This is a genomic window from Bacteroides sp. 3_1_13 (assembly GCF_001185845.1).
Classification (GTDB): domain Bacteria; phylum Bacteroidota; class Bacteroidia; order Bacteroidales; family Bacteroidaceae; genus Bacteroides; species Bacteroides xylanisolvens.
In genome coordinates, this window is the sequence record NZ_KQ236955.1 from 2,485,243 (window position 1) to 2,542,913 (window position 57,671).

General features: G+C 41.4%; 31 protein-coding genes (1 of these 31 running past the window's edge). 24 read left to right on the forward strand and 7 right to left on the reverse strand.

Going from position 1 to position 57,671, the window contains the following annotated elements:
- Nucleotides 1-180 precede the first annotated feature (180 nt).
- From HMPREF9009_RS08835 to HMPREF9009_RS08870, 8 genes are all read left to right on the forward strand, one after another.
- Nucleotides 181-1,194 (forward strand): fimbrillin family protein, encoded by a 1,014-nt coding sequence (locus HMPREF9009_RS08835; RefSeq protein WP_157446471.1) that lies wholly within the window; start codon nt 181-183, stop codon nt 1,192-1,194.
- Nucleotides 1,195-1,248: 54 nt separating this feature from the next.
- Nucleotides 1,249-2,865 carry a fimbrillin family protein gene (locus tag HMPREF9009_RS08840; protein WP_049701944.1) on the forward strand — a complete coding sequence of 539 codons (1,617 nt, stop codon included), beginning with the start codon at nt 1,249-1,251 and terminating at the stop codon, nt 2,863-2,865.
- 59 nt (nt 2,866-2,924) lie between these two features.
- A complete protein-coding gene (locus HMPREF9009_RS08845) occupies nt 2,925-6,104 on the forward strand; it encodes a SusC/RagA family TonB-linked outer membrane protein (protein ID WP_004301566.1) in 3,180 nt (1,059 codons plus the stop codon).
- Between the two features lie 21 nt (nt 6,105-6,125).
- Nucleotides 6,126-8,138 (forward strand): RagB/SusD family nutrient uptake outer membrane protein, encoded by a 2,013-nt coding sequence (locus tag HMPREF9009_RS08850; RefSeq protein ID WP_004308490.1) that lies wholly within the window; start codon nt 6,126-6,128, stop codon nt 8,136-8,138.
- A gap of 46 nt (nt 8,139-8,184) precedes the next feature.
- Entirely contained in the window at nt 8,185-11,235 is a 3,051-nt protein-coding gene (locus tag HMPREF9009_RS08855) for a SusC/RagA family TonB-linked outer membrane protein (protein WP_032855809.1), read from the forward strand.
- 21 nt (nt 11,236-11,256) lie between these two features.
- Nucleotides 11,257-12,978, forward strand: coding sequence for a RagB/SusD family nutrient uptake outer membrane protein (locus tag HMPREF9009_RS08860; RefSeq protein WP_004301569.1), 1,722 nt, complete (start codon nt 11,257-11,259; stop codon nt 12,976-12,978).
- Nucleotides 12,979-13,058: 80 nt separating this feature from the next.
- Nucleotides 13,059-15,143 carry a rhamnogalacturonan lyase family protein gene (locus HMPREF9009_RS08865; protein WP_004308492.1) on the forward strand — a complete coding sequence of 695 codons (2,085 nt, stop codon included), beginning with the start codon at nt 13,059-13,061 and terminating at the stop codon, nt 15,141-15,143.
- A 181-nt stretch (nt 15,144-15,324) separates the two neighbouring features.
- Nucleotides 15,325-18,723, forward strand: coding sequence for an exo-rhamnogalacturonan lyase family protein (locus HMPREF9009_RS08870; protein WP_049701945.1), 3,399 nt, complete (start codon nt 15,325-15,327; stop codon nt 18,721-18,723).
- Nucleotides 18,724-19,041: 318 nt separating this feature from the next.
- On the opposite strand, the gene HMPREF9009_RS08875 is transcribed toward HMPREF9009_RS08870, so the two are convergent.
- Nucleotides 19,042-20,676, reverse strand: a complete 1,635-nt coding sequence (locus tag HMPREF9009_RS08875) for a rhamnogalacturonan acetylesterase (RefSeq protein WP_049701946.1) — start codon at nt 20,674-20,676, stop codon at nt 19,042-19,044.
- A 128-nt stretch (nt 20,677-20,804) separates the two neighbouring features.
- Complete coding sequence (locus HMPREF9009_RS08880; RefSeq protein ID WP_049702323.1) at nt 20,805-21,944, reverse strand: glycoside hydrolase family 88/105 protein; 1,140 nt, start codon at nt 21,942-21,944, stop codon at nt 20,805-20,807.
- A gap of 244 nt (nt 21,945-22,188) precedes the next feature.
- Between HMPREF9009_RS08880 and HMPREF9009_RS08885 the strand changes: the two genes are divergently transcribed.
- The 4 genes from HMPREF9009_RS08885 (at nt 22,189) to HMPREF9009_RS08900 (ending at nt 30,295) form a co-directional block, all read left to right on the forward strand.
- Complete coding sequence (locus HMPREF9009_RS08885; RefSeq protein WP_049701947.1) at nt 22,189-24,030, forward strand: rhamnogalacturonan lyase; 1,842 nt, start codon at nt 22,189-22,191, stop codon at nt 24,028-24,030.
- Nucleotides 24,031-24,033: 3 nt separating this feature from the next.
- Complete coding sequence (locus tag HMPREF9009_RS08890; protein ID WP_049701948.1) at nt 24,034-25,443, forward strand: glycoside hydrolase family 88/105 protein; 1,410 nt, start codon at nt 24,034-24,036, stop codon at nt 25,441-25,443.
- A gap of 19 nt (nt 25,444-25,462) precedes the next feature.
- On the forward strand, nt 25,463-25,777 hold the full coding sequence (gene rhaM / locus HMPREF9009_RS08895) for an L-rhamnose mutarotase (protein WP_004308498.1): 315 nt from the start codon (nt 25,463-25,465) through the stop codon (nt 25,775-25,777).
- 225 nt (nt 25,778-26,002) lie between these two features.
- On the forward strand, nt 26,003-30,295 hold the full coding sequence (locus HMPREF9009_RS08900) for a hybrid sensor histidine kinase/response regulator transcription factor (RefSeq protein WP_049702324.1): 4,293 nt from the start codon (nt 26,003-26,005) through the stop codon (nt 30,293-30,295).
- Nucleotides 30,296-30,365: 70 nt separating this feature from the next.
- Here the strand turns inward: HMPREF9009_RS08900 and HMPREF9009_RS08905 are convergent, their stop codons facing one another.
- The 5 genes from HMPREF9009_RS08905 to HMPREF9009_RS08925 form a co-directional block, all read right to left on the reverse strand.
- On the reverse strand, nt 30,366-30,572 hold the full coding sequence (locus HMPREF9009_RS08905) for a DUF3791 domain-containing protein (protein WP_004308500.1): 207 nt from the start codon (nt 30,570-30,572) through the stop codon (nt 30,366-30,368).
- The gene (locus tag HMPREF9009_RS08910; protein WP_049701949.1) at nt 30,569-31,093 is read right to left on the reverse strand and encodes a DUF3990 domain-containing protein; all 525 of its coding nucleotides are present in this window, start codon (nt 31,091-31,093) and stop codon (nt 30,569-30,571) included. The genes HMPREF9009_RS08905 and HMPREF9009_RS08910 overlap by 4 nt, the downstream gene beginning before the upstream one ends.
- Entirely contained in the window at nt 31,090-31,338 is a 249-nt protein-coding gene (locus HMPREF9009_RS08915) for a DUF3791 domain-containing protein (protein WP_004308502.1), read from the reverse strand. The genes HMPREF9009_RS08910 and HMPREF9009_RS08915 overlap by 4 nt, the downstream gene beginning before the upstream one ends.
- A gap of 71 nt (nt 31,339-31,409) precedes the next feature.
- A complete protein-coding gene (locus HMPREF9009_RS08920; RefSeq protein WP_004308503.1) occupies nt 31,410-34,373 on the reverse strand; it encodes a glycoside hydrolase family 2 protein in 2,964 nt (987 codons plus the stop codon).
- A gap of 14 nt (nt 34,374-34,387) precedes the next feature.
- Nucleotides 34,388-36,289, reverse strand: coding sequence for a rhamnogalacturonan lyase (locus HMPREF9009_RS08925; RefSeq protein ID WP_049701950.1), 1,902 nt, complete (start codon nt 36,287-36,289; stop codon nt 34,388-34,390).
- A 220-nt stretch (nt 36,290-36,509) separates the two neighbouring features.
- On the opposite strand from HMPREF9009_RS08925, the gene HMPREF9009_RS08930 reads away from it, so the two are divergent.
- The 12 genes from HMPREF9009_RS08930 to HMPREF9009_RS08990 form a co-directional block, all read left to right on the forward strand.
- Complete coding sequence (locus HMPREF9009_RS08930) at nt 36,510-37,973, forward strand: glycoside hydrolase family 28 protein (protein WP_049701951.1); 1,464 nt, start codon at nt 36,510-36,512, stop codon at nt 37,971-37,973.
- A gap of 513 nt (nt 37,974-38,486) precedes the next feature.
- On the forward strand, nt 38,487-40,031 hold the full coding sequence (locus HMPREF9009_RS08935) for a right-handed parallel beta-helix repeat-containing protein (RefSeq protein WP_049701952.1): 1,545 nt from the start codon (nt 38,487-38,489) through the stop codon (nt 40,029-40,031).
- Nucleotides 40,032-40,077: 46 nt separating this feature from the next.
- Entirely contained in the window at nt 40,078-40,512 is a 435-nt protein-coding gene (locus HMPREF9009_RS08940) for a hypothetical protein (RefSeq protein ID WP_049701953.1), read from the forward strand.
- Nucleotides 40,513-40,807: 295 nt separating this feature from the next.
- Nucleotides 40,808-42,118, forward strand: a complete 1,311-nt coding sequence (locus tag HMPREF9009_RS08950; RefSeq protein WP_049701955.1) for a rhamnogalacturonidase — start codon at nt 40,808-40,810, stop codon at nt 42,116-42,118.
- Between the two features lie 207 nt (nt 42,119-42,325).
- A complete protein-coding gene (locus tag HMPREF9009_RS08955; protein ID WP_049701956.1) occupies nt 42,326-44,857 on the forward strand; it encodes a glycoside hydrolase family 88 protein in 2,532 nt (843 codons plus the stop codon).
- A gap of 69 nt (nt 44,858-44,926) precedes the next feature.
- Entirely contained in the window at nt 44,927-46,039 is a 1,113-nt protein-coding gene (locus tag HMPREF9009_RS08960; protein WP_008645558.1) for a hypothetical protein, read from the forward strand.
- A gap of 181 nt (nt 46,040-46,220) precedes the next feature.
- Entirely contained in the window at nt 46,221-47,906 is a 1,686-nt protein-coding gene (locus HMPREF9009_RS08965; RefSeq protein WP_049701957.1) for a pectate lyase family protein, read from the forward strand.
- A gap of 99 nt (nt 47,907-48,005) precedes the next feature.
- Nucleotides 48,006-50,267 (forward strand): fasciclin domain-containing protein, encoded by a 2,262-nt coding sequence (locus HMPREF9009_RS08970; protein ID WP_049701958.1) that lies wholly within the window; start codon nt 48,006-48,008, stop codon nt 50,265-50,267.
- A gap of 20 nt (nt 50,268-50,287) precedes the next feature.
- A complete protein-coding gene (locus tag HMPREF9009_RS08975; protein WP_049701959.1) occupies nt 50,288-53,539 on the forward strand; it encodes a SusC/RagA family TonB-linked outer membrane protein in 3,252 nt (1,083 codons plus the stop codon).
- Between the two features lie 13 nt (nt 53,540-53,552).
- A complete protein-coding gene (locus tag HMPREF9009_RS08980) occupies nt 53,553-55,091 on the forward strand; it encodes a RagB/SusD family nutrient uptake outer membrane protein (protein ID WP_049701960.1) in 1,539 nt (512 codons plus the stop codon).
- Nucleotides 55,092-55,108: 17 nt separating this feature from the next.
- On the forward strand, nt 55,109-56,815 hold the full coding sequence (locus tag HMPREF9009_RS08985; protein ID WP_049701961.1) for a DUF5108 domain-containing protein: 1,707 nt from the start codon (nt 55,109-55,111) through the stop codon (nt 56,813-56,815).
- 3 nt (nt 56,816-56,818) lie between these two features.
- Nucleotides 56,819-57,671 carry the 5' portion of a hypothetical protein gene (locus HMPREF9009_RS08990; protein WP_049701962.1) on the forward strand. It continues 818 nt past the right edge of the window, so only the first 853 of its 1,671 coding nucleotides appear in the window; its start codon is at nt 56,819-56,821; its stop codon lies off the right edge, out of view.

Consider the following 57,671-nt stretch of genomic DNA (forward strand, 5'->3'; position numbering starts at 1 on the left):
TAAAAAGAGAATCTAACTTTTGTTTAACTTAACAGATGTAGCTAATAGATATGGAAAACAACAAAAAAAATGCTTCATTTATTTCAATTGCTGGTTGGAAAAGAATGCAGCCATTTTCTTTTTTACTTTACGACGATTTTACTAATCAACAAAAATATGTTTAACTTTAAAAAACATGGTATGAAAAAAAACTATGTCACAACTGCTGTTGCCTTACTACTTTTAGCAGGATGTAGCAACGATATTAAAGAAACTGATATTCAGTTTACCGGTGATACGGGAGCGAAAGTTTCTTTTAGTGCAGTAATAAACAATCATGAGGCTAGCAATCTTGTTACAAGAGCTACGGAAACAAACTGGGAGGCGGAAGACTCGGTAGGAATCACTTGTGGTACGGAACAAGTGAATATTCATTACAAATACAAGGGCAATGGTCTTTTTGCAGCAAAAGGAGAAAATGCAGAAGAGATTTGGGTATTAGGTTCCGGAGAGTATGATGTAGTGGCATACGCTCCATTTTCTGGTACATCAGGTGAAGAACAACCTGTATTGGAAGTGACTACAGCCAGTGACAATCAAGCTACAGCAGAAGAACGTGCGAAGATAGATTTTCTTTTTGCTAAAGGGAAGGCTACATCACAAACCCCGAACGTGACATTAGCATTCAATCATGTGATGAGTCGTATTAGATTGGAGTTTCAAGCTGGCGAGGGTGTGGACTTAGCAGATATAACTTGCTATCTTATTGGGCTTAAGAATAATGGTACATTTAATCCTAAAACAGGGGAGACAACAGTCAGTGAAGACCCTGTTACGGACAAAGATGATATATATTGGGATAAAATAGGAGAGCAGGATAATTATACAGTACAAGCTATTTTACTGCCACAGAAGGTGCAAGGCAAAGTAACTATCCAAGCTAGAATGAACGGTTATCTTTATGAAGCCGAGTTTGCTAACTTGACAGAACTGAAATCAGGATTTTCTTATAATTATATCATCAAGACAAATAAATACGAGGACAATAATTATGTGTTGACGATTACAGAACAAACGCAAATAATAGGATGGGAGGATGAAAACCACGATCCTATAACATCCGACCCGAGTATAGCTGAAACTGGAACAGAGATAACCAATCCTAGTTGGAATATTACAGAAGAAACCGTAACTCCACAGCCTGTTGTGAAGTGATCTGTTTACCAATCTAATATAGATAAAAATGCTAAAAATATAAACATGAGATTTATGAAAATATATAATTATATATCAATGCTTTTTCTGGCTGGCGCAGCCGTAGTTGCGTCTTGCTCGCAAAATGAAGAACTGACCGGAGAAACCCCGGATTCTTTGCAGGGATTTCAGATTAGTGTGTCTGATGAAGGATTTATGGACGAAAGTGGTAAGACACGTGCTACAGAGAATGGATATACTACCCGATTTTCTAACGGAGATGCTATCGGTATATTTGCGGTAAGAGGAGAAACGGTGGTAGAGGATATCAAGAATCGGAAATTCACACTGACAGATGGCTATTGGGAATTGACTGATGGAGGGGATCCTATTGAATACAAAGGTTCACAATTTCAGCGGATGACTTTTTATGCATACTATCCGTATAATGCGAATGTGACTTTTGATCCGACGAAGGTGGATCCTTTTGAAACATACGTCAACAATTGGAAAATAGGCAGTGAACAAAATGAAGGAAATTATACACAATATGATTTGATGACCAGTACGGGTAGTGTTCAGGGGGATCGTTTGAAAGGGCAGATCGCTTTTACTATGCAACATCGGATGGCTCTTGCGGTAGTAAAGATGCCTAATTTGACCTATAGCTTTACAAATGGCGGTATAGATGATTATCTGTTACCTTTGGCTGCCGGTTCGTTTACAGTGAACAATACTCAAGCAACTCCTTATTATCAGGAAAGTACGGATACATACCGCTTTTTGGTTAACCCGAATAAGGAATTCTCCATAAAGGGTACTTATACAGGAGTAAGTGAAATGGAATACGAAGCTAAAGGTACTTTGGAAGGAGGAACGGCGAAGATGTATACCATCGAAGATAAGAGTAAGATTAACCATACTTTGCAGGTAGGGGATTATTTTTGTGCGGACGGAAAAATAGTTTCAGTAGATGCGGAAACGGTGCCGGAGAATGTGATTGGTATTGTATGTTATGTAGGAAATTCACAACCCAGTGTAACACATACTGAACTCTATTCAGCAGAAGTTGATGCTTTGCGTCGCGATTTCCCTGCATGTACGCACGGTATAGTGCTATCTATTAAGAATTCTGTGGTAAAAGATAGTGAACAAAATGATGTTGCTTTGAAAATGTTCCATTCAAGTAAGTCCGGTTATTATTCAGACTGGTTTACTTCAGATGAGAATTGGGCAAACAAGTTTGTAGGTTGTAACACAGAGAAGGATGTTAACAAGAATGATGCTTCATTGGTTTTCCCAGCACTAATGGGATACAATAATACACAGTTACTTACTATGTGTTACGAAGGTATGGGTAGTCCTTCTACTTGCGACCATGCTTATGCGTATATCAAGGCTTATCGTGAAGCGGAAGCTATTCCGGCAAATGTGACTCCTTGGTATTTGCCCTCTATAATGTGTTGGGATACAGTCGCTAAGAATTTGAGTGTTATTAACCGTTGTCTCAAGAATGTAAATGGTGATGAGATGACCTCTGTCGAGTCAGGAACTAACAGTGGACACTATTGGAGTAGCACACAGCGTTCTCCAGCCAACCAATGGACACACGGTATGGCTGGTGGAAGATATCACATAATTTGTGAACGTGATTCGCGTGCCGGTTATTTCCGTATGATGCTTGCATTCTAAAATAATGACGGTATATAAAGTCCGTTAAAATTATACTTATATCATGAACATATACATATATGAATAAGAAAAACTTTATAAAGGGGACAACCTTACCTGTCGCTCTGTTTTTCACTATAGCAACTTTTGCACCTGCATGGGGATTGCAAACAGCTTCGGCAGCCATCGAAGTTGTACAGCAGCAAAGTACTATAAAAGGAACAGTAGTAGATAGCCAAGGCGAACCGATAATTGGAGCAAGTGTACTTGCGGAAGGAACATCTAATGGTACAATTACCGATATTGACGGTGTATTTAGAATAAATGTACGTCCCGGTGCGAAATTGAAAGTATCTTTTATAGGTTATACCGATAAAAAAGTAGTAGCGAAAAATGACATGAAAGTCATTCTGGTAGAGGATGTGACAGCACTTGAAGAGGTGGAAATCGTAGCTTATGGTACGCAGAAGAAAGTGACCATGACAGGAGCTATCGCTAGTGTGAAGGGAGAAGAATTGACCCGTGTATCTGTAGGTTCGGTTTCCAATGTATTAGGAGGGCAGATGACAGGTTTGACTACCGTACAATATTCCGGTGAGCCGGGAGCGGATGCCGCTGAAATTTTTATTCGTGGTAAAGCTACTTGGGAAAATTCTTCACCGTTAATTCAGGTAGACGGTGTGGATCGTGAAAGTATGAGTGATATCGACCCGAATGAAATTGAATCCATTTCTATCTTGAAAGATGCTTCGGCAACAGCCGTATTTGGTATTCGTGGAGCAAATGGGGTCATTTTGATTACAACTAAACGAGGAAAGGAAGGAAAGGCGAAAATTTCGTTTACTACTTCTGCTTCTGTATTGATGCCTACAAAAATGGTAGAACAGGCAAGTTCCTATGACTATGCCCGTTTTCATAATCAAATGATGTCCGGTGATGGCAAATCTGCCTTATTTAGTGATGGCGTGATTCAAAAATTTGCAGATGGTTCCGATCCTATTCGTTTCCCAAATATACAATGGGCTGACTATATTATGAAAAGCTCTACGCTTCAGAGCCAGCATAATCTGAACATCTCGGGAGGAACAGATAAAGTACGTTATTTCATCTCTGCAGGTGCTTATACGCAAGGAGGACTTTTTAGTGAGTTTGATCTTCCTTATAATTTAAGCTATCAGTACCGTCGGTTTAACTATCGTACAAACTTGGATATGGATGTCACTAAAACGACTACTTTGTCATTCAATATTAGTGGTAATGTGAATAATTCAGATCAACCGCGTACGAGTCAGGGATCTTCCGGATTGATTAAAAATATGTATTATGCTACTCCTTTCTCCAGTCCGGGAATCATAGATGGAAAATTGGTAAATTCGAGCGATGAGACTTATTCAGACGGACTGAAATTACCATTTACAGGAGGTACAGGTATGGGATATTATGGAAATGGGTTCAGCCAGACCAGCAACAATTCGCTGAATGTGGATGTGATTCTGGATCAAAAAATGGACTTCTTGACTAAAGGACTTTCCTTTAAAGTGAAGGGATCTTATAACAGCTCGTTTACAGTTAATAAAGTCGGTTCTGGTGGGTCTATTGCTACATACACTCCTGTATTGATGGATGACGGTAGTATTGCTTATCGTAAGTTTGGAGAGAATACAGATGTGAAGTATTCGTATACTACAGGCAAAGCACGTAATTGGTATATGGAAGCCAGCTTTAATTATAATCGTACTTTTGGTGATCATACGGTGACAGCCTTAGTTTTGTATAATCAACAGAAAGAGTATTATCCGAAATTATATTCGGACATTCCTCATGGATATGTCGGATTAGTCGGACGTGTCACTTATGATTGGAAGAGCCGCTATATGGCAGAGTTTAATGTGGGTTATAACGGTTCGGAAAACTTTGCGTCCGATTTGCGCTTTTCTTATTTCCCGGCTGGTTCTATAGGTTGGGTGATGAGTGAAGAGAAGTTTTTCCGTCCTTTGAAGTCGGTGGTTAGCTTCTTGAAATTACGTGCCAGTGTCGGTTTGGTAGGTAACGATAATATTGGAGGATCGCGGTTTATGTATATGGCTGATCCATATAATGTCGGTTTAGGTGACTTGGCAAATCGTGTAACGGCAAGTGGAGGAGCAACTAACGCCTGGGGATATGGATTCGGAACAGATAATGGTACTGTTAGTCTGGGTGCGCGTGAGGTAGCTAAGAATAACCCTGCTGTGACATGGGAAAAAGCTCTGAAACGGAACTATGGTGTTGATATTAACTTCCTTGATGACCGTCTGAAAACAACCTTTGAATATTATAAAGAACGTCGTAATGACATCCTTTTGCGTGACGGTACAGCTCCGGGAATGTTAGGGTTCATTACTCCCTATTCAAATTTAGGAAGTGTAGACAGTTGGGGCTGGGAACTTTCTTTAAAATGGAACGATAAGATTGGCGATAATTTCCGTTATTGGGCGGGTATTAACCTTTCTTATAATCAGAATGAGATTCTTGAAAAGAAGGAAGCCCCGCAGAATAATTTATATCAATATCAGAAGGGACACCGTATCGGTTCGCGTAGTCAATACGTTTTCTGGCGCTTCTATGATGAGGATACACCTGCGTTATATGAGCAGACATTTAATCGTCCGTTCCCCACTCACGAGAGCATTCTTCAAAATGGAGATGCGGTATATGTTGACTTGAATGGTGACCGTAAGATTGATGCGAACGACGCAAGTTATGACTATGGCTTTACGGATGATCCTGAATATATGCTAGGTATTAATTTAGGATTCAGTTGGAAGAATCTGGAAATAAGTACTCAATGGACAGGGGCCTGGAACGTAAGCCGTATGATTTCGGATGTATTTCGTCAGCCGTTCTATTCATCTTCCAATAGCGAGCAGGGAGGATTGTTGGCATACCATTTGGACCATACATGGACACCGGAAAATCCGTCACAATCTTCGGAGTATCCGAGAGCTACCATTGACAATGCGAAGAATAACTATGCTACCTCCACCTTATATGAGAAAGATGCAAAATACCTGCGTTTGAAAACTCTTCAGGTGGCATACAATTTTCACTTCCCATTGATGAAGAAACTTGGACTGAATACATGCCAGTTGGCTTTTGCAGGATATAATTTGTGGACTATTACACCTTATTTGTGGGGTGATCCGGAGGCAAGAGCTACTAATGCACCTTCTTATCCATTGTCCAAGACTTATACGTTGAGCTTGAAATTAGGATTCTAAAATAGATAAAGGAAAGATACAATGAAATTACAAAATAAATGGTTCATCGGTGCGATGTTGGGAGCGGCAGTTTGTTTGGTTTCCACTTCATGTGTGGACGAAATTAAATTCGGAAACTCTTTTTTGGATAAGGCACCGGGCGGAAATGCTACTATTGACACAGTGTTCAATAGTGCGGAATATACGCGCCAATTTTTGAACACCTGTTACAGTAGACAGTATTACGGATTACCCTATAATACGGACAGTAACGGTAATATTCCTGATTCTTCCAGTCCTTATTTAGGAAAGAAGGATGCGCTAACAGACTGCTGGTCACTTTATTTTAGTGACGCAACTGTATATCAGCAGTATTATTTGGGTTCTCTCAATGCCAACTATGGCACGCGTGGTAATATTTTCCCATATACACGGGAAATGGTATGGGAAGTAGTGCGCTGGTGCTGGTTGTTAATGGAAAATATAGATAGAGTGCCGGGCATGGATAGCACTGAAAAAACTCAGTTGGTGGCAGAAGCTAAATGCCTGATTGCGGCACGCTATTTTGATATGTTCCGTCATTATGGAGGTCTTCCATTGTTATATGCTTCATTCACCGGTACGGAGTCAGGTTATGAAATCCCCCGTGCTACGGTAGAGGAGACTGTTAACTACATGATAAAGATGTTGGATGATGCTATCAATTCCGGTGGATTGGTGTGGGCTTATGCTGATGCCGATCTTGCCAGCAAGGCCGGACACTGGACAAAGGCCGGTGCGATGGCATTGAAATGCAAAATCTGGCAATTTGCCGCTTCTCCGTTGTTTAACGATGTCAACGGATATGCAGGAGGAAACTCAGAGGCTGAACAGCAGCATCTGGTATGGTACGGCGGCTACCATGCGGAACTTTGGGATAACTGTTTGAAGGCTTGTGAAGCATTCTTTAAAGAGCTGGAGAGTCAAGGCGGGTATAGCCTGAATAAGGCTTCGGAAGAAACACCGGAACAGTATCGGCAGGCATATCGTATGGGATATATTCGTCAGAACAGCAAGGAGGTCTTGCATTCTGTCCGCACGAATATGTCGGACGCTTTCAACTCAAGTTCTTATATGTGGCATTCCTGGGCTGTTCCGTCACTTTGTCGTACCGAATATCCGCCTACACAGGAATATGTGGAGATGTTCCCATGGGCCGACGGTACTCCGTTTGACTGGAAAAAGGCGGAAACAGAAGGTAAGTTGGATGCAATGTTCCTGACCGGAACATTCAAAAATGGAGAACAACTATTGTCGGAAATCGTATTAACCCGTGATCCTCGTCTGTATGAGCATTGCATGGTAAACGGATTGCCGAAGATGTTAGACTGGAGTGCAGGAACAATGTCCGGTTTACCTTATGAACTGTGGGTCGGAGGATACGATGAAGGACAAAATGCAGCGCTTGAATCAGGTAACTATGCGACTGGTTATAAAAATATGAAATATTATTTGGGAACAGAGTACCAACGTCAGTATACGCATTGGGTATATCTTCGTTTATCTGACATTTATTTAACTTATGCAGAGGCCTTGCTTCAAGCCAAGAATGATCACCGGGGCGCTATTAACCAAATGAATATAGTACGTGCCCGTGTAGGATTGAAGAAAGATTTGGCGGAGTGTGTTACAGATAAGAATTTACTTTCTGACAAAGCAGCCTTATTGGAAGAATTGCTGTGCGAGCGTGTTCGGGAATTGGGGCTTGAAGATAGCCGTTACTTTGATCTTATCCGTTACAAACGTGCCGATCGTTTCGAGAAGCGCCTGCACGGGTTGCTCACCTATCGTTTGGATGATACCGGTAATCGTATAACGGGAAATGCTAAATGGAATGAAGGAGATAAGAACAAGGGAGCATTGCAGCCTACTCGTTTTGAATATGAAAGGTTTGAGTTATCCAAACCGGTCCGTCGTTGGTGGACATACGGATTTGATCCCAAATGGTATCTTTCTCCATTCCCGCAAACGGAAATTAACAAAGGATATGGATTGATTCAGAATCCGGGTTGGTAATGTGAGACAGCGAAATAGATTAAAACAATATTGAATATTGATTTATATGAGAAAAAATAAGATTCTGATACTGGCTTTACTGGTTTGTTTGAGCATTCCGGTCAGAGCGCAGAATACAGACAACAACATTATAGGTATTGTTGTTGATAAATCGGGAAACCCAGTCTATGGAGCGTCCGTTAATGTGGAAGGTGGCGCAGTGGAGACCCGGGTTGAAACTGATAAAGATGGTAAATTCGAGATTGCGGTCGAGAAAGGACAACGTTTGAGTGTCGTTTCTGTCGACAAAGGCTCTACCACAGTTGTGGCAAAGACTGATGGTCCGATGACCATTGTGATGGGATATGCAGCTCAGACTATTGATGTGGGAGCTAACCGGACATTCAATCGTCATGAATCAACGGCAGCAGTTTCTACCACCTATAATGAAGAGTTTAATAAGCGGTCTTCCCGGAATATATCCAATTCTTTATATGGATATGGATTGGGCCTTACTACTTTGCAGAATGCGGTCAGTACCGGGTTAATGGCAGATCCTACCTTTTATGTACGTGGTTTGCAGAGCTTGTCAAGTAGTACACCGCTTGTGCTGGTTGACGGTTTGGAACGAGACATGAGCTTGGTGAGTCCGGAAGAAGTAGAATCCGTTTCCATCCTGAAAGATGCCGCGGCTGTGGCATTGTACGGATACAAAGGAGTGAACGGTGCGATCTTGATTACGACGAAGCGTGGTAAGTACAAAACAAAAGAGATAACCTTTACGTATGATCATATCATTAACACACAGTCTCGACGTCCGGAATTTGTGGATGCGGCTACGTATGCTTCTGCAGTGAATGAAGCGCGTGGATATGAAGGTTTGGGAGCTCGGTATACTCCGGAAGAAGTCGATGCTTTCCGTAATGGAGTAGGCAGTGGAGGGGCTTCCCGTATGTACCCTTATCTCTATCCTAATGTGAACTGGATTGATGAAACCTTTAAAGACAGAGGAGTGTCTAATAAATATACGATCGAATTCCGTGGAGGAGGAGCAAAGTTCCGCTACTATACTATGGCGAATTTATTAACAGACAAAGGGTTTATCAAAACCCCGAATGCAAATGACGGATATTCTACACAAAATATGTATTCACGTGCTAATTTGCGTACAAATCTGGATATTGATTTAACCGCCACTACCAAATTGAAGTTGAATCTTCTCGGTACCTTGTCCGAATCTCGGATTCCGGGGGCTTCGGTTAACCTATGGGATATGATTTATTCGATTCCTTCTGCAGCTTTTCCGGTTCGTACGGAAGATGGCAGTTGGGGAGGAAGTACTACTTGGGCGGGGACGTCGAATCCTGTCGCACAATCGCAGGGAGCTGCTTATTCTAAAGGACACTCTCGTAGTTTGTTTGCCGACCTTACCTTGTCACAAGATTTGTCTGGTTTGCTGAAAGGATTGGGAGCTAACTTTCGTTTAGCTTATGACAACTATTCCAATATTCTGGAAGATCATAGCAAGACTTATACGTATGCCGGTTATGCAACAAGCTGGACAACTAACGGTCCGTTTTATACTGCCATTTCAGGTGGCGAATCCAGTGAAATGGGTTCGGGTGCAGGTATTGACAACTGGGCGCGCCAATTTAACTTTGCAGGTAGTGTAGATTATAATCGCTCGTTCCAAAAGTGGGATGTGTATTCTCAATTGAAATGGGATTATGAATATCGTGATTCATACGGTCTGAATACCACTATTTATCGGCAAAATGTTTCCTGGTATAATCATGTAGGCTTCTCTAATCGCTATTATTTGGATCTGGCATTGGTTGGCTCGGCCTCCAGCTTATTGGCACCGGGGCATAAATGGGCTTTCTCGCCTACCATTTCTGCTGCTTGGGTGCTTTCGGAAGAAAAATGGTTGAAAGATGTGTCTTGGGTGAACTTCCTGAAATTGCGCGCTTCGTTTGGAGTGATCAATGTTGATTATCTGCCTAAAGACGGAAGTACTACCGTATATGACTATTGGGATCAGATTTATACGACTACCGGTACGCAATATAAGTTTAACAGTAGTTACGACTCTGAATTCGGAAGTACTATTATCGGGCGCCTGGCAACTGCTAATTCGACACATGAGAAAGCGTATAAATACAATGTTGGTGTTGATGCCGTGTTGTTCAATGGACTGGACGTGACGGCAGAAGGCTATTACCAACGGAGAAAAGATATTTGGGTCTCTTCCGAAGGAAAATATACCGATGTGTTGGGCGTAGATGCTCCGTTCGAGAATGCCGGAATCGTTGATAGCTATGGCGTGGAACTAGGACTTAACTATACGAAACGGTTAGGAGATGTAGTGTTCAACCTTGGCGGTAATTTTGCTTGGAATAAGAATGAAATTAAGGAACAACTGGAAGAACCGCGTTTGTATAAGAATCTTGTGCAAACAGGAAATCGGTTGGGACAAGTATATGGAATGGTAGCTGAAGGTTTCTTCAAAGATAAAGAAGATATAGCAAACAGCCTTCCGCAAAACTTTAGTACGGTAGTGCCGGGAGACATAAAATATAAAGATGTGAATGGAGACGGAATCATTGATGCCAATGATAAAACAGCTATCGGTTATAGTACGACGGCTCCGGAAATTTATTATTCTTTCCATTTGGGAGCCGAATGGAAAGGGATTGGAGTAGATGTAATGTTTCAGGGAACAGGTAACTATTCTGCTGTCTTGAATACGAAGAGTATGTTTTGGCCGTTGATAAATAATACGACACTTTCTACTCATTATTATGAGAATCGTTGGACACCGGAAAATCAAAATGCCAAATATCCTCGTTTGAGTTCACAGAGTAATGCCAATAACTATCAGGCTAATACAGTTTGGTTGGCGGACCGGTCATTCTTGAAGTTACGTAACGCGGAGGTGTATTACAGATTTCCGGAAGAATGGATGAAGAAGACTAAGATATTGGGGAGTGCCAAGTTATATGTCAGAGGAACAGACTTGTTCTGTTCAGATCATATTGATGTGACAGATCCGGAATGTTATGGTGTAGCGACTCCGCTGAATAAGAGTGTAGTAGTCGGTGTTACGATTGGTTTTTAATCATAAAAACAAAGCGAAAGAATGAAACTGAAAAACATTATCTACGGAATGATGTGTGTAGCCGCACTCGGTTCCTGCTCAGATAAGATGGAATATCATGAGTACAATAATTATGATGAGGATTTTGTGAAGCTCAACTTCGGTAATGTAGGAGGGCTGATAACAAATATCTATTTGTCCATGGATGTGGACTTTGGAAACTATAGCGGGGCAATTCTTGGTTCTGCTACCGATGAGTCCGAATATGCTTATTCGGGAAATCAGATTGAAGACTTTTACAATGGTTCTTGGAGTCCGTCGAATGCTAAAAGTAGCATGTGGACGTCCTGTTATGAAGGGATAGCCAATTGTAATTTATATCTGGAGAAGTTTACCGGACTGACATTTCCCGAGTTGGCTTTGAACAGTGATTATGCACAACAGATGTTCCGCTATACCAATTACCAGTATGAGGTACGTTTCCTTCGTGCATATTTCTACTTTAACTTGGTACGGCAATATGGAGATGTGCCGTTTAGCGACCATATATTAACAGCCGAAGAATCGAATACGTTATCGCGCAGACCGGCACAGGAGATTTTTGATTATATCATAGCCGAATGTGATGATATTAAAGATAAGATTATCGTCGATTACAGTAAACTGGGAGATATGGCATTGCCTAGTAGTCCGGCGGAAACAGGACGTGCCAACCGTAAAACGGTATTGGCCTTGAAAGCTCGTGCAGCATTGTATGCGGCAAGTCCTTTATTTAATCCGACTGATAATAGAGAACTGTGGTATCGTGCAGCTAAAGCCAATAAGGAAATTTTAGATGACAGTAATGGGTTTGCTGAAAAGGCAAAACTCTTAGTGGAGGATTATTCATCACTTTGGAGCAAGGACAATTACAATGACGCTACTAATGAATTGATTTTTCTCCGTCGTGCCACTACTACCACTAATTCTTTTGAGGGATATAACTTCCCGGTAGGGTTGGAAAATTGTAAAGGTGGAAACTGTCCCACACAGACACTGGTGGATGCGTATGAGATGAAGGATACAGGGTTGCGTCCGGACGAGTTGGATAACTATGATCCTGCTAATCCTTATTATACCAACCGCGACCCTCGTTTCTATCTGACTATTGCCAAGAATGGGGACGAAAAGTGGCCTAACTGGAATACTGTTCCTCTGCAAACCTATCAGGGCGGACTAAATGCGGAGCCTTTGAGTGGCGGAACTCCGACTGGCTATTATCTGAAGAAGTATTGTCAGACGGCAGTAGACTTACGTGCCGGTACAGCTTCAAAGACCTATCATTCATGGATTACATTCCGTTTTGGAGAGTTCTATTTGAATTATGCGGAAGCTGTATATAAGTATCTGGGTAGTCCGTATGCAACGGATAATGAATTTACAACTTCGGCTGTGGATGCTATCAAAGTAGTTCGTACGCGTGCCGAGATGCCCGGATTCCCTCAAGGGATGACCAATGATGCTTTCTGGAAGAAATATCAGAATGAACGTATGGTAGAATTGGCCTTTGAAGGACATCGTTTTTGGGATGTACGTCGTTGGAAGGAGGGTGACAAACATTTCAAGAACATTGTTGAAATGAAGATTACGAAGAATGGGGATGATACTTATACGTATGAACGTAAGGTAAAAGAAAGAAGTTGGGATGATAAGATGTATTTCTTCCCGATTCCGCAGAGTGAAAAATCTAAGAATCCTAATTTGGAGCAGAATCCGGGGTGGTAACCCACAACCGGAATGCTGATGAATAGTGATAGGATATTCTTGCATAGAACGGATGTTTATAGAATAAAAAAACGAAAGAAATGAAGAAACATTATATAATACTGGGGCTGTTTTGTCTGCTGGCCATAGTTGCCTGCTCGGATAATGACCCCGTCGTTGAAGTGAACAATGGCAATCAGACGGAAGAGGAGTTGCCGCCTCTGCCTACTGAAGTTATAACGGGTAGCCGTGCAATGTGGGTTAGTTACGACCCGGCACCAAATGTTGACGCCAATAACTCTTCCGGCATATCATCCGCATTGATTAGCTGGAGATTACTGAAGACCGATCCGTCTAATGTTGCTTTTGATATTTATAAGTCGGTAGACGGCGAGACGGAAGTGAAATTGAATGAGAAACCTATTTCGAATACTACTTCTTGGGTGGATGCGGATATTGATGTATCAAAAACGAATGTATACCGGGTCACTCTTGCCAATCAGGCTGAAACGCTTTGCGATTATACCTTTACCTCTGAAATGGCAGAAAAGTTTTATCATGAGATTAGATTAAACATGAATGTACCCGATGCGTCGATTACATATTCTCCTGATGATATTCAGCTAGGTGACTTGGACGGTGACGGTGAATTGGAGATTGTGGTGAAGAGAGAACCGTATGATGGTGCCAACCAGGGGGGATGGAATAATGGTTCGACCTTGTTGGAAGCTTATAAGATGGATGGTACTTTTTTGTGGCAAATTGATTTGGGAATCAATATTCGTTCCGGTTCACATTATACTTCATATATTTTATACGATTTTGATGGAGATGGTTTATGTGAAATAGCTTTCCGCTCTTCAGAAGGTACAAAGTTTGGGGATGGTAAGGTCATTACCGATGCTTATGGTAATGTGAACGATTATCGAATTCGTCAGACTGACGCTGTGGGCTGGTATTCGGGAGCAAGTATTAATACAATTTGCGGTTTGATAATGGAAGGTCCCGAATATATCTCTATTTGCCGTGGATATGATGGACGTGAAATTACCCGGGTGGATAATATTCCTCGTGGTGGAAGTGGTTCAAAAGCGTCGCGTGCTAAATATTGGAGTGAATATTGGGGAGATGATTACGGAAACCGCATGGACCGTTTCTTTATCGGGGTGGCTTATCTGGATGGTATACCTGACGAAGCGACCGGAGTGAGAACAAGCAACCCCAGTCTGATCATCAGTAGAGGTATTTATCATAATTGGCAAGTATGGGCACTCGATTTGAAAGGGAATAAACTGGAAACCCGTTGGAAGTTTGATACAGCCGAACATTCTTCAAAATGGTTGTCCATGTGTTCGCATAGTTTTCGTGTAGCGGACTTGGACGATGATGGAAAAGATGAAATCTTGTATGGTTCTGCGGCTATAGATGATGATGGAAGCGAATTGTGGTGTACCGGAAACGGTCATGGTGACTGTTTATGTGTTGGCAAATTTATAAAAGACCGTTCAGGATTGCAAATTGTTGCTTCATTTGAAGAACCGGGCAATTATAATGGACAAGGACACGGTTATGGATGTCAAGTGATTGATGCAAGAGATGGTGGCTTAATTACCGGCCATGGAGCGGGTTCGACTACTGATGTCGGTCGTTGTATTGTGGCAGATATCGATCCGGATAGCCCGAATTTTGAGTACTGGTCTTCTTTGCAGGAAGGGGTATTCAGTTGTAGTGGCAGTGGATTGGTATCCAGTACATATCCTACAGGTATTGGTGGTGGAGTTTTGTATAATGTAGCCATTTATTGGAGCGGGCAGCCGACAAGAGAAATGCTGGACCGTGCTTGTGTCGTGAGCTATAAAGAGAACCCTGATGTAAACAAGACGAATAAGACTCGTTTGGTATATTTTGGAACTTACGGTAGCAATGACGGTAACCATAGCACCAAATACAATCCTTGTTACTATGGTGATTTTCTCGGTGACTATCGTGAAGAAGTAATAATGGGTTCAAGTGACATGAAATCTATTTATATATTCTCCACGAATCATCCTACCGAATTCCGTCTTCCTCACTTGATGACCGATCATAATTATGATATGTCTCAAGCGATGCAGAATATGGGATATAACCAGGGAACTAACTTAGGTTACTATGTAGGTGCTGAAACTTTGAAAAAAGCAGAATAAAAAGGTTTTTGAATAAGAAATCTCTTATTTGATATGAGTTTGTTGAAAAAGAACAATCCGGCTAACTGTCGGGTTGTTCTTTTTTTCATAGTTGAACGAATCGCCATATATATGGATAATATTCTATTTCTTAATTGAACGGCTCTCCCTACCTTTGTAAGGTGAGATAGCAAATATACATATGAAAAAACTCTTTATCCTTTTGTTCCTCTTCATCACTTTGGGAACAAACGCACAAAACAATAAAGTTTCCTGCCTCAACGCCCGCCAGTTTCATAAATATTGGAAGGTAGAGTCGGAATCTCCGGATTATAAAGTGACATTTCAGGGTGATACCGCTGAAATACTGTCTCCTAAAGGCCTTACCTTATGGAGGAAAGAAAAGATGAGCGGACGGGTAACCATTGAATATGATGCGTGTGTAGTTGTAGAAAAAGAAGGAGACCGCTTGAGTGACCTGAATTGCTTTTGGATGGCTTCGGACCCCAAACATCCTGATAATATATGGAAACGTGAGAAGTGGCGTAGCGGAATCTTTCTGAATTGTTATTCTTTGCAACTCTATTACATGGGATATGGTGGAAACTATAACTCTACTACACGCTTCCGTCGTTATGACGGCAATGAAGCAGGAATCACAGATCCCAAGGTACGTCCTGCCATACTGAAAGAATATACAGATACCGAACATTTGCTAAAAGCGAATCACTGGTATCACATTAAGATAACAAATGAAAATAATAGGGTTAGTTATTACATAGACGGCAAGAGACTGGTGGACTTCCGCGATGCCGAACCTCTGACAGAAGGATGGTTCGGCTTTCGTACCACCTTATCCCGTACCCGTATTACAAACTTCCGCTACGAATGTTTGCCACCCCAAACGTCTACTGTTCCTTTACATTGGATCGGCAATACTCCTGAACAAGACAAAGCTGTAAGCTTCGGAGTTCCTTTTGATGAAGGCTACCTATTTCCTGAAACTTCATTGCGACTAAAAACAGATAGAAATCAAGAGATTCCGGTAGATACTTGGCCGTTGGCTTACTGGCCGGATGGTTCCGTGAAATGGAGCGGAGTTGCCGGAGTCATTCCTGCCGGAACAGAAAGACTGACATTAGAAAAAGCCCCCCGGAAAGCAAAAACTATCAATAAACAGCCTGATGCTTCTATTGCAATCACTGAAACGCCTGAAAATATTCAAATTGAAACAGGGGTAATTTCCGTATTTATTCCCCAACGCGGAGATTTCCTGATTGATAGTCTATTATATAAAGGAACTAAAGTAGGAGAGAAAGCGCGTCTGATTTGTAATACTCAAAGCGAGCCGATTCAAGAAAATACATCTCAAATATCTTTTACTCGTTACATAGGAGAAATAAAATCAGTAACCATAGAACGTCTGGGCTCTGTACGGGCACTTGTAAAGTTGGAAGGGATACATCGGAACAGGAATAAGGAGATTGATACGAATCACTCTGAAGAGGAAGGGAACTATGCGAATAACTCTGATATGAACAAATGGAATAACCGTGAGTGGCTTCCTTTTGTGGTACGTCTCTACTTTTATGGTTGCAGTGAACAGATCAAAATGGTACATAGTTTCGTCTATGACGGAGATCAGAAGAAAGATTTCATTCGTAGTTTAGGTATCCGTTTCGACGTTCCTATGCGTGAAGCTCTGTATAATCGTCATATTGCTTTCTCGTGTGCAGATGGAGGAGTGTGGAGCGAGCCGGTACAACCATTGGTAGGGCGTCGCATACTCACTTTAAATAAGACAGATAATAAGAAAAACAGTAATGAAAAGAAGGACGCACAACAGATGCCAACAGATGAACCCTCCCTGCAACAACAGCAAATGGAAGGCAAACGTATTCCGCCTTATGAATCTTTCGATGAAAAGAACCGCTCTCTGCTCGATAACTGGGCTTCATGGAATGATTACCGTCTGTCTCAACTCACTGCCGATGCTTTCTCCATTCGTAAACGTGCCAATAACGATAATCCCTGGATAGGAACCTTTTCCGGTACACGTAGCGATGGATATACTTTTGTTGGAGATATTACCGGAGGATTAGGACTTTGTATGCATGACTTTTGGCAGTCTTATCCCTCTTCTATTGAAATTTCAGACGCACGAACCCCGGTAGCTACCCTTACCGCCTGGTTGTGGAGCCCGGAGTCCGAACCTATGGATTTGCGGCATTATGATCGTATAGCTCATGACCTGAATGCCAGCTATGAAGATGTTCAGGAGGGCATGAATACGCCATACGGCATTGCCCGTACAACTACGTTTACACTGATCCCACAAAGTGGATATACCGGGAAAAAGGCTTTTGCTGATTATGCCAAACAATTTTCTAGCCCTAGTCTGTTGATGCCAACCCCGAATTATCTTCATGCCCGCCAAGCTTTCGGGATATGGAGTCTCCCTGACCGTACTACTCCATTCCGTACTCGTGTAGAAGACCGCTTGGATGCTTACATTGACTTCTATCAGAAAGCAATCGAACAAAACAAATGGTACGGTTTCTGGAATTATGGTGATGTGATGCACGCTTATGACCCCGTTCGTCATACCTGGCGTTACGATGTCGGAGGATTTGCCTGGGACAATACGGAACTGGCTTCTAATATGTGGCTATGGTATAATTTCCTGCGTACCGGGCGTATTGATATTTGGCGTATGGCAGAAGCTATGACGCGTCATACAGGTGAAGTGGATGTCTATCATATCGGTCCCAATGCCGGATTAGGCAGTCGGCATAATGTAAGTCATTGGGGATGCGGAGCAAAAGAAGCGCGAATCAGCCAGGCCGCCTGGAACCGTTTCTACTATTACCTTACTACGGACGAACGTTGCGGTGATTTAATGACTGAAGTGAAGGATGCCGACCACAAACTCTATGAACTGGACCCTATGCGCCTGGCCCAACCTCGCAGCGAATATCCTTGTACCGCTCCCGCCCGTTTGCGTATCGGTCCCGACTGGCTGGCTTATGCCGGTAATTGGATGACAGAATGGGAGCGCACAGGTAACACAACTTATCGTGATAAAATAATAGCAGGAATGAAAAGCATTGCCGCTCTGCCTAACCGCCTTTTTACCGGTCCCAAAGCTCTAGGATTTGATCCGTCAACAGGGATCATCACAACCGAATGTGACCCCAAACTGGAAACAACCAACCATTTAATGACGATCATGGGCGGATTTGAGATAACCAATGAAATGATGCGTATGATTGATATACCCGAATGGAAAGACGCCTGGCTTGACCATGCTGCACGTTATAAGAAGAAAGCATGGGAGCTTAGCCATAGCCGTTTTCGTGTCTCCCGCCTGATGGCTTACGCAGCTTATCACTTGCGTAATACCCAAATGGCTGAAGAAGCCTGGAAAGATTTGTTTACCCGGTTGGAACATACACCTGCACCGCCTTTCCGCATTACTACCATACTTCCGCCGGAAGTACCGTCTCTATTAGATGAATGTACGAGCATCAGCACGAATGATGCTGCTCTTTGGAGTTTGGATGCTATTTATATGCAGGAAGTTATTCCAATAGATAACTGAACGAGTGTAAAGTAGCACTAGTTGCCTCCCAATCTATTAATAGCAAAGTTCTTCCGCATTAAGGGTAAACTTCCTTTCTTTTAATACCAAACTTACAATCAACTTATTATAAACTATAAACGCAAGTTCTGTTTTTATAAATGAAGCTTTTGATTATAAAAACAAAACTTGCATTTTTATAAACGGAACTTGCGTTTATAGATTAGTCTTAAGCAACTGATACTTTGGTACTAATCCAAAAGAAGTTTGCAAAGGGATAAGAGTAACTTTTCTATTAATAGATTACGGGATAGATAGCGTACTTTATCCCTTATGTTCTTACTTTAAGTAATTCTTTAACGGGCAATCGCTCTTTTTCAACCCTTCAACAATGCTTTTCGCATTCATGTGCGCTCCTTTCAAAGAAGAGTGTGTATGGTCATGATTATAGTAAGTTGCTGCTTTCTTCACACCTTTCTTTTCTAGTTTATCGGCACTAATCTTATTCAGATCGATAAAATAAGCTCCCGTAGCTTCCGCAGCTTCACGTGTCCACTTGCCAAAAGACTCGGTATTACGTTCTATTTTTCCATCTTTCCATTTGTTGCGTGGCGTATGACTAAGAACGATGGGAATGGCACCTTTCTCCTGAACATCCATGATGAACTTTCGAAGATACCAGCCGAAAGTATAAACAACTTGATATTTGCCTGTCTTTTCCATTAGAAAGACTTTGCTCTCATCTCCCGAACCGCGCAATTCGGCACGGGCTTTCCCTTTGTTTATATCTCCTGCATCATTATGTCCGAACTGAATCAGAACGAAGTCCCCCGGTTGCAAGGCATTGTATACCTTATCCCAACGACCTTCATCGAGGAAAGTACGTGCACTACGTCCTGCCATCGCACGATTTTCTACAGAAATTTTATTTAGATTGAACTCGTCAGCAATTACGCTTCCCCAACCCCACATACCGTTTTTGTCTTTATCTTCATTTCTGACCGTACTATCTCCGATAGTAAACAATACCGGACGTCCCTCTTTCCGACTGGAACCTGTCACTGTATCTTTCTCAACAGGTTTCAGATAATTGGCTAATTCCAGTCCTTCATACGCACGTATTCCGTCAGCAGCAGATTCAGCATTTACTTTAGCACCGAAAGCACTTGTATGTATACGGTCGATGTAGAACATATATTTCACCTTATTCTTGCCGAACTTTTCAAATTTGCGGGCACTGATATCATTCAAATCAATAAAAGGAACATGCTGTTCTTCGGCTACTTGCTTTGCCCACAATCCAAAAGTCTTGTTGACACGTGTGATGATGGTGCTGTCTTTGTCTTCCCAAGCATTGCGGGGAGTAAGCGAAAAAAGGATCGGATGAGCACCTTTGGCTTTTACATCTTGAATGAAACGACGCATATATTCCCCGTAGGTATATACGGTTTCTTTTACTCCGGTTTCTTTAATCGTTACGTTCAGTGTATCTTTGCCAATTCCGGGAATGGAAGCACGGGCACGTCCGCTGTCGTATGGGCCGTTGTCATTGTGCCCCAGTTCGATGATAACCCAGTCTCCCGGGCGTACTCCTTTGATTACATCCGGCCATAAACGGTTATAGAAAGTACGGCTACTGGTTCCACCCAGTGCATGATTTTCTACAGTAATCCGGTTAGAGTCGAAATAATCGCCTGCATAATAGCCCCATCCCCATTGTCCGTTGTTGCCGTTTCCTAAAGTTCCGGTACGCATGGTAGAGTTACCTACCAGAAACAGAACAGGGTTGTCACCTTTCCGGCTCGAACCGGCTTCCGGTCGCGAGGTACGTGCTTTATTCAGGCTGTCCAGCGTGTTGTCAATTACTTGATTGACATCTGCCATGGGAGCGGAAACTTTATTTTGCGCTTGCAGTTGCAAACTGAATGTAATGGCCGTCAGCCAACATATATACGGGAATAATTTGTTTTTCATGAATCTGTTTTTTTGAAATCCCTCACTGACCGGTGTCTAAACAGTCAGTGAGGGAACTAGCTACTAACTAACCTCTAACTAAACCTAATGAATGATTATCTTTAAACCTAATGAAAAAACTGTCTATGTTATTTTAATTTATAAACTTCTGTTCCGGCAAGCAGGAAACAACCGACTCCGTAGTCTTCAAAGTCGGGCACACTCTTATAAGTAACCGGCTGTCCGTCTTTAGGCTCTTTGCCTGTTCCCTGCACATATCCCAGGAATCCGTTCGGATGTACGGCATCTTTCACCATAGCGTTCCATGCTTTTAAAAGGACGGGAAGATATTCTCTGCGGTCGAGTAATCCGTTGCGCACTCCCCAAGCCATACCGTATACAAACAGCGCTGTTCCGGAAGTCTCTTTGCCTCCGAAGTTCGTAGGATCATGAAGACTCACATTCCAGAAACCATCTTCACGCTGACATTTTTTGAGTGCCTTGCTCATAGCGAGAAAATCATTTATATAATCCTGGCGATGTGTTTCATTGGCAGGGATTTCATCCAATACCCGTACAAGAGCTGCATATACCCAGCCATTTCCACGACTCCAGTAGCAATCTTCTCCATTCGGTTCTTTGTAAGGAGGATCAAAGTCCTGATCGCGCCACCATAAGCAATCTTTAGGATTATACATTCCGGCTTCTCCGTGCACGTTACGAGTGTAAGAATACATATCCCACATCTTATCATAGTATTTCTGTTCACCGGTCATTTTTCCAAACTTTGCGTAGATTGGCATTGCCATTTGGATAGCGTCAATCCACCACCAATCGTTCACCTGCGGAGTGTTGACTACCATATCGATACTTGCTTTTATATTCCGGATCATATTTGGGTCGGACGGACACATATTATAAAGGTCGATATACGTTTGTCCGCAGCAATGGTCGTCTGCGTTACGGGTCGTATTGCCGTTTCTCATTCCCCATTTGTGGAAATCAGCCCAATCGTAGGCATACTTATAATAATCCTCACGCGGGTAAATGCCATACAGAGCCATTAATCCTTCATAATATACGCCTCTCGTCCATATATTGCTTGGACGGACTCTGCCATAGAAAGAAGGCAATGTGTAATCGGCATACTTTTTCATAAAGTAGTCGTTTACTTTTACGATAGTCTCTAAAGTCTCTTTTTGTGCAGGTAACTCTTGTGCCATGACCGGCTTTCCTGTCATAAGACAAAGAAGGGTTACTGTAAAGAATGAGAGTAGTGATTTCTTCATGGTGAAATAATTCTGTTTTATTAATTGGGTGTTCATTCTAATTTTCATTGGCAAAGATAAGGGACGCACTTTTCTTTTTCAATGGATTTCCGTTCAGATATATTCATTTTTGTTCACCAGGTAGTTATAATGCGGTTTAAAAGTGGGCTATATGATGATTTCTACATAGATCTGTACAATATTCTATTTTATAAGTAGGCTGTGCCGCTTACTTTTGTGTTGTAAATTGATTAACGATAAAACTATGAAATGCATAAGTGCTTTTTTAAGTCTGTGTCTGATAGCTGCTTTTGTAGTGGCGCAGCCGAACTATGACTTTTCGAAACTGAAACGCGAACATTTGGGACGCGGTGTAATTGCCATCAGAGAGAATCCATCTACTGTTGCCGTGTCTTGGCGTTATCTGTCCTCCGACCCGATGGACGAATCTTTTGATGTTTATAGAAACGGTGAAAAGGTAAACAAATATCCGATAAGAAATGCGACTTTCTTTCAGGATATATATAAAGGTACGGAATCCGTACTTTATACCGTCAAAGCTATCCAATCAAAAACGGAAAGCTGTTATCAATTGCCGTCCGATGCTCCGGCAGGTTATCTGAATATCCCGCTGAATCGTCCTGAAAACGGTACGACTCCGGCAGGGCAAAGTTATTTCTATGCTCCTAATGATGCCAGTATCGGCGATGTAGACGGTGACGGGGAATATGAGATTATCTTGAAATGGGATCCGTCGAACGCACACGATAATTCGCATGACGGTTACACCGGAGAGGTATATTTCGATTGTTATAAATTAAACGGGCAACATTTATGGCGCATTAATCTGGGACGTAATATACGTGCCGGTGCACACTACACCCAGTTTATGGTGTTTGACTTCGATGGTGACGGTAAAGCGGAAGTAGTAATGAAAACCGCCGACGGAACAGTGGACGGAAAAGGAAAAGTGATTGGAGATGCGCAAGCTGACTATCGGAATGAACAGGGACGTATTTTGACCGGACCGGAATATCTGACTGTCTTCAACGGACTGACAGGAGAAGCGATGCAAACAATTGATTACGTACCAGAAAGAGGAAACCTGATGGACTGGGGAGACAATCGTGGTAATCGTAGTGACCGCTTTTTGGCTTGCGTTGCCTATCTCGACGGCATCCATCCTAGTGTTGTGATGTGTCGTGGGTATTATACCCGTACAGTATTGGCAGCATACGACTGGAATGGAAAGGAACTGAAAGAACGCTGGATTTTCGACAGTAACCATCCCGGTTGTGAAGACTATGCCGGACAAGGTAATCATAACCTTCGGGTAGGTGACGTAGACGGTGACGGATGCGATGAGATTATCTACGGTTCGTGTGCCATCGACCATAACGGCAAAGGATTGTACACAACGAAGATGGGACATGGAGACGCGATTCATCTGACTCATTTCGATCCTTCCCGCAAAGGGTTGCAAGTATGGGACTGTCACGAAAACAAGCGTGACGGAAGTACGTACAGAGATGCGGCAACCGGAGAAATTCTTTTCCAGATAAAAGATAGTACAGATGTCGGGCGTTGCATGGCGGCTGATATTGACCCGACCCAACCGGGCGTTGAAATGTGGTCTCTTGCTTCCGGAGGAATAAGAAATATAAAAGGAGAAGTGGTGAAAGCCCGTGTCAGAGGATTGTCATGTAATATGGCTGTCTGGTGGGACGGTGATTTACTGCGCGAACTATTGGATAGAAATATAGTCAGCAAATATAATTGGAAGAAAGGAGTCTGTGAGCGTATAGCCATTTTCGAAGGAGCTCTTTCCAACAACGGAACGAAGGCAACACCTTGCCTGCAAGGGGATATTGTAGGCGACTGGCGGGAAGAAGTACTGTTGCGCACAGCCGATAATACCGCTTTGCGGCTTTATGTCTCTACCATTCCCACTGATTACCGCTTCCACACCTTTTTGGAGGATCCTGTTTATCGCATCAGTATCGCTACCCAGAACGTAGCTTACAACCAGCCGACACAACCGGGATTCTACTTTGGACCGGATTTGCAGGGAACCCTATTCAGAGGATGTAAAATACCTAAAAAATAAAATATGAATATTCGTATCATAGCCATTGCTTTGTTGCTGATAGCTTTGCCTGTCAGCGCACAGAAAAAGAAAACTGTAGTGAATGACTCAAACACCCCTTTGCATTTATTGCAACCTGCTTATCAGGGCACGTATGGTGATTTGACACCGGAACAGGTAAAGAAAGAGGTAGACCGTGTATTTGCTTATATAGATAAGGAGACTCCCGCCCGTGTGGTAGACAAGAATACGGGTAAAGTGATTACCGACTATACAACGATGGGAGAGGAGGCACAACTGGAGCGTGGAGCTTTCCGTTTGGCAAGCTATGAATGGGGAGTGACCTACTCTGCCTTGATAGCGGCATCCGAAGCTACGGGCGACATACGCTATATGGATTATGTACAGAATCGTTTCCGGTTTCTGGCCGAAGTAGCACCGCATTTCAAGCGTGTTTATAAAGAAAAGGGTACAACGGACCCGCAGTTGCTTCAAATCCTCACTCCGCACGCATTGGATGACGCAGGAGCTGTATGCGCGGCGATGGTGAAAGTTCGTTTGAAAGATCCCTCGCTTCCTGTGGATGAACTGATATGTAATTATTTTGATTTCATCATTAATAAAGAGTATCGTCTGGCAGATGGAACTTTTGCACGCAACCGTCCGCAGCATAACACTCTTTGGCTGGATGATATGTTTATGGGTATTCCGGCAGTAGCACAAATGAGTTATTATGACAAGGAGCAGAAAGATAAATATCTGGCAGAAGCAGTGAGACAATTCCTACAATTTGCCGACCGCATGTTTATCCCCGAAAAAGGACTGTATCGTCACGGATGGGTGGAAAGCAGTAGCGATCATCCTGCTTTTTGTTGGGCGCGCGCCAACGGTTGGGCTATGTTGACGGCTTGCGAACTGCTCGACGTTCTACCGGAAGACTATCCTCAACGTGCGAAAGTGATGGATTATTTCCGGGCTCATGTACGTGGAGTGACAGCCTTACAAAGTGGAGAAGGACTTTGGCACCAACTGCTCGACCGGAATGATTCTTACCTGGAAACTTCCGCTACTGCAATATATGTATACTGTCTGGCACACGCCATCAATAAAGGATGGATTGACGCCATTGCTTACGGACCGGTTGCTCATCTGGGATGGCATGCCGTAGCCGGCAAGATAAATGCGGAGGGGCAAGTGGAAGGCACCTGTGTCGGTACGGGAATGGCTTTCGACCCTGCTTTTTACTATTACCGTCCGGTCAATGTATATGCGGCTCATGGTTACGGACCGGTTCTTTGGGCAGGTGCGGAAATGATTCGCTTGTTGAAAAATCAATATCCGAAGATGAATGACAGTGCCGTTCAATACTACCAGGTGAAACAAAAGACGACAGCACCTATTTTTGCTATCGACACAGAAGAAAAGAAAGATTAACTTTAAATAGATTGAAACCATGAAACGAGAAGCATTTAAAATGTATTTGAAACCCGGATGTGAAGCCGAATATGAAAAAAGACATGCTGCCATCTGGCCCGAACTGAAAGCACTGCTTTCACAGAATGGAGTGTCGGACTATTCGATTTATTGGGATAAAGAAACAAATATCCTGTTTGCTTTCCAAAAAACGGAAGGGGGAGCAGGTTCGCAGGATTTAGGCAATACGGAAATCGTACAGAAATGGTGGGACTATATGGCGGATATCATGGAAGTGAATCCGGATAACTCACCGGTATCCATTCCTTTGCCGGAAGTATTCCACATGGATTGAGTTTTCAGTAATTCTATCAGTCTGTAATTTTTTAGACGCGGATTACACGGATGACACAGATTTAAGAATAAAAAAACCGCGTCATCCGTGTAATCCGCGTCTAAAAAATGGTAATAATTGTCCTTTAGCATATTCACTTCCTACTATTTAATGGAGTGTTTCTTTTATTATCTCAACTATCTTGATTATTTTTGTCCAACATTTATTATTAATCTTGGAATCTTTATGACGCAAAGACACCTTTTAGTCTTCACTTTCCTTGTTAGCTTTGTACTGAATGCCTATAGTGCAATAGAGCTTCGTTCTACACAAATGAGAACTAGTGATGGTCTTCCCAACAACTCTATCCGATACATCTATCAGGATAGCAAAGGCTTTTTGTGGCTGGCTACCTTGAACGGATTAAGTCGTTATGATGGCAACTCTTTCCTGACCTTTCGTCCGGAAGCCGGAGATAAAGTGTCTTTGGCCGACAACCGGATTTACGATCTCACAGAAGATAAAGATGGCTTTTTATGGATTTCCACTACACCTGAACTATATAGCTGCTATGATTTGCAACGTGCCCGTTTTGTTGATTATACGGGTTGCGGCGAGTTAAGGCAGAATTACTCTACTGTATTTGTTACAGCCAACGGAGACGTATGGTTATCACATCAAGGCAATGGTTGCCGACGTATGGTGCATCAGAAAAACGGTGAAATGACATCCACCGTATTCAGGACAGAACGTGGAAACCTGCCGGACAACCGGGTGAAATTCGTGAATGAAGATGCCAGTGGACGTATCTGGATCGGCACTCAATGCGGATTAGTTTCTGTCTCCAACGGACAATATCGGATAGAAGACCGGTTGATTCATTTCACTTCTTCTCTGGCTTATAAGGATGACATGTATTTCCTTACGGCAGATGGAGATATTTATTATTACCATTCGGCTACGCAGAAGATGCAGAAGCTGGCTGCCCTTTCAACCGTTGCAGGGCAGACGTCGCCTACCGGAAATTTCTTGTTGAAAGATAAATGGATGATTCTGACTACGACCGGAGTATATACTTATGATTTTACGACCGGAGAAGTAGCCGCTGATCCTCGTCTGAATATTAAAAAGGGCGAACTGATTCGCGACAACCACGGAGACTATTGGATATATAATCATACAGGACGCCTCACCTACGTGGTTGCCGCAACCGGTGAAAGTAAAGATTTCCAGTTGATCCCTCAAGACAAGATCAGTTACATCGACTTCGAACGTTATCATATCGTACATGATTCCCGCGGAATCATCTGGATTTCGACCTATGGGAATGGGCTTTTTGCTTATAACACAGCCGAAGATAAACTGGAACATTTCGTTGCCAACATCAACGATCAAAGTCATATCAGTTCGGATTTCCTGCAATATGTCATGGAAGATCGTGCTGGTGGCATCTGGGTAGCTTCGGAATATTCGGGTTTATCCCGCATTTCAGTGTTGAATGAAGGAACTTCTCGCATCTATCCCGAGTCCCGTGAACTGTTCGACCGTTCGAATACCATCCGTATGTTGACCAAGATGTCTAATGGCGATATTTGGGTAGGTACGCGTAAAGGCGGACTTTATACTTTTGACGCGAATCTTCAGTCGAAAATGACGAATCAATATTTCCATTCCAATATTTATGCAATCGCTGAAGATCGCCAGGGACGGATGTGGACTGGAACCCGTGGTAATGGATTGAAGGTGGGAGATACCTGGTATTATAATACCCCGTCCGACCCGACTTCATTGTCGGATAATAACGTTTTTGCTATTTATCGCGATCGTAAAGACCGTATGTGGGTGGGTACATTCGGCGGGGGGCTCGAATTGGCTGAACCTACTTCTGACGGGAAATATAAATTTCGGCATTTCTTCCAGCAAACGTTCGGAATGAGGATGGTGCGTGTGATAGAAGAAGATGAAAACGGAATGGTCTGGGTAGGAACCAGTGAGGGGATTTGTATCTTTCATCCGGACTCACTGATTGCGGATGGTGATAATTATCATCTCTTCAGTTATACAAACGGAAAATTCTGCAGTAATGAAATCAAATGTATCTATCGTGATACGAAAGGACGTATGTGGATTGGTACTTCCGGTTCGGGACTGAACCTCTGTACGCCGCAGGACGGCTATCATTCATTGAAATATGAGCATTACGGAACTTCCGAAGGGTTGGTCAATGATGTGATCCAGTCTGTTTTGGGAGATAGAAAAGGAAACCTTTGGGTAGCGACTGAATATGGAATTTCCAAGTTCACCCCGTCCACCCGTTCTTTTGAGAACTATTTCTTTTCTTCCTATACTTTAGGAAATGTGTATAGTGAGAATAGTGCCTGTATGCGTGAAGATGGGAAATTGCTTTTTGGTACAAACTATGGATTAATTGTGATCGACCCTGAAAAGATACAAGATAGTGAAACGTTTTCTCCGGTTGTTTTCACTGATTTGTACGTCAATGGGACCCAGATGAATCCGCAGATGGAGGATTCTCCTTTAAAACAGTCTCTTGCTTATTCGGATGAAATTACGCTGAAATATTTTCAAAACTCATTCCTGATAGATTTCTCCACTTTCGACTATTCGGATAGCGGACATACGAAATATATGTATTGGTTGGAAAACTACGACCAGGGATGGAGTGCTCCTTCTCCACTGAATTTCGCCTCCTTTAAGTATCTGAATCCGGGAACCTACATACTTCATGTCAAGTCCAGCAATGGATCGGGTATATGGAACGACAGTGAGACTACACTGAAGATTGTAATCGTCCCGCCGTTTTGGAAGACTACCTGGGCAATGTTGTGCTATGTTCTGTTATTGATGGTAGCCTTGTATTTTGCCTTCCGCATCGTCCGGAACTTTAATGGTTTGCGTAACCGTATTAACGTAGAGAAGCAACTGACTGAATATAAGCTGGTCTTCTTCACCAATATTTCTCATGAATTCCGTACTCCGCTTACCTTAATCCAGGGAGCTTTGGAGAAAATCCAGCGTGTCACAGATATTCCGCGCGAATTGATATATCCTCTGAAAACAATGGATAAGAGTACGCAACGTATGTTGAGGCTCATCAACCAGTTATTGGAATTCAGAAAGATGCAGAATAATAAACTGGCGCTTTCTTTAGAGGAAACAGATGTCATCTCTTTCCTTTATGAAATATTTTTGAGTTTCGGCGACGTGGCGGAACAGAAGAATATGAACTTCCGTTTCTTGCCTTCGGTGCCATCTTATAAGATGTTTATTGATAAAGGAAATTTGGATAAGGTGACTTATAACCTGCTTTCAAATGCATTTAAATATACCCCTTCCAACGGAACGATTATTCTTTCGGTGAATGTGGACGAAGGGAAGCAAACATTGCAGATTCAGGTTTCGGATACGGGAGTAGGGATTCCTAAAGAGAAACAGAATGAATTGTTCAAGCGGTTTATGCAGAGTAATTTCTCCGGTGACAGTATTGGGGTCGGTCTGCATTTGAGCCACGAACTGGTGCAGGTGCATAAAGGTACGATTGAGTATAAAGACAATGAAGGTGGCGGTTCTGTATTTACCGTATGTATTCCGACAGATAAGACGGTGTATTCGGAGAAAGACTTCCTTGTTCCGGGCAACGTATTGCTGAAAGAGGCGGACGGTCATGCACATCATTTGTTACAGCTTTCGGAAGAGCTTCCTGACCCGGAAAAGATGGCTGCTCCTTTGAATAAACGGAAAGTGCTGATTATTGAAGATGATAATGATATTCGTGAGTTTCTACGGGAAGAAATCGGCGCATACTTTGAAGTGGAAGTGGCTGCCGACGGCACGTCCGGATTTGAAAAGGCCTGTACGTATGATGCTGATTTGATTATCTGTGATGTTCTGATGCCGGGAATGACCGGATTTGAAGTGACCAAGAAACTAAAAACAGATTTTGATACGAGTCATATTCCCATTATCCTTCTGACCGCGTTGAACTCACCGGAAAAGCATCTGGAAGGAATTGAGGCAGGTGCGGATGCATACATCGCCAAACCATTCAGCGTTAAACTGCTGTTGGCACGTGTATTCCGTTTGATCGAACAGCGTGATAAATTGCGTGAGAAGTTCTCCAACGAACCGGGTATTGTGCGACCGGCTATGTGTACTACCGAACGGGATAAAGAATTTGCAGACCGCTTGGCTGCCATTCTCGAACAGAATCTTGCCCGCCCGGAATTTTCTATTGATGAGTTTGCGCAGCTTATGAAGTTGGGACGAACCGTTTTTTATCGGAAATTACGCGGCGTAACAGGATATTCGCCTAATGAATATTTGCGTGTGGTGCGAATGAAGAAAGCGGCGGAGTTGTTGCTGTCAGAAGATAATCTAACGGTTGCGGAAGTCTCTTACAAGGTAGGCATCAGTGATCCTTTTTATTTCAGCAAATGCTTTAAAGCACAGTTTGGGGTGGCACCATCGGTTTATCAGCGTGGTGTGAATAATGAAGGAATAAATGAAAAAAATGAGTGATAAGGATTCAAAAAGGAACGGTATGAAAAGAAGAGATTTTGTTTGCTTGGTATCATAATATATTCTAAAATTACTGCTTGTCTTGTAATTCACGCAATACATCATTTATAATATAAGTATCACTCATTAGATGCAGTCCGTAACGGGAGTCATGTAACATGGCACATACATTCGTTTCATAAAACAGATTTAATGCTCTTTCCGGGCTTATCTCCAATCGGGCTGATAATAATAGGACGATGCGACTGATTTTTCTCCAAAGTACTTGTTCTCTCATTTGTTACCTCCTTTTCTGTCCATAGTATCCAGTGGAAAACTATTATCAAAATGTAGATATGTATCAATGAGTTGCTGATTGAGCAAACATATCTGATGATTAGGTTGTGCATATACCAATTGCCCGAGGGCTTGCTCTATGGTGATAATGTCGTTAAGGTAATCTTCTATGGTGTCAATAACCCGATCGTTTGCTACGCCTCCTTCTATAATATCATAATCTTTCCAAGGCTGTTTTCCATTCCTACTAGCGACAATAAAATTCAACCAATGCTGATCGTAAGCATCAAAACGAAGTAGCTTGAATACAGCTTTTATAGCTGCATCCATATCAAATTCGTATACATTAATCCATGCAGTAGTACTTGCCCGTAATAGTTGTACGCGGGCAGCCCACTGTTCTGCTTGTGAGCGTAGTGAGGTTAGATAAAAACCTCTACCGAAATCTAAATCGGCACGTCCCACTTTGGCTAAGGGATGCTCTATAGAAAGGGTGGAGCCATGATAAAGTGTTATTTTCATCCCTTCTCGCCCTCCTGTGCCTCCCAGTTCTTCAAAGCCTCGACCACATCCTCGCCTACATGTTTTAGACTTTGTGTGTGCATCACTTCGTAATTGTCCAGTAGAAGACGTTTGATTAGATTCATTTTCTCTAAACGTCGGCGCATTTCCATAGGAGAAATTCCCATTTCGCGTGCTCCAGCTTCTATTGCCATGACTGCAAAGTGAATCTTTTCACTTTCTAGGATATCCGGTTGTTTACACATAAGCGTTAAAATTCAGTTTATGAACAAAGATACTTGATGGCAGGCAAATAAACAACATTGCCGGAACTTTTTTATTTGATTGTTTCGAGAAACTCAACTTCGATGATTCTCAACTGGTGTTTGCTACTGCTTTTTTCCAATTCCATTGTATTGGCCGCTATAGCCTCTACTTCGATAATCTGTCCGAAAGCATCTTTGTCACTGGTGTTTCCTTTCAAGCGGATGGTTATCGTATTAGCACGTACGGGCTTTTCTACATTGAGATGAATATATCCCAGGCTTTTATCCGTGTTTCCGCTCCAAATCAAGGTGTTGCCGGCATATACTTCCAGCGGGTAACTTCGTGAACGCCATCCTTGCAGTTTGATGCATATATCGTCTATTTCGGCATCTCTTTCCAATGTATAGGTAATCCATGCAGTGCTTAGTTTACCGTCATTCTTCCATTCGGTCAGTTCGATATCATCGTAGCTTTTTTCAGCATCATTATTGTTGGAACCGGCTTTTGCCGAAACGATTCGTACACCCTTTTTGCTGTCTTTGTAAGAAGGGGTAGAAGGTGTTTCTCCTCTATCCAGTCTGCCTTTCAAAGTGGCCTGCGGAAGATAGGTACTCAAACCTCCGGTCACTTTTACAGGCACCGTTTCCAATGTGAGAGAGGCACTTAGAAGTCCTTTAGCCTGTGCTGTCAGAGTTACTTTTCCGGCAGCCGTCGTGCTGCGGATCAGTGCGCGGTTGATACCACATTCTACCGGAAGGTTTGTATCAAGAATATGATTGTTTTTACCTTGAGCGATACCTCCGCGCCATTCCGCCTGACCCTTGAGTGTGAACTGAATAGTGCGGTTGTCCAACGGACAACGTTGTCCGTCTTTATCTACCACTTCCACCTGTATCAATGTCATATCCGCACCGTCTGCATGAAAGCCTTCGGGGTTTTGGATAGCGGTAAGTTTCAGACTGGCAGGTTCACCGGCTGTATTTACAGCATAACGACTGATTTCTTTCCCTGCTTTATTGTAGCTGACAGCTTCCAGTTTGCCCGGTTTGAAGGCTACGTTGTCGAAAGTAAAGAGAAAATTGTATTGGCGTTTGCCTTTACCCAGGGAGTTACCATTCAGGAAAAGCTCCACCTCTTCTCCGGTAGATACTACCTGCACAGGTTTTACCGTATTATCCGGATAGTTCCAGTGTCCGATGATGTAGGTCTGGTCTTTTTCCGTATCTACCCATCCGTCCCACATTACCTGATGTGCGTAGAAAGCATCTTTTTCGATACGCATCGCGTCCGTCACTCCACTTCTTCGGTAGTTTTCCGCACCCCGGTAGTGGGTATTGGTGTCGGAGAAGATAATTTTAGTACCGCCGGAGCTGACTCTGTTACCCGTTCCGGGACGCTCACGCCAATAATCATACCAGCGGGCTATCATGGTGATGGCAAGTTCATCTTGGTTGCGGTTATAGTCAGTGGCCGGTTGTCCTTTATAAAGTGGTCCGTCACCTTCTTTGTGGAAAGGATAGCTATATTCATCCCAGTACTTTCTTAAACCTTCGTCGCGGCAATATTCGGTCGCCCACATCGGATGATGTTCGCTTCTGTTGATGTACAGCATTTCGCCACCGTATTCCGCTTCGCGGATATCCAACATTTCACGTGATCCGATGGCACGTCCGCCGAACGGGTCGTATTTGTCGCGGACAGCTTTCATTTCTATCATGTGTTCGCGGCTGATGGCTTTGTTGCCACATTCGTAGAACAGGATACTCGGATTATTACGGTTGTAGATAATCGCGTCTCGCATCAACTCCACCCGTTGTTCCCATTGACGTCCTTCACGGTCTTTTTCTGCATCTCCGGCAGGCATTGCCTGTATCAGACCTACACGGTCGCAGGATTCTACATCCTGTTTCCACGGAGTAGCGTGCATCCAGCGAACCAGATTCGCGTTTCCTTTCACCATCAGGTCATTAGAAAAATCGCTCAACCAGGCAGGTACGGACAGACCTACTGCCGGCCATTCGTTGCTGGTGCGCTGTGCATACCCTTTCATTTGGATAACACGGTCGTTCAACCATATCTTTCCTTCCGCGAAGCGGGTCTTGCGGAAGCCGGTGCGGGTACTGACTTCGTCGAATATCTGATTATTATCATCTTTCAAAGCGGTTTTTACCGTATACAAGTAACCATATCCCCAACTCCAGAAGTGAAGATTATGAAGGATGGCAGATGCTTTTACCGTCTTAGTCTCTCCGGCTTTCAAAGTCACTTTATCACCTTGGAAAGTTTTCATTAGTTTGCCGTCGGCATCAAGTATAGTCACCTGATAGCTGAATTGCCGGGTAGCTTTACTGTCATTTCTGACTTCCGATTCGGCATGAATCGTAGCTTTGCGTCCTTGGATGTCGAAGTCTTGGGCATAGACGTATACGCCTGTCGTTTTCAGGTTGCTATATAGGGGAAGAGTCTGATATACATTATCAGTAACGTACAAGAAGACGTTTTTAGGAATACCGCCATAGTTGGCATTGAAATTGCGGTCGTTCCACTGGAACTTAGAGTTAGTTCCTTCTTCTCTGTACATCCAGTCGTTGTCGGTGCGAACGGCAATCACGTTCTCACCCTCTTTGATATGTGGAGTCAGGTCGAACCCTACCGCCATAACACCGTTTTCGTGTCTGCCTAGATAATGTCCGTTAAGATAGAAGTCTCCGCGTTGGCGTACTCCTTCAAATTCGACGAATACTTTCTGATTACTTTTCAGTTCCGGAATCTGGAAACTCTTGCGATACCATACCACTGTATCTGTCAATTGTTCAATGGAAAGTTTGAATGCTTCATCTTCATTGAAGGCATGGGGCAAAGTTACTTGTTTCCATTTACTGTCGTCGAATTTTGTATCTTTGGCTTTAGGAAAGTCTCCTATCCGCAGCTTCCATTCGCTGTTGAAATTGTATTTTTTGCGTTCGGATGCCTGTATATTAATGGCGGACAGTATAGCCAGGAGAAATGTGAAAAGAAATAATTTGTGTTTCATGATAGTCTCTTAACTTACTTGAATTGATATCCTCTGAAAGTACCTTTCATTTTTATAAGGTCCGGTCCGAAATAGAATCCCGGTTGTGTTGGCTGGTTATAGCCTACATTTTGGGTAGCGATACTGATTCTGTATATCGGTTCTTCAAGGAAGGTGTGGAATCTGTATTCGGTCGGAATAGTCGAAACGTAGAGCCGGAGAGCAGCGTTGTTCTCGGAGCGTACGAGTACTTCTTCCCGCCAATCGCCTATAATGTCACCTTGGAGACAAGGATTCGATTTCGTTCCATTGTTGAAAAGAGTTCCTGTGAATTTGACAAGCGGAACAAACTTTTTGTTTTCCCAGTCGTATTTAATAATCATGTTTCTATCCAATAGTTCGCGTAATAGGTCTCCATCCCACCAGACAGCCATATTGGTCGGCATATTTCTCATTTTAGGGGCTATGATTTCTCCTTTTACGTTTCGAATTCCTTGTGAATCTCCTGACCACATTTCCACACCCGGATGAGTCGGGTCAATGTCGGCGGCCATACAACGTCCTACATCGGTATTGCTTTTTATCTGTAATAACACTTCTCCGGTGGCGGCATCTCTGTACGTACTTCCGTCACGTTTGTTTTCGTGGCAGTCCCATACTTGCAGACCTTTACGGGAAGGGTCAAAATGTGTCAGGTGGATGGCGTCTCCATGTCCCATTCGGGTAGAATAAAGTCCTTTGCCGTTGTGGTCGATAGCACAGGAACCGTAAATGATTTCGTCGCATCCGTCACCATCCACATCGCCTACACGCAGATTGTGGTTTCCTTGTCCGGCGTACTGCTCGCATCCGGGATGGTTGCTGTCGAATACCCATCGGTTCTTCAGTTCTTTTCCGTTCCAGTCGAAGGCCGCCAGAACGGTGCGTGTGTAGTAGCCTCGGCACATGACAACACTTGGGTGTACTCCGTCAAGATAGGCTACACAAGCCAGGAAGCGGTCGCTTCGGTTACCTTTTGCGTCTCCCCAGTCGGCAACGTTGCCGCGGGCAGGGATATAGTCGATGGTATGTAAGGCTTCACCGGTGTCTCCTGAAAAAACAGTCAGGTATTCTTTGCCTTTCAGAATACGTCCTTGCTTCATCATTTGATTCCTGCTTGGGTCAAAAGTACCGGCTTCGCGATAGTCTGCATCAGCATTTCCAATTACTTTTCCTTTTCCGTCCACTGTTCCGTCGGCAGTCCGCATCACTACTTCCGCTTTGCCGTCACCATCCAGATCGTACACCATAAATTGAGTATAATGAGCTCCTGCACGTATGTTTTTACCCAAGTTGATACGCCATAGTTGTTCTCCGTTCATTCGGTAACAATCGATGTATACTTCGCCTGTATAGCCTTCATGTGCATTGTCGTGTGAATTGCTGGGGTCCCATTTGAGAATAATTTCGTATTCGCCGTCACCGTCTACGTCACCGATGGAAGCATCATTGGGACTGTATGTGTAGGTATCACCTGCCGGAGTTACTCCGTCGGCCGGTTTTTGCAGGGGAATTTCCAGATAGCCGAGAGGCGCGTTTTCCGGGAGTGTGTATGTACCGTCAATATGATGCGTCTCCTTGCCTTTTAGAACAGGACGCACTTCGTAAACAGCCGTTTTCTGACTGTTATTCTTATCACGGAACAGGGTGCTGACTGTGATGGGAGTGTCTGTCAGTTTCTTCCCGTCTCTGTACACATTGAAACCGGTCTGTATCGGATCGGAAGAAAGATACCTCCACGAAACGATTACTTCTGAAGGGTTTTCGCGAATGGCAACTACGCCGCGGTTTAGTTTCTCCCGTTGTAACTTTGAGTAGTTATAACCAGGTTGTGCTGTCATTGTTGCAACAGGCAGCAACATGAATATGCACAATAGATAAATTGCAATTCTTCTCATATTTGTTTCATCGGTTTGGACCTTATTATATTTATTCACTCGCAAAATTACTCCTTTTTTGAATGTATGAAATGGAGAAATGTACAAAGACTATATACAATTGTGCACCCTTTCAAATTAATTATCCGTATGATATAATATTCTATCTTTTGCGTACATCCGTCCATTACCTCTTTGATGATATGCGATAATTTTGCAACATGAACTAAAAGAAGTAATTATGAAGTATCTTTTATCTATTGTACTATTGGCCTTGATTGGTTTTACAACTCCGAAAAAGACGATTCCTGCTTATGATTGGGGAAGTGTATCTGCAGAGCCGGATTTGTCGTGGGCCGATCAGGTGGGGGCGCAGAGGACTCCGGAAAACACAGAATGGGATGCCGGAAAGTTCGGGTTGCGGAATGACACTTCCGTATTTAGTACTCCTGCTATCCAGGCCGCTATTGATGCTTGTCACCAACAGGGAGGAGGCACGGTAGTTGTTGCTCCGGGGTATTATAAAATAGGTGCTTTGTTTATCAAGAGTGGTGTGAACCTGCATCTTAGTAAAGGTACTACCTTGCTTGCGAGTGATAATATTCAGGACTATCCGGAATTTCCTTCCCGCATTGCCGGTATCGAAATGACATGGCCTTCGGCTGTTATCAATATAATGGATGCGGAAAATGCCGCTCTTACGGGGGAAGGTTTTATCGATTGCCGCGGAAAAGTATTCTGGGATAAATATTGGGCGATGCGGGAAGAATATGAGAAGAAGAATCTGCGCTGGATTGTGGATTATGATTGCAAGCGGGTGAGAGGAGTACTGGTTTCCAACAGCAAGCATATCACGTTGAAAGACTTTACGTTGGTGCGTACGGGATTCTGGGCTTGTCAGATTTTGTATTCGGATCATTGTTCGGTGAGCGGACTTACTATTAATAATAATGTAGGAGGTCACGGACCAAGTACGGATGGCATTGATATTGATTCATCCACCAATATTCTGGTAGAAAACTGTGATGTGGATTGCAACGATGATAATATTTGTATTAAGGCAGGGCGTGACGCGGATGGACTGCGTGTGAATCGTCCGACGGAGAATGTGGTGGTTCGTAATTGTATCGCCCGTAAAGGTGCGGGCTTACTGACTTGCGGAAGTGAGACTTCCGGTTCTATCCGCAATGTACTGGCTCATGATTTGATAGCGTATGGCACAGGAACGACATTGCGTCTGAAATCATCCATGAACCGTGGCGGAACGGTCGAGAATATCTATATGACGCGTGTTGAGGCTGATAGTGTGACTCATATCCTGTCTGTCGATTTGAACTGGAATCCGAAATATAGTTATTCTGCCTTGCCGAAAGAATATGAAGGAAAAGATGTTCCTGAACACTGGACTACTATGTTGACTCCGGTAGAGCCGAAGGAAAAGGGGTATCCTCATTTTCGTAATGTGTATTTCTCTCACGTAAAAGCAGATGGAGCAAAACGTTTTATTTCCGCTTCGGGATGGAGCGCAAGTCATCGCATCGAGAATTTTTATCTGTCTAACATTAATGCGGAGGTGGAATCTGTCGGAAAGATAACTTATGGAAAGAATTTCCAGTTACAGGATATTCATTTGACGGTAAAAGATAAAAGCCGATTGCGGCAAACGGATAATATAGATAGTAAGATTGAGATTAATTACAAATAATTCTCCTTACAGGCAGGAAGCTCTTGACAAAGCCTTTTTTATGTTGTATATTTGTAGGTGTGAATATCAATGGATAAAAGGTTTGATTAAAAAGAATGAAAAAGAAACTAGTACAATATGATGACAATATATCAGGAAGTCCTTACAGTAGTTAAGCTGTGAGAGTTTCTGTATGAGCCAAAGGCTGCGAATCTTTATGGGATTTGCAGCCTTTTTTGTTGCGAAAAATCACGGTTATATCCTTAATTCGGAGATTCATCGTTTATAATAAACTTGGATACCGTTTATAATAAACTCTTCAATAGTTTATTAAGAACGTTGACGAAGATTATGAAAGAAGAGTCATCTTTTTTCTTTTTTTGTTCAAGATAAATTATGTTTTATCTTGGATATGTTATGAAAAGTAAATGATATAGACGTTATTGTCACAAAATTCTATTCTTTGCGTACGATATTACAGCTCTTATGGTATAAAAAACAGTAGCTTTGCTGCTACATAATACTTGATATACCATGAAACGCATTAGCCTTCTTCTTTTTTTTATAAGATGTTTCCTCTTTTCTCTTTCGGCTACGAATTATTTTGTGGCTACTAATGGAAGCGATTCAAACAGTGGGACGATTGATAAGCCTTTTGCCACGTTGGGCAAAGCACAATCAAAAGTGATGGCAGGAGATACTGTATATATCCGGCAAGGTACATATCGAGTGACGGAAGCGGAGATAATGGAACATTATACTGCGGGAAGTACTACTTGGAGCCGGGTATTTAAAATGTCAAAGAGTGGAACTGGACCGGACAAACGAATTTGTTACTCCGGTTATAAAAATGAGCGTCCGGTTTTTGACCTTTCGGCGGTAAAGCCGGAAAATGAACGTGTTATTGTGTTTTATGTAAGTGGCTCTTATTTGCATTTCAGAAATATAGAGGTGGTGGGAACACAAGTAACTATTGTGGGACATACCCAGTCCGAATGTTTTCGCAATGAAGGTGGAAGTGATAATATCTACGAACATCTGTCGATGCATGACGGTATGGCGATCGGCTTCTATATAGTGACGGGTAAGAACAATCTGGTGCTGAATTGCGATGCCTATAATAATTATGATCCTGTATCCGACGGCGGTAAAGGTGGAAATGTAGATGGATTCGGTGGACATCTCACTTCTCCCCAATATACGGGCAATGTATTCCGGGGGTGTCGTGCGTGGTATAACAGTGATGATGGTTTTGATTTGATTAACTGCCAGGCGGTTTTTACCATTGATAACTGTTGGTCTTTCTTGAATGGATATACGAAAGAGGGAGTAAAGGCGGGTGACGGCACTGGGTTTAAGTCCGGGGGATATGGGATGAGTGATAGTCCTAAAGCACCAAGTGTGATTCCTATGCACATTGTTCAGTACTGCCTTGCTTATATGAATAAGAATAAGGGGTTTTATGCCAATCATCATTTAGGAGGGATAGCGTGGTATAATAATACGGGTTATCAGAACCCGTCCAATTTCTGTATGTTGAACAGGAAGACTGCATCGGAAGCGGTTGACGTGCCGGGATATGGTCATATTATAATGAATAACTTGTCACATACACCGAGGTCTTCGGGAAAACATATCATAGACGTTAATCAAGCGGAATGTGAAATAGCAAACAACTCTTTTCTTCCGGTAGACATGGCTGTGACGGATGATGATTTTGTTACTTTGGATGCTTCCCAGCTTACCTTGCCTCGTAAGTCAGACGGAAGTCTTCCTTATGTAGAATTTTTGCGGCTGAAGACGAATAGTAAATTATATAATGCCGGAATGGGTTGTTTCCTTACCGGGGGCGGTGAAGATACTAGCTATGGTTGGCTGGAAGATGCGGCAATACTTGTTGAGGGAAATGTGGCAAAGATAGTAGGTCATGGCGCAGAAGCATTTGTGTACTTCTATATTAATGGTAAGGCAGTCTCTTTCTCTGATAGACAAGTGGATTTATCGGCCTATAAGGGAGAAATTGATTTGAAAGCGACAACAGATAATGGTGGCGTAACTAAATTGAAAGTGATAAGGTAACGCAGAAATGTAGAATTATGAAACCGATTCATAAAATAAAGAGAATATGAATAGAAAAACGATCATAAACAGACCATTGGATGTATTTAGGAAAGCAATGCTTTTCCTGTTGCTTTGTGTGCTTATCGCATCATGTAGCAAGGAAGATGTTATTACGGAAGAAACGGGTATAACCGGAACTCCTCATTTCACCTGGGATATTGCGGTCGAACTTGAACAGCCCAATAATTGGTGCATGACTTTGGCTACAGAAAAAGTAGCAATAACTAATCTAACAGAAGGAAAACAATATATACTCACTTGGAAAGGAGGACTTTCAACTGGGCGGAAAACAGGCGGGGTATTAAAAACGGTTATACGCGGGGAACAAACAAAGAATACGGATTTGGATCTGCTGGAAATAAAAGAATCAGGAAATAGTACTTATGAAATCTTTCTTCGTGGTGGCGGACGTAAAGGAGAGATTGTGTTTACAAAATAATAGTCTACCGGATTGTTCATCCCGGAATAAATGATATAAGAAAAACTTAACTCTATTCGTAGCGTGTCTTCTTTTATAAAGAGGATGCGCTTTTTTTTGATACTGTGGAGAGCGTTTTATTTTAATTCGATGTATGTACAAAAATAAGTCTGAATATGGAATATTGTATATAGATAAGTAGTATTTGAATCTGTTGCATAGAACTCCATAAGAAAATCAATATCTCCATATCCTTTGCTTTGGGGCAAATGGAAACATGCGGTACTTTTGCAAAAAAAGTAACGAGATATAGAAAATGATAAAGTCAGCATTTTTAATAGTAGCAACATGTTGTAGTCTGCAACTGTTTAGTCAGGAAAAATTTCCCGATGGTAAGATTATACCGGATTGGTTTTACAAAAATGAAAAAACTGATATAAATGGATTAGGAAAGAATTTCTTGATTACCGACTATGGAGTAGTGAATGATAGTACACTATTACAGACAGAGAAAATTCAGGCTGTTATAGATTTGGCGTCTAATAATGGAGGCGGAGTCGTTGTTATACCTGAAGGTACTTATCTTAGTGGTGCGCTTTTCTTTAAGCCGGGAACACACTTGCATCTGGAAAAGAAGGCTGTATTGAAAGGTAGTGACGATATTAGCAACTTTCCTGTAATAGAAACACGGATGGAGGGACAGAACCTAAAGTACTTTTCAGCTTTGATTAATGTTGATAAGGTAGATGGTTTCACCCTTTCCGGAAAAGGAAAAGTTGATGGAAATGGTGAACGATATTGGAAGTCATTCTGGTTACGGCGTAGTGTTATCCCTAAATGTACTAATATGGATGAATTGCGTCCTCGTCTACTTCATATATCTCATAGCAATAATGTACAAGTTTCAGATGTGCGACTTGTTAATTCTCCGTTTTGGACAACTCACATTTATAAATGTGATAGCGTAAAACTTTTGGATTTGCATATCTTTTCACCTTCTTCTCCCGTAAAGGCTCCAAGTACGGATGCAATTGATATTGATGCATGTAAAAATGTACTTGTCAAGGGATGCTATATGTCGGTTAATGATGACGCAATTGCATTAAAAGGCGGTAAAGGACCATGGGCTGATCAAAATCCCGATAATGGTGGCAATTGTGATATTATCATTGAAGACTGTACTTTTGGATTCTGTCACGGAGTGCTGACTTGCGGTAGCGAATCGATATATAATCATAATATAATTCTTCGACGCTGCAATCTGGATCAGGCTAAACGCCTGTTGTGGTTGAAAATGCGTCCGGATACTCCCCAACAATATAAGTACATCCTCGTTGAAGACATAAAAGGAAATGTCCGCAATTGTATCTTTATTGCTCCTTGGACACAGTTTTATGATTTGAAAGATCGCAAGGATATGCCAGTCTCGTATTCCAGCTATATTACAATGCGTAATATTCATCTGGATTGTGATTCCTTTTTTGCTGTAGAGAAATCAAAACAATATAAATTATCCAATTTCTGTTTTGACAATTTGACTATTACGGCTAAAAAAGATGTGAAGATAGATGAAAATATTATTGATGCATTGGTTATGAGAAAGGTTGAGATAAATAAAGTGAATTAAAAAAGAATGGTAGATGGTAGAAAGACTGGAAAATCGTACATAGCCTGTAAAATCGTACAAAATAGGCGTGTGATGGGCTGTACACATATGAATTTACATAAGAAAGTCGAATTCTCCATATTCCTTTTCTTTAACTCTACCATGTAATGCGGTATCTTTGACATGTGCTTATTCAGTAAAATATTGAATCTAAAACTATAAAATACAATGAAATTCTGTAGAATTATTTTTTGTCTGTGGTTATTGGTCTGTTTCTTTCCAATAGGTATTCATGCAGATATACAACTTCCCTCTATATTATCAGATAATATGGTACTTCAGCAAAATGCGAAAGTACGTTTCTGGGGAAAGGCACGTCCCGGAGAAAAGATTTTGGTAAAGACTTCATGGGATCATAAGAAATACAAGGTGACTGCTTTAGAAAACGGTCATTGGGAATTGATGATACAAACACCGGCTGCTACTTCCGGACAATCTGTAATGTTGAAAGGTGATAATAAGATCCGGATCAATAATATATTAATAGGTGAAGTCTGGCTTTGTACGGGACAGTCAAATATGGAATTTCCCGTAGCCCGTAATCCGCAAGTGAAATGGAAAACAGGAATGTTGAATGAAGCGGAAGAAATGAAAGATGCTGATTTCCCGGAAATCCGCCTGTTTCATGTAGAGCATCAACTGGCACCTGATGATGAAAAAGAAGATTGCGTTGGAAAGTGGGTGGTTTGTAATCCGGAGAATCTGAAGGACTTTTCTGCTGTAGGATTTGTCTTTGGACGTAAATTGTATAAAGATTTGAGTACACCGGTTGGATTGATTCAGTCTACTTGGGGAGGAACACATGCTGAATCATGGACAAGTATGAAAGTGATGGAAAACAATCCGCTGTATGCTGATGTCTTAAAACAGTATTCAAAAGAAAAGGTGAGTAGGGAAAAAGATAAGTGTAAGGTTCCGGCTACTTTGTGGAATGGTATGATTGCTCCTATACTAGGGTATACAGTGAGAGGAAATATCTGGTATCAGGGAGAATCCAACTCTGTACGCTATGAGAAATATCAGGAAGTATTTACTAACCTGATAAATAGTTGGCGGAAAGAGTGGAATCAGCCGGATATGCCTTTCTATTTTGTACAGATTGCACCACATTACAAACAACCGGCAGGTATTCGTGAAGCACAATTAAAAACATGGTTAAGTGGACTTGAAAATATTGGTATGGCAGTAGTGACGGATGCAGCCGATTCTACCGACATACATCCACGAAATAAAGTTGCACCGGGCGAACGGCTGGCAGCTTGGGCATTAGCAAAGCAATATGGTAAAAAGATTGTTTATTCAGGACCTCTCTACAAATCAATGAAAGTGAATGGGGGAGAAATTACATTAGATTTTGAATTTGCGGAAGGTGGCCTGCAGACACCCGGCAATGAACCGGTAAAAGGATTTTTTATTGCCGGCAATGATGCGCGGTTTTATCCGGCTGAAGCTGTAATTGATGGAAGTTTGATAACACTTTCTTCAACTTATGTCTCTGCACCTGTAGCTGTACGCTACGGTTATGGGACTTTCTTTAGAGTGAATCTGTTTAATAAAGCCGGACTTCCGGCAGTTCCTTTCCGTACGGATACTTTTTCTTCCGACACTTATTATCGTCTGTTTGCCGATTCGGAAATTCGTCGTTTTCCGGAAGCGTGGCAACTGGATCATGGAAAACGCCTGTATTTTGGTTATGCGCAAGGAGTAGGTTGTTGTGCGATGTTACAAGTTTGGAAGAAAACAGGAGACCGTAGGTACTTTGATTATGTAGAGGCATGGGCTGATTCTTTGGTAGACGACAAAGGAGAGATTCATTTATATAAGAAAGAAACCTATAATTTGGATTATATCAATTCCGGAAAAGTTCTGTTTGATTTGTACAATGAAACCAAAAAGGAGAAATATAAATTGGCTATCGAGAATTTGATAGATCAGCTAAAAAAGCAACCTCGTACAACAGATGGAGGTTTCTGGCATAAGAAAATATACCCTAATCAGATGTGGTTGGATGGATTGTATATGGCTTCTCCTTTTATGGCTCGATATGGAGCTGAATTTAATCGTCCGGAATGGATTGATGAGGCTGTTAAACAGTTCACTCTCTGCCATCAGCATACATACGATACCAAGACGGGACTTTATTATCATGCATGGAATGAGGACCGGAGCCAGCGCTGGGCTGATCCGGAAACTGGCCATTCTCCTAATTTCTGGGGACGTAGTATTGGTTGGTGGTTTATGGCTTTGGTAGATGCTTTGGAATATATTCCCCAAGATCATTCAGGCTATGCTGATATGATTAAATGGACGAAAGAATTAGCAGAAACTCTTTCAAAATACCAAGATAAAAATGGTTTATGGTATCAGGTAATTGACCAACCTTCACGTACCGGTAATTTCCCGGAAGCTTCTGTTACGGCGCAATGTATGTATGCCTATATGAAAGCTGTGAATAAAGGATACATTGATAGTCAGTATCGTGCTATTGCAGAAAAAGCCTTTAAGGGGCTGTGCAATAAACTGCTAATCTCAAATTCGGACGGAACATTGACATTGACAAGATGTTGCCAAGTGGGTGGATTAGGCGGTAAGCCTTATCGTGACGGTAGTTTTGAGTATTATATAGGAGAGAAAATGAGAGATAATGATGCTAAAGCAACAGGACCTTTCATTATGGGATGTATTGAACTGAACAAATAATATAGAAATAGAAATGATAGGAAATTTTCGACTACAGTTTCAATTAATGAACAAATAAAATGTAATACCATGAAAAAAGAACAAATTATCAAATCGATGTTATTTTTAATTATTCCTTTGCTTGCTATCTCATGTGATGGTAATGGCCTTATGGAATATGAAGAGACTGCATTGATGCAAGGAGATGTGCAGCAAGGACTGTTAAATGATGGGACAAGTGATAATACATGTATGGTTAATCTGAATTTATTCACAAAACCTTATTTTGATTATCAGTATAATACGGGTGATCATGTAGATGAGTGTTTTGTATATATTGATAATCAGGAAGATCTTACTAGATGCCTTTATCCACAAAGTGGAAAGAATGTAAAAGGTAATTTCTTGATACCTTTCGGAAAACATCGAATTAAATTGAATATAGAAATTGATGATGGTAAATCATATACATATCCGATTGAACTATGCAATGCTTTGGTAACCTTAAAGAACGGTGAAGCAAGTACGGTGCTCTACGATAGAATTATTCTTAAAAGAGCGGATTCTTCTTTCACAAATTCAGCCTTTACTGTTGAATTTGATGTAGATTTTCCTTATACTGAAAACAATGATTACACATTAGATATTACATTAGGATTTTATGATGAAACATACGACGATGGTTCTTCAGGTCCTTATGTAAACGGAAATGTTAGTGTTAATACTTATTATCAATGGAGATCCATTTTTGAACCAGCTAGGCCAACTGATATTGACTTTGTTCTTGGAATTGTATATAATTCTACTCAAAAAGAATATTGTTATAAAGGGTATTGTGAACAAGACTTTTCTATAGATAGGAATGGAATGGCTGTTAATAATGTAAGTTGGCATAAAATGGTAAGATTACCAAATGGTGATGATATTGGCTATAAATTATATTTAATAACAGGTATATGGGCTAAATTACAGTCAAATATTGATACTATGATTGGTGAAACAGAAGTTTCGTGGTATTCAGCTTATTATAGAGTAGAATGGGATGACGGAGAATATTCAGAATGGTATCCTATGGATGAATTAGACGAATCTTCAGTTAGGATAGATGCTACTATTGATTATTATCCTAATATTGAGATTGTATGTTTCAATACCAAAGAAATTCAGGATGCTTATGCATCACAATGGGGCATTGTACCTTAATAACTAAAAAGTCTTGATTTTTACGTATAAAGATGAGGATCAATATTAAAATAGATATTCAACTACTGATTACGTAAATAGCAAAATAATTAAGTATACTTGACAACGGATATACAATTTTTTAGGTTTGAATTTAATTTATTAATCAAATGAGTATTTATTAATTATTTTTTTATATAAAATGAGAAACACAGCAACTTTTCAAAAAAAGGCATGTCCAATTGCCGTGAGATGCTTAACAAGCATTTTATATTTCTTTTTGTTTTCACTCTCGTCGTTAGCGGCTTGCGTGGATAAAGAACCTGTAGATGAGGAGGATGCAGATCCTGCTATCAATCCTTACAGTTCATATCTAGAGGAGGAAGAAAGTGGTGGTAATACAAGTTCTGGTCCGGCATTTCCTGTCTTAGCCAATTATGCACCGGCATTTCCGGGTGCAGTAGGGTATGGTAGAAACACTGATGGTGCACGTGGTAGTAACAACCGGGAAATTTATGTAGTAACTAATTTGAATAATAGTGGTGCTGGATCGTTAAGAGATGCTGTTAGTCAAGCAAACAGAATTATAGTGTTTAACGTGTCAGGTGTGATTGATTTGAATAAAGAAGTACTTGTGTTTAAGGACAATCAAACAGTCTTGTTTCAGACAGCTCCCGGTGATGGCATCGAACTTTATAATGGTAGGACTTCTTCCACCAATGCAAATAATCTGATTGTACGTTATATGCGTATGCGTACTGGTCGCCAGGTTAGTGGCAGTGACAACATAGACGCAGGAGGAGCTGCCTATGGGCATGATCAAATTTATGATCATTGTTCTTTCACATGGGGAACAGATGAATGTTTTTCACTCAATAATGACAAGCAACCGAAAGGTCTCTATAACATAACATTGCAGAATTCAATTTTAGGACAAGGATGCCAGAATCATTCTTGTGGAGGTTTAGTTCAAACTAGTGATGAAGAAGGAGTTACTGTTTTCCGAAATCTATTTATTGATAATAAAACTCGTAATTTTAAAGTGAAAGGATTGAATCAATTTGTTAACAATGTTATCTATAATTGGGGAAATGGAGCGGCTTATAATATGGGGGGGGAATCTTCAGGGCACTCTAACACAGTTATTGAAAATAATTATTTTATCAAAGGACCAGCTTATACATGGGTGAATACGTCATATCCTATAGAAACTACAGATAAGAGTATGTTCGATGATGAAACGAAATATCATTATAATGGAATAAGTAGTGACAATAAAAATTATTTGGTAGATACTTATCAACAAGTAAATCCAACTAAACCTTTTATAGGTGGTAATGGTGATGGTGATTTTGATACTTATTGTGTAGGTAATTATTATGATAACGATAAAGACGGCACATTAAATGGATTCGAAATCACTCAGGGTAATTGGCAAACCTATTGTAGTGCCACTCCTGTCTTTCTGAGTAAACCAGATAGCCAACATTCGGAAATCAGCATAAAAACTAGTGCTACAGAAGCTTATCATTGGATTGTTAAAAATGTTGGACCGGTTTTACCCAATCGTGATTTGGTAGATAAATTCATGATTGATGAACTGACTTCATTAGGTACTAAAGGAACAATTTTTAGAAATCAAAACATAGAGACACAATACCCTCTTGCCAAGACTTGGCAAAATATTAATGTTGGCACTGCTAGAAAAGATACGGATGGCGACGGCATACCCGATGATTTTGAGGACAAATGGGGGCTAAATAAAAATAATGCAGGAGATGCCGTTCGTATTGCAGAGAACGGATATACGATGATTGAAAACTATGCTCTTTCACTCGAATTCCCAGATGAGTATGAAAAGGCTTGGAATGAAGCATACGGTGAATAAATAGTGAAATACAATAAATAATGAAGATTATACATTATCAATTAATCTGAATTTTGAATAATGATAGAGAGAACTCCTAATTTTAAATTAATAAAAAAAATGAACAACAAAGTATTTTTACGGAGAATGCTTTGGCTGCTATGTCTTCCATTACTCTTAACTGCATGTAAAGATAGCATGGATGAGCACTATGAAGTACCTGATTGGGTAGCAGACAATGCATGGGAAGTGTTAAGTTCCGGTGAACACGGAAACTATTCTATTTTCTTGCAGGGGCTAGAGATTGCTGGCTACAAGCAAATGCTGGAGGGTAAAGCAATTTTAACTATTATTGCTCCAGACGACGATGCTTTTCAAACTTATTTGAATAAGAGAGGATTTACCAGCATCAGTGATATGCCTGTTAACGAAGTGAGTAAATTGATTGGGTACCACGTGCTCTATTATTCTTATAATAAGGAGAAACTAGTCAATTTCCGTCCAACAGGAAGTACGGAAACGGAAGAGGAGCAGAACATAAAAGCAGGATTGTATTACAAACACCGCACAAGAAGTAGCGATGCTCCTACTGTTGAGACAACCCCTACAGGGGCTTCTGTCATGGTGTATCACTTAGAACGTTATTTGCCTATATTTTCCTACCGTTATTTCCAGACGAAAGGTATAGATGCTAAAAATAATTACGAGGCTTTCTACCCCAATTCTACTTGGACGGGAGATGATGGTTTCAATGTATCTAATGCATCTGTAAAAGAATATGGAATTATTGCTAATAACGGCTATATTCATGCTGTTGATCGAGTCGTTGAACCGCTAGAAACGATTTATACGGAACTGAAAAATAAAGAAAAATACTCGACTTTCCTTGATTTGTATGATTCGTTTGGCGTTTACGTTGCAGATGATGAATTGAGTAAGTCATATGCTAAAGCATACGGAGTGGATACGCTCTATCAGTATCAGCATGGGGGATTGCCAAATATTGCTTGTGAATGGCCTACAAGCAGCTATTTGAATTTTACGGCGTTGACAGCTCTTTCTTATAGTATTTTTGCACCGTCAAACACTGCTATTAATAGTTTCTTTGATAGCTTTTGGAAAATCGGTGGTTATTCTTCTATGCAGGAAGTAGATGCGCTAGCGTTGAATTATTTCCTCTATCAATTTATTTATGGAGGTAGTATGTTATTCCCTGAAGAGTTAGGAGACGATGAATTGAAGAATTTGGCGGGCTCATCTCTTAATATTAATCCTGCTGCATTGAATGAAAAAACGATGTGTGTTAATGGTGCTCTCTATGGTATGGATGAAATTAAGGAACCTAGCACATTTGCTTCCGTTATCGGACCTTTGTTTCAATATAAAAGTGCACGTTCTTTTCTCTACGCATTGTTAGGGAGTTCACTGTTCTCTTCTTATGTGTCTGACTTGAGTAAATATATTGTCTTGGTTCCTACAGCCGAACAATTTGAAGCCTCTGGCATTCGGACGGTTTACAGTACACAGGGGTTGGAAGCAGAAGGAGATGATGGATGGGCGGAAATCAGCAATACTGCCAAGCAAAATATCGTGTATTTGCATTCAGCTAGTATCTCGAGTGAACAATCAAGTGAATTACCAGAAAGAGGAACGCGTGTGATTCCTACGGAGTCTACCTGGAACTACTGGTTCGTTAAAGATGGAAACATCACTTGTAGCTCAACTTTCAATCAACAGTTGAATCCTCAGTTCAATGGTACAGTTTTTACACCATTTACTAAACTTAAAAATGGAAGTAACGGAAGTACATATAGCTTTGATGCTGAACAATTGTTTGCAGCAGAGAGCGGGGATTTGGCTTATAACATTGCTATCTGTGCGGATCACAATTATCCCTATTACTGTTTTGCTCAGTTATTGCGTGAGGCAAATCTTATATCCAATCAGATTATGATGAATTTATTTGGTAAAGGACGGTTCGTTGCATTTATCCCGACTAACGATGCTATAAAGCGGGCATTGGCATCAAATAAAATTCCAGGAGCGATTGATGCTTCATTTGATGCTGAAGGTAAGTTAAGTGGTACATTTGATGCAAAAGAATTGGCAAATTATTTGAATTCCTATTTTATTACTGCTGCTCAAAACGTTATTCCATCTTATCCGTATATAGGATCCGATTTTAAAAATGGGCGTTATTGGAGTGAACGTGTGGTACAGACGGAAGGAGCTACTGCACCGCAGCTAATTTATACAGATAATGGAACTTCACTAAGTATCCAATTGGAAGGTGGAAACAAATGTCAAGTGGTATCAGATTACGATTACTTCCCATTTGCATACGAAGGAGGTTGTTTCCATCTGATTGATGATGTCTTTTGATTAACAGAAAAACAGAGATTATGAAATTATTAAAATACATACTGATTGCTATCGTATTCGCAGCAACTACTGGCGAAGCTTTCGGACAAGCGAAAGTCCTCTCTGGAAAAGTGACCGAGATGTTCGGGACGACAGCAGAACCTATGATAGGGGTGAACGTAAATATTCTCAACTCCCAAAACCGTTCTTTAGGTGGTACTGTCACAAATCTGGACGGTATTTATAACCTTCCGATCCCGAATGAGAACAATCTGATCATCGTTTTTTCTTATATTGGAAAAAAGAGTGAAAGAATCAAATACAACGGTCAGACACGGTTGAATGTTGTCCTAAAAGATGATACACAGACCATTAATGAAGTTGTTGTGCAAGGAAAACGAATCGAACGGAATGACTTAGGTATCAGTGCTAGAGAACAATCTTCTGCAACGCAGAAGGTTAGTATGGAAGATTTGGTGGCTGTTGCTCCTGTAACTTCCATCGAAGATGCCTTGCAAGGACAGCTCGGTGGTGTGGATATTGTATTAGGTGGTGGCGACCCTGGAGCACGTGCTTCCATACAGATTCGTGGTGGTAGTACACTGAATGCTAATGCAGAACCACTGATTGTAGTAGATGGAGTTCCTTATCCGGCAGAAATTGATGATAATACTGATTTCTCTACCATCAATAATGACGATTTGGGTGCCTTGTTGAATATCTCTCCGCAAGATATTGAGTCTATCGAAGTGTTGAAAGATGCAGCAGCTACTGCCGTTTGGGGTACTTCCGGTGCCAACGGTGTATTGGTTATCAAGACTAAGCAGGGGGTACAAGGGAAAACACGTTTTAGTTTCTCATCCAAATTTTCCGCTAAGTTTGAGCCGGAAACCATTCCGATGTTGAACGGTAACCAATATTCTGCTTTGGTATCTGAAGCGTTGTGGAATAGTGCCAATTATATTGGTCTTGCCAACTCTACCAGCTACTTGCAAATGCTTTACGGTTCTCCTGAGATCGGTTATCAACCGGATTGGACATATTTTGACGAGTATAACCAGAATACAGATTGGCTGTCCGAAGTGCGTCGGAATACTCAGTCATGGGAAAATACGTTTTCTATGAGTGGTGGTGGTGAAAGAGCGACTTATCGTTTTTCTTTGGGTTATTTGGACGAAGGAGGTACGACTGTCGGAACCGATTTCAGCCGCTTGAATTCTTCATTGAATGTAAATTATAAGTTCTCTGACAAATTGAATTTTTATGCACAGTTCTCTTATACTCAATCTGAGAGAAATAATAACTATTATAATGTACGTGGGGAAGCTTTCCGCAAAGCACCGAACAAATCACCTTACTACATTGACGATGAGACAGGGAATCGTACATCACAGTATTTCAATCACAATGAAAATTCTACATTGGATCCTGCTTTTAATGGTGATAAGTACTATAATCCTATTGCTATGGCAAATGAGAGTGTCAACCGAACCATACAGCGGGAAAGTAAAATGAATTTTCGTATTAAATATGACATTTTGAATGGACTGACTTATGAAGGATATGTTAACATGAATATCCGTAATACTAAAGGGCGTATGTTTTTGCCACAGGTGGCTACTGGTCTTGCATGGACAGACAAAATGTCAAATCGTAGTACGGATACCTCTTCTGACTTATTAACTATAAATACGGAAAATAAGTTGATGTATCGCAAAAACTGGAACGATAAACATGCAATTATCGCGACTGCAGTATTCCGTACTACGGAAACGAATAAATCCAGCTATGGAAGCGAAACTTCTGGTAACGTATCTTCAGGACTTGCTGATCCTACCATTGGAAGTGCTGTACGCAAAATTAGTTCTGGTGATTCCAAAACACGCAATATTAACGGTGTAGCTTTAATGAACTATACCTTATTGAACCGTTACATTATCAATGCTTCACTAGGTATGGAAAGCAATTCGACCATGGGTAAATCGGAACGTTTTGGTATGTTTCCTACTGTTGGTTTAGCTTGGCATTTGGCAGATGAGAAATTCATGGATTTTTCGAATAACTGGATGGATGAGTTCAAACTTCGTTTTAGTTTGGGACAGACCGGGAATTCAGCCAGTGGTGCTTCACTCTATCTGGGTTCTTATGCTTCCGGGAATAACTACATGGATATGAGTGCCATTACTCCGAGTTCTATGCAACTTAATAAACTGAAATGGGAAACAACAACCGAATATAACACAGGGCTTGATGCTACTTTCTTAAAAGGCAAACTTCGCTTTACTGTTGATGTCTATCAGAAATATGTAAAAGACCTGTTACAACCAAAGGTAAAGATGCCGACCACTATCGGTTATGGAAATGGTTATCAAATTAGCTACATGAATTCCGGGAAAATGACAAATAAAGGATGGGAATTCCGTGTTGACGCTGTTCCGTTCCAAAACAAAGACTGGCGTGTGGGAGTCTACTTCAATATTGCCCACAATGAGAATAAGATTACGGAAATGCCTGATAATTATATCGAAGAGAATTATACTTTCGGTAATGGTAATTACGCATATCGTAGAGAAGAAGGTCGTCCGATGGGATCGTTCTATGGTTATCGTTACAAAGGCGTTTATCAAAATAAAGACGCAACTTATGCACGTGACATTGAAGGTAACGTGATGAAAGATATTTCCGGTAATGCAATTGTTATGAGGAATGGATCATATACCGTGGCTCCCGGAGATGCAATCTATGAAGATGTAAATCATGATGGTGTTATCAATCAGTACGATATAGTCTATTTGGGTAATTCAAATCCGAGACTTACAGGAGGTGCAGGACTCAATGTCAGCTATAAGCAGTTTAAGTTATCTGCTATTTTCTATGGGCGTTACGGGCAGGATGTGGTTAACGCTACTCGCTTGAATAATGAGTCTATGCGTGGTATTGATAACCAAAGTACGGCTGTCCTCAGACGTTGGCGTAATGAAGGTGATCAAACCGACATTCCACGTGCACTTTATGGAGAGGGGTACAATACACTGGGATCTGATCGCTTTGTGGAAGACGCTTCCTATTTGCGTTTAAAATCCTTATCATTCACCTATCGTTTGCCGAAGAAAGCGATTCAGCGTTGGGGATTCAACAATATTGATGTGTACGTAACCGGATACAATCTTTTCACATGGACTAATTACACAGGGCAGGACCCAGAGGTAAAGACTGAGAATACGTATGCCAAAGATACAGCCACTACACCTGCTTCTATTCAACTTGTTGCTGGCTTTAATTTAAGTTTCTAAAAGATATACGAAAATGAAAAAAATATTTACTATATTGTTACTATTCGGTGGCTTATTAATGAGCGGATGCAGCGATTGGCTCGATGTACAGCCTAAAGATAAACAATCTACCGATATGTATTGGGAATCTTCCGAAGATGTAGAGGCAATTCTTGCACAAGGTTACAGTCGTTTGCGTGATTGCGTTCCCTATATCATAGATTGGGGGGAATTGAGAGGAAGTTCCGTTATTGTTCCGGTAAGGTCGACTCCGGCTGGTCAAATTCAGAATTTTACAGTATTGCCCAGTACATCAGCCGTTCAATGGGGAACATTCTATCAAGTAATCGGTATGGCAAATGCTGTATTGAAATATGCACCAGGGGTAATTGAGAAAGACGAGAGTTACTATCAATCGCAAATGGATTCACATTTGACGGAAGCTTATTTCTTGCGTGGACTGTCGTATTTATATTTAGTACGCAACTTTCGGGAAGTTCCTTTGATTACTGAACCTTATGTAGACGATGCCATGCCTACTGACGTGCCAAAGTCTTCCGAAGTGGAGATTCTGGAACAAATTAAAAGTGATGTACGTGCAGCATTGGCAACTGATGCCGCTAAAGAAACATTTAACGGAACATGGGCTACTAAAGGACGTGCTACCAAATGGGCTCTATATGCACTAATGGCGGAAACCTGTCTTTGGGCGGAAGATTATGAAGAATGTGTTACATACGCTGATTACTTGATTAACTCCACAGCTCCCATACGTCCCGTGTTTATGTCAACACCTGGACAATGGTACAATATGTTTTATCCTGGTAATAGTAATGAATCTATCTTTGAGATACAGTATGACGAAACGAATTATGCACAAGGAGGCGGAAGTCCGTCAAAACTTCTTCCTTATGGCTCTGATGTCACGGTCAATACTTATATGTATTCAGAACCGATGACTATCCGCTTGATAAATGAATTCTACCAAAATCAGGATGAAGTAAATCGTACCTATTATGGTTCGTTTGCTGGTATAACTTATACCAGCTATCCGGAAAATGGTATTATTTGGAAATACTCAGGGTTGGGTGTAGCCGATCGGGAAGCAGTACGTACAATTTTGGATGCCAACTATATTATTTATCGTATGGCAGATGTGATGTTGATGAAAGCGGAAGCTTTGATTCGTATTGGCGGTTCTGCCAATTGGACAGAAGCATTGGCTATCATAAATAGAATACGTGAACGTTCTGAGTTGAGACCACGAGATGAAGTCAGTGCGGAAAATATTAATGAAGCTACTGAGGAAATATTGTTGGAAATGTTGCTGGACGAGCGGGATATGGAATTTGCTGCAGAAGGAAAACGCTGGTACGATCTGTTACGATATGGCAAGCAACAGAACTTCAAATATAAAAGTCGCTTCAAAATACTTATAATGGAGAATAATCTTACCGCGGAAAGCAGATGGTTGGGCTCTGTTTTAGACAACGACAATGCTTGGTATTTGCCAATTCCTGCCAGTGACATATCCACCAACTCGTTATTGAAGCAAAATCCTTATTATGAATAATTAAATAACGATATGCAATGAAAAAAATGAAAAAAATATACTGGATGCTGTTCATTATTTTATGTGCAGCTTGCAATGATCCGTATGACGGAGATACATATGTTGTTTTCGATATGCAGCCTGCAGGAACTTATTTGTCCAACAGGTCAGACGACTTTTCCGAATGGATTCACATTATGAAGTATGCAGACTTGTACAATGCTGTAAATCAGGCAACACAGTCTTTTACACTTTTTGTACCTAATAATGCTGCTGTAAAAGAATTTTATAATCGAAAGGGAGTTTCTTCCATTGAAGATTTGGGTACAGAGTATGCACGTAGCCTAGTGTCCTATCACATAGTACAGGATACCATTAGTCAGGAAATTTTTATAGAGAAGGAAGGGGCATTAGCAAAAAGGACCGTTTCTGATGATGTCTTGATGGTATCTTTCGGAAGTGCGGAAGTTGGAGGTGGTGGTATGCAGTCTGTTTACCTGAATAATGAAGCTCATGTAATAGAGTTTGCAAATAAGGTATCTAACGGTTATGTATATGTATTGGAAAATACGCTGACGCCACTTACAGAAAGTGTATATGCTCGTATATCTGAAAGCGGACGTCCCTACACAATTCTGAAATCTGCAATGGATGCTACAGGAGTGGGTGCGGAATTAGATGTTATATATGATGATATAGTAGATGATTTGGGTCAGACCACTCAGCAGAAACGCAATTATACATTGTTGGCAGTATCGGACGATGTATTCAAGGAAGCAGGTGTCAACAGTTTGCAAGACTTGGTACAACTGTTAGGAGCAGGCAGTGATTATACTAATCCAGAGAATGTATTGTATCAATATGTAGCTTATCATGTTTTGGATGGAAGCTATGATTTGAGTAAATTACGTAGCTTTGATACACCGGACGCAACCTCCAAAATATGGAATACACTGAATGCTGGAAGCGTGATAAGAATCAGCAAAGAAGACAAGATATTCTATTTGAACTACAGGGATGAGAATCGAGCTTGTTTTGTAGAAGACTATTGTAATTTACAAGCTAAAAATGGTTATATTCATCAAGTTTCTTCTTACTTGCCTGTGGCGGAAGCCGAACCGGAAACTGTTTTGTTTGACGTATGCAATTATTCTATTATTGGCGATTGGATAGCGGCTGGTAACGGAGAAGATGGGATCAAATTCCAAGAATCTTTTGGTACAGCAGAGAAAAAGTGTGATGTTTCAGGTCTCAATTGTTATGAATATAGCCTTAATAATCCTTCTGGAACTTATGGTAGTTATTACAATGTCACTTATTTTACTACCCGAACCAATAATGGATGGAATACTGCAAATAATATGGATTTCCTGATGTTAAACTTGGGTAATACAGGTTGGGTTTCCATGCAAACGCCATCTATTATTAAAGGAAAGTACAAAGTGACATTACGATTTGGTTACGCCACTTCCATGGAATTTATAAGAACCAGTACAGGCGGCAGTAACGGAGGGAAAATGATTTTCAGCTTTGATGGAGAAAACTCTGTTACATGCGCTCCTTATACGACAGTTCCTTCTAAAACATTAGGATGTTATTCCTATGTGCTTTATTCTGAACTGGAATTTACAGAGACTTCTACTCACACTTTCCGATTAGTGATGAATGACCCTGCTGCAAGTAAAGACCCCAACTATCGTATACTTATTGATTACTTATTATTTGAACCTATATTTGACGAATAAATTATGAAAGCAAGAAAATATATATTTGGCATTGCTCTAATCGGATTGATAGGGAGTAGTTGTACCGACACATGGGATGAGCATTATGCCCAAGATACCAGTAAGGTGAATAATACGGAGATTTCTGTAGTTAATGCAACCATTACCGATTATTTGGCTCAGGAGCCTTCATTGAGCGATATGTACCAATTGTTTAACAAAACAGGTATGGTGGAGCAACTATTGGAGAAAGAACAGATGTACACTATTCTAGCTGTAGAATCAGGTATTGCAGCAGGGGATGATCCTATATATACTGCTCAAACCTATATTTCTGATGCATCCATCTCTCCTTCTAATTTGGAAGACGGACAGCGTATTTTGATGTGGAGTGGTAAGTATCTAAATATTTCTACCACTTCTCCTGAGACTAGAGCAGTTGCCGGTGTTCGTTTCAACAATGCAAATGTTACTAAAGTTATTAAGCTAACCAATGGATATTTGTATTTATTGGATCAGGCTGTAGAGTCTCCGAGAAGTCTGTATGAAATTATTGAGAATTTGGGAGACGATTATTCTATTTTTCGTAATATGGTCAGATCACGTTATGTCTTGACATTTGATAAAAATGCAAGTACGGTGATAGGAGTAGATAAGACAGGAAATACTGTGTATGATTCTGTATTTACCGTCAAAGCTCCTTATTTCGAGAATAGAAAATTCAACATCATGTCTGAGAATCTCACTGCTACTATGTTGCTCCCTTCCAATGATGTGGTGAATCAGGCCTTGAGTACCGCACGGAAAAATTTGGCTGATTGGAATATGGTACGCGCAGACAGCATCTTGGAGAATTGGGTGTTCCAAGCTGCTTTTT

Coding starts and splice junctions, on each gene's coding strand:
- HMPREF9009_RS08930 (WP_049701951.1), top strand. CDS start 36,510: ATGAAGTATCTTTTATCTATTGTACTATTGGCCTTGATTGGTTTTACA.
- HMPREF9009_RS08840 (WP_049701944.1), top strand. CDS start 1,249: ATGAAAATATATAATTATATATCAATGCTTTTTCTGGCTGGCGCAGCC.
- HMPREF9009_RS08960 (WP_008645558.1), top strand. CDS start 44,927: ATGAAAAAAGAACAAATTATCAAATCGATGTTATTTTTAATTATTCCT.
- HMPREF9009_RS08925 (WP_049701950.1), bottom strand. CDS start 36,289: ATGAGAAGAATTGCAATTTATCTATTGTGCATATTCATGTTGCTGCCT.
- HMPREF9009_RS08975 (WP_049701959.1), top strand. CDS start 50,288: ATGAAATTATTAAAATACATACTGATTGCTATCGTATTCGCAGCAACT.
- HMPREF9009_RS08905 (WP_004308500.1), bottom strand. CDS start 30,572: ATGAGAGAACAAGTACTTTGGAGAAAAATCAGTCGCATCGTCCTATTA.
- HMPREF9009_RS08920 (WP_004308503.1), bottom strand. CDS start 34,373: ATGAAACACAAATTATTTCTTTTCACATTTCTCCTGGCTATACTGTCC.
- HMPREF9009_RS08910 (WP_049701949.1), bottom strand. CDS start 31,093: ATGAAAATAACACTTTATCATGGCTCCACCCTTTCTATAGAGCATCCC.
- HMPREF9009_RS08870 (WP_049701945.1), top strand. CDS start 15,325: ATGAAAAAACTCTTTATCCTTTTGTTCCTCTTCATCACTTTGGGAACA.
- HMPREF9009_RS08970 (WP_049701958.1), top strand. CDS start 48,006: ATGAACAACAAAGTATTTTTACGGAGAATGCTTTGGCTGCTATGTCTT.
- HMPREF9009_RS08940 (WP_049701953.1), top strand. CDS start 40,078: ATGAATAGAAAAACGATCATAAACAGACCATTGGATGTATTTAGGAAA.
- HMPREF9009_RS08835 (WP_157446471.1), top strand. CDS start 181: ATGAAAAAAAACTATGTCACAACTGCTGTTGCCTTACTACTTTTAGCA.
- HMPREF9009_RS08980 (WP_049701960.1), top strand. CDS start 53,553: ATGAAAAAAATATTTACTATATTGTTACTATTCGGTGGCTTATTAATG.
- HMPREF9009_RS08985 (WP_049701961.1), top strand. CDS start 55,109: ATGAAAAAAATGAAAAAAATATACTGGATGCTGTTCATTATTTTATGT.
- HMPREF9009_RS08850 (WP_004308490.1), top strand. CDS start 6,126: ATGAAATTACAAAATAAATGGTTCATCGGTGCGATGTTGGGAGCGGCA.
- HMPREF9009_RS08890 (WP_049701948.1), top strand. CDS start 24,034: ATGAATATTCGTATCATAGCCATTGCTTTGTTGCTGATAGCTTTGCCT.
- HMPREF9009_RS08855 (WP_032855809.1), top strand. CDS start 8,185: ATGAGAAAAAATAAGATTCTGATACTGGCTTTACTGGTTTGTTTGAGC.
- rhaM (WP_004308498.1), top strand. CDS start 25,463: ATGAAACGAGAAGCATTTAAAATGTATTTGAAACCCGGATGTGAAGCC.
- HMPREF9009_RS08885 (WP_049701947.1), top strand. CDS start 22,189: ATGAAATGCATAAGTGCTTTTTTAAGTCTGTGTCTGATAGCTGCTTTT.
- HMPREF9009_RS08845 (WP_004301566.1), top strand. CDS start 2,925: ATGAATAAGAAAAACTTTATAAAGGGGACAACCTTACCTGTCGCTCTG.
- HMPREF9009_RS08950 (WP_049701955.1), top strand. CDS start 40,808: ATGATAAAGTCAGCATTTTTAATAGTAGCAACATGTTGTAGTCTGCAA.
- HMPREF9009_RS08860 (WP_004301569.1), top strand. CDS start 11,257: ATGAAACTGAAAAACATTATCTACGGAATGATGTGTGTAGCCGCACTC.
- HMPREF9009_RS08915 (WP_004308502.1), bottom strand. CDS start 31,338: ATGTGTAAACAACCGGATATCCTAGAAAGTGAAAAGATTCACTTTGCA.
- HMPREF9009_RS08935 (WP_049701952.1), top strand. CDS start 38,487: ATGAAACGCATTAGCCTTCTTCTTTTTTTTATAAGATGTTTCCTCTTT.
- HMPREF9009_RS08955 (WP_049701956.1), top strand. CDS start 42,326: ATGAAATTCTGTAGAATTATTTTTTGTCTGTGGTTATTGGTCTGTTTC.
- HMPREF9009_RS08965 (WP_049701957.1), top strand. CDS start 46,221: ATGAGAAACACAGCAACTTTTCAAAAAAAGGCATGTCCAATTGCCGTG.
- HMPREF9009_RS08865 (WP_004308492.1), top strand. CDS start 13,059: ATGAAGAAACATTATATAATACTGGGGCTGTTTTGTCTGCTGGCCATA.
- HMPREF9009_RS08880 (WP_049702323.1), bottom strand. CDS start 21,944: ATGAAGAAATCACTACTCTCATTCTTTACAGTAACCCTTCTTTGTCTT.
- HMPREF9009_RS08900 (WP_049702324.1), top strand. CDS start 26,003: ATGACGCAAAGACACCTTTTAGTCTTCACTTTCCTTGTTAGCTTTGTA.
- HMPREF9009_RS08875 (WP_049701946.1), bottom strand. CDS start 20,676: ATGAAAAACAAATTATTCCCGTATATATGTTGGCTGACGGCCATTACA.